General features: G+C 64.8%; 64 protein-coding genes and 1 tRNA gene. 21 read left to right on the top strand and 44 right to left on the bottom strand.

What is annotated here, in order from left to right:
* On the bottom strand, positions 1-1,190 hold a 1,190-nt coding region (locus ACFSGX_RS13925), incomplete at its 3' end, for a phage tail length tape measure family protein (protein WP_380930810.1).
* Positions 1,191-1,344: 154 nt separating this feature from the next.
* On the opposite strand from ACFSGX_RS13925, the gene bamE reads away from it, so the two are divergent.
* On the top strand, positions 1,345-1,632 hold the full coding sequence (gene bamE / locus ACFSGX_RS13930; RefSeq protein WP_380930812.1) for an outer membrane protein assembly factor BamE domain-containing protein: 288 nt from the start codon (positions 1,345-1,347) through the stop codon (positions 1,630-1,632).
* Here the strand turns inward: bamE and ACFSGX_RS13935 are convergent.
* The 17 genes from ACFSGX_RS13935 to ACFSGX_RS14015 all read right to left on the bottom strand — a co-directional run bounded on the left by ACFSGX_RS13935 (position 1,629) and on the right by ACFSGX_RS14015 (position 13,850).
* Positions 1,629-1,958 (bottom strand): hypothetical protein, encoded by a 330-nt coding sequence (locus ACFSGX_RS13935; RefSeq protein ID WP_380930814.1) that lies wholly within the window; start codon positions 1,956-1,958, stop codon positions 1,629-1,631. The genes bamE and ACFSGX_RS13935 overlap by 4 nt on opposite strands.
* 86 nt (positions 1,959-2,044) lie before the next feature.
* Positions 2,045-2,464, bottom strand: coding sequence for a hypothetical protein (locus ACFSGX_RS13940; RefSeq protein ID WP_380930816.1), 420 nt, complete (start codon positions 2,462-2,464; stop codon positions 2,045-2,047).
* 116 nt (positions 2,465-2,580) lie between these two features.
* Complete coding sequence (locus ACFSGX_RS13945; RefSeq protein ID WP_380930817.1) at positions 2,581-3,030, bottom strand: hypothetical protein; 450 nt, start codon at positions 3,028-3,030, stop codon at positions 2,581-2,583.
* A 179-nt stretch (positions 3,031-3,209) separates the two neighbouring features.
* Complete coding sequence (locus tag ACFSGX_RS13950; RefSeq protein WP_380930819.1) at positions 3,210-4,694, bottom strand: SGNH/GDSL hydrolase family protein; 1,485 nt, start codon at positions 4,692-4,694, stop codon at positions 3,210-3,212.
* Positions 4,694-5,242, bottom strand: coding sequence for a hypothetical protein (locus tag ACFSGX_RS13955; protein ID WP_380930821.1), 549 nt, complete (start codon positions 5,240-5,242; stop codon positions 4,694-4,696). The genes ACFSGX_RS13950 and ACFSGX_RS13955 overlap by 1 nt, the downstream gene beginning before the upstream one ends.
* 27 nt (positions 5,243-5,269) lie before the next feature.
* Positions 5,270-5,503: a hypothetical protein gene (locus ACFSGX_RS13960; RefSeq protein WP_380930822.1), complete on the bottom strand. Its 234-nt coding sequence runs from the start codon at positions 5,501-5,503 to the stop codon at positions 5,270-5,272.
* Positions 5,504-5,528: 25 nt separating this feature from the next.
* Positions 5,529-5,933 (bottom strand): hypothetical protein, encoded by a 405-nt coding sequence (locus ACFSGX_RS13965; RefSeq protein ID WP_380930823.1) that lies wholly within the window; start codon positions 5,931-5,933, stop codon positions 5,529-5,531.
* On the bottom strand, positions 5,930-6,460 hold the full coding sequence (locus tag ACFSGX_RS13970; RefSeq protein ID WP_380930825.1) for an HK97 gp10 family phage protein: 531 nt from the start codon (positions 6,458-6,460) through the stop codon (positions 5,930-5,932). Before ACFSGX_RS13970 ends, ACFSGX_RS13965 begins: the two co-directional genes overlap by 4 nt.
* Positions 6,457-6,639, bottom strand: a complete 183-nt coding sequence (locus tag ACFSGX_RS13975) for a hypothetical protein (RefSeq protein WP_380930827.1) — start codon at positions 6,637-6,639, stop codon at positions 6,457-6,459. Before ACFSGX_RS13975 ends, ACFSGX_RS13970 begins: the two co-directional genes overlap by 4 nt.
* Positions 6,636-6,986, bottom strand: a complete 351-nt coding sequence (locus ACFSGX_RS13980) for a head-tail adaptor protein (RefSeq protein ID WP_380930828.1) — start codon at positions 6,984-6,986, stop codon at positions 6,636-6,638. The genes ACFSGX_RS13975 and ACFSGX_RS13980 overlap by 4 nt, the downstream gene beginning before the upstream one ends.
* On the bottom strand, positions 6,986-7,528 hold the full coding sequence (locus ACFSGX_RS13985; RefSeq protein ID WP_380930830.1) for a head-tail connector protein: 543 nt from the start codon (positions 7,526-7,528) through the stop codon (positions 6,986-6,988). The genes ACFSGX_RS13980 and ACFSGX_RS13985 overlap by 1 nt, the downstream gene beginning before the upstream one ends.
* Positions 7,529-7,541: 13 nt before the next feature.
* Positions 7,542-8,213, bottom strand: a complete 672-nt coding sequence (locus ACFSGX_RS13990; protein WP_380930831.1) for a hypothetical protein — start codon at positions 8,211-8,213, stop codon at positions 7,542-7,544.
* Positions 8,214-8,223: 10 nt separating this feature from the next.
* Positions 8,224-8,673, bottom strand: a complete 450-nt coding sequence (locus ACFSGX_RS13995) for a hypothetical protein (RefSeq protein ID WP_380930832.1) — start codon at positions 8,671-8,673, stop codon at positions 8,224-8,226.
* Positions 8,674-8,695: 22 nt separating this feature from the next.
* Entirely contained in the window at positions 8,696-9,994 is a 1,299-nt protein-coding gene (locus ACFSGX_RS14000; protein ID WP_380930833.1) for a phage major capsid protein, read from the bottom strand.
* Positions 9,995-10,084: 90 nt separating this feature from the next.
* On the bottom strand, positions 10,085-10,960 hold the full coding sequence (locus tag ACFSGX_RS14005) for a S49 family peptidase (protein ID WP_380930834.1): 876 nt from the start codon (positions 10,958-10,960) through the stop codon (positions 10,085-10,087).
* Positions 10,961-10,962: 2 nt separating this feature from the next.
* Positions 10,963-12,228, bottom strand: a complete 1,266-nt coding sequence (locus ACFSGX_RS14010; RefSeq protein ID WP_380930835.1) for a phage portal protein — start codon at positions 12,226-12,228, stop codon at positions 10,963-10,965.
* Entirely contained in the window at positions 12,228-13,850 is a 1,623-nt protein-coding gene (locus ACFSGX_RS14015) for a terminase TerL endonuclease subunit (protein ID WP_380930836.1), read from the bottom strand. The genes ACFSGX_RS14010 and ACFSGX_RS14015 overlap by 1 nt, the downstream gene beginning before the upstream one ends.
* Between ACFSGX_RS14015 and ACFSGX_RS14020 the strand changes: the two genes are divergently transcribed.
* Positions 13,843-13,968, top strand: coding sequence for a hypothetical protein (locus ACFSGX_RS14020; protein WP_380930838.1), 126 nt, complete (start codon positions 13,843-13,845; stop codon positions 13,966-13,968). The genes ACFSGX_RS14015 and ACFSGX_RS14020 overlap by 8 nt on opposite strands.
* On the opposite strand, the gene ACFSGX_RS14025 is transcribed toward ACFSGX_RS14020, so the two are convergent.
* The 11 genes from ACFSGX_RS14025 to ACFSGX_RS14075 all read right to left on the bottom strand — a co-directional run bounded on the left by ACFSGX_RS14025 (position 13,961) and on the right by ACFSGX_RS14075 (position 21,734).
* A complete protein-coding gene (locus ACFSGX_RS14025; RefSeq protein ID WP_380930840.1) occupies positions 13,961-14,437 on the bottom strand; it encodes a hypothetical protein in 477 nt (158 codons plus the stop codon). The genes ACFSGX_RS14020 and ACFSGX_RS14025 overlap by 8 nt on opposite strands.
* A gap of 77 nt (positions 14,438-14,514) precedes the next feature.
* Positions 14,515-14,868 (bottom strand): HNH endonuclease, encoded by a 354-nt coding sequence (locus ACFSGX_RS14030; RefSeq protein WP_380930841.1) that lies wholly within the window; start codon positions 14,866-14,868, stop codon positions 14,515-14,517.
* 180 nt (positions 14,869-15,048) lie between these two features.
* Positions 15,049-15,537 carry a hypothetical protein gene (locus ACFSGX_RS14035; protein ID WP_380930843.1) on the bottom strand — a complete coding sequence of 163 codons (489 nt, stop codon included), beginning with the start codon at positions 15,535-15,537 and terminating at the stop codon, positions 15,049-15,051.
* Positions 15,538-15,834: 297 nt separating this feature from the next.
* Positions 15,835-17,424, bottom strand: coding sequence for a DNA primase family protein (locus ACFSGX_RS14040; RefSeq protein WP_380930845.1), 1,590 nt, complete (start codon positions 17,422-17,424; stop codon positions 15,835-15,837).
* A 9-nt stretch (positions 17,425-17,433) separates the two neighbouring features.
* A complete protein-coding gene (locus tag ACFSGX_RS14045) occupies positions 17,434-18,027 on the bottom strand; it encodes a DUF2312 domain-containing protein (RefSeq protein ID WP_380930847.1) in 594 nt (197 codons plus the stop codon).
* A complete protein-coding gene (locus ACFSGX_RS14050; RefSeq protein ID WP_380930849.1) occupies positions 18,024-19,259 on the bottom strand; it encodes a DUF7146 domain-containing protein in 1,236 nt (411 codons plus the stop codon). The genes ACFSGX_RS14045 and ACFSGX_RS14050 overlap by 4 nt, the downstream gene beginning before the upstream one ends.
* Positions 19,256-20,056: a hypothetical protein gene (locus ACFSGX_RS14055; RefSeq protein ID WP_380930850.1), complete on the bottom strand. Its 801-nt coding sequence runs from the start codon at positions 20,054-20,056 to the stop codon at positions 19,256-19,258. Before ACFSGX_RS14055 ends, ACFSGX_RS14050 begins: the two co-directional genes overlap by 4 nt.
* Positions 20,053-20,607: a hypothetical protein gene (locus tag ACFSGX_RS14060; RefSeq protein WP_380930851.1), complete on the bottom strand. Its 555-nt coding sequence runs from the start codon at positions 20,605-20,607 to the stop codon at positions 20,053-20,055. Before ACFSGX_RS14060 ends, ACFSGX_RS14055 begins: the two co-directional genes overlap by 4 nt.
* Positions 20,604-20,810, bottom strand: coding sequence for a hypothetical protein (locus tag ACFSGX_RS14065; RefSeq protein WP_380930853.1), 207 nt, complete (start codon positions 20,808-20,810; stop codon positions 20,604-20,606). The genes ACFSGX_RS14060 and ACFSGX_RS14065 overlap by 4 nt, the downstream gene beginning before the upstream one ends.
* Positions 20,811-20,926: 116 nt before the next feature.
* On the bottom strand, positions 20,927-21,235 hold the full coding sequence (locus tag ACFSGX_RS14070; RefSeq protein ID WP_380930854.1) for a hypothetical protein: 309 nt from the start codon (positions 21,233-21,235) through the stop codon (positions 20,927-20,929).
* Positions 21,236-21,551: 316 nt separating this feature from the next.
* Positions 21,552-21,734 carry a helix-turn-helix domain-containing protein gene (locus ACFSGX_RS14075; protein WP_380930856.1) on the bottom strand — a complete coding sequence of 61 codons (183 nt, stop codon included), beginning with the start codon at positions 21,732-21,734 and terminating at the stop codon, positions 21,552-21,554.
* Between the two features lie 23 nt (positions 21,735-21,757).
* Between ACFSGX_RS14075 and ACFSGX_RS14080 the strand changes: the two genes are divergently transcribed.
* The 13 genes from ACFSGX_RS14080 to ACFSGX_RS14140 all read left to right on the top strand — a co-directional run bounded on the left by ACFSGX_RS14080 (position 21,758) and on the right by ACFSGX_RS14140 (position 28,302).
* The gene (locus ACFSGX_RS14080; protein WP_380930858.1) at positions 21,758-22,522 is read left to right on the top strand and encodes an XRE family transcriptional regulator; all 765 of its coding nucleotides are present in this window, start codon (positions 21,758-21,760) and stop codon (positions 22,520-22,522) included.
* A 415-nt stretch (positions 22,523-22,937) separates the two neighbouring features.
* A complete protein-coding gene (locus ACFSGX_RS14085; RefSeq protein ID WP_380930860.1) occupies positions 22,938-23,228 on the top strand; it encodes a hypothetical protein in 291 nt (96 codons plus the stop codon).
* Entirely contained in the window at positions 23,225-23,638 is a 414-nt protein-coding gene (locus ACFSGX_RS14090) for an HIRAN domain-containing protein (RefSeq protein WP_380930862.1), read from the top strand. Before ACFSGX_RS14085 ends, ACFSGX_RS14090 begins: the two co-directional genes overlap by 4 nt.
* Before the next feature lie 190 nt (positions 23,639-23,828).
* Positions 23,829-24,224 carry a hypothetical protein gene (locus ACFSGX_RS14095; protein WP_380930863.1) on the top strand — a complete coding sequence of 132 codons (396 nt, stop codon included), beginning with the start codon at positions 23,829-23,831 and terminating at the stop codon, positions 24,222-24,224.
* Positions 24,221-24,541 (top strand): hypothetical protein, encoded by a 321-nt coding sequence (locus ACFSGX_RS14100; RefSeq protein WP_380930865.1) that lies wholly within the window; start codon positions 24,221-24,223, stop codon positions 24,539-24,541. The genes ACFSGX_RS14095 and ACFSGX_RS14100 overlap by 4 nt, the downstream gene beginning before the upstream one ends.
* Positions 24,538-24,678 carry a hypothetical protein gene (locus tag ACFSGX_RS14105; protein WP_380930866.1) on the top strand — a complete coding sequence of 47 codons (141 nt, stop codon included), beginning with the start codon at positions 24,538-24,540 and terminating at the stop codon, positions 24,676-24,678. The genes ACFSGX_RS14100 and ACFSGX_RS14105 overlap by 4 nt, the downstream gene beginning before the upstream one ends.
* Positions 24,675-24,983, top strand: a complete 309-nt coding sequence (locus ACFSGX_RS14110; RefSeq protein WP_380930868.1) for a hypothetical protein — start codon at positions 24,675-24,677, stop codon at positions 24,981-24,983. The genes ACFSGX_RS14105 and ACFSGX_RS14110 overlap by 4 nt, the downstream gene beginning before the upstream one ends.
* Before the next feature lie 144 nt (positions 24,984-25,127).
* Positions 25,128-25,463: a hypothetical protein gene (locus ACFSGX_RS14115; protein ID WP_380930870.1), complete on the top strand. Its 336-nt coding sequence runs from the start codon at positions 25,128-25,130 to the stop codon at positions 25,461-25,463.
* Positions 25,460-26,050, top strand: coding sequence for a hypothetical protein (locus ACFSGX_RS14120; RefSeq protein WP_380930872.1), 591 nt, complete (start codon positions 25,460-25,462; stop codon positions 26,048-26,050). Before ACFSGX_RS14115 ends, ACFSGX_RS14120 begins: the two co-directional genes overlap by 4 nt.
* The gene (locus ACFSGX_RS14125; protein ID WP_380930874.1) at positions 26,047-26,586 is read left to right on the top strand and encodes a hypothetical protein; all 540 of its coding nucleotides are present in this window, start codon (positions 26,047-26,049) and stop codon (positions 26,584-26,586) included. The genes ACFSGX_RS14120 and ACFSGX_RS14125 overlap by 4 nt, the downstream gene beginning before the upstream one ends.
* Positions 26,586-26,951 (top strand): hypothetical protein, encoded by a 366-nt coding sequence (locus ACFSGX_RS14130; protein ID WP_380930875.1) that lies wholly within the window; start codon positions 26,586-26,588, stop codon positions 26,949-26,951. Before ACFSGX_RS14125 ends, ACFSGX_RS14130 begins: the two co-directional genes overlap by 1 nt.
* Positions 26,948-27,208, top strand: a complete 261-nt coding sequence (locus ACFSGX_RS14135; RefSeq protein WP_380930877.1) for a hypothetical protein — start codon at positions 26,948-26,950, stop codon at positions 27,206-27,208. The genes ACFSGX_RS14130 and ACFSGX_RS14135 overlap by 4 nt, the downstream gene beginning before the upstream one ends.
* Positions 27,208-28,302 carry a tyrosine-type recombinase/integrase gene (locus ACFSGX_RS14140; RefSeq protein WP_380930878.1) on the top strand — a complete coding sequence of 365 codons (1,095 nt, stop codon included), beginning with the start codon at positions 27,208-27,210 and terminating at the stop codon, positions 28,300-28,302. Before ACFSGX_RS14135 ends, ACFSGX_RS14140 begins: the two co-directional genes overlap by 1 nt.
* An 18-nt stretch (positions 28,303-28,320) precedes the next feature.
* Here the strand turns inward: ACFSGX_RS14140 and ACFSGX_RS14145 are convergent.
* The 3 genes from ACFSGX_RS14145 to glpX form a co-directional block, all read right to left on the bottom strand.
* Positions 28,321-28,396: transfer RNA gene (locus tag ACFSGX_RS14145), tRNA-Glu, on the bottom strand.
* Between the two features lie 57 nt (positions 28,397-28,453).
* Positions 28,454-30,229 carry a single-stranded-DNA-specific exonuclease RecJ gene (gene recJ, locus ACFSGX_RS14150; protein WP_380930879.1) on the bottom strand — a complete coding sequence of 592 codons (1,776 nt, stop codon included), beginning with the start codon at positions 30,227-30,229 and terminating at the stop codon, positions 28,454-28,456.
* Between the two features lie 51 nt (positions 30,230-30,280).
* Complete coding sequence (gene glpX / locus ACFSGX_RS14155; protein WP_157177043.1) at positions 30,281-31,249, bottom strand: class II fructose-bisphosphatase; 969 nt, start codon at positions 31,247-31,249, stop codon at positions 30,281-30,283.
* An 86-nt stretch (positions 31,250-31,335) separates the two neighbouring features.
* Here glpX and ACFSGX_RS14160 point away from each other — a divergent pair, with 86 nt between their 5' ends.
* A complete protein-coding gene (locus ACFSGX_RS14160) occupies positions 31,336-31,716 on the top strand; it encodes a hypothetical protein (RefSeq protein WP_380930881.1) in 381 nt (126 codons plus the stop codon).
* Between the two features lie 3 nt (positions 31,717-31,719).
* Here the strand turns inward: ACFSGX_RS14160 and ACFSGX_RS14165 are convergent, their stop codons facing one another.
* Complete coding sequence (locus ACFSGX_RS14165) at positions 31,720-33,012, bottom strand: homoserine dehydrogenase (RefSeq protein WP_380930883.1); 1,293 nt, start codon at positions 33,010-33,012, stop codon at positions 31,720-31,722.
* 111 nt (positions 33,013-33,123) lie between these two features.
* Between ACFSGX_RS14165 and ACFSGX_RS14170 the strand changes: the two genes are divergently transcribed.
* Entirely contained in the window at positions 33,124-33,279 is a 156-nt protein-coding gene (locus ACFSGX_RS14170) for a hypothetical protein (protein WP_380930885.1), read from the top strand.
* A gap of 126 nt (positions 33,280-33,405) precedes the next feature.
* On the opposite strand, the gene ACFSGX_RS14175 is transcribed toward ACFSGX_RS14170, so the two are convergent.
* The 5 genes from ACFSGX_RS14175 to ACFSGX_RS14195 form a co-directional block, all read right to left on the bottom strand.
* Positions 33,406-33,864, bottom strand: coding sequence for a ferritin-like domain-containing protein (locus ACFSGX_RS14175; protein ID WP_380930886.1), 459 nt, complete (start codon positions 33,862-33,864; stop codon positions 33,406-33,408).
* Positions 33,865-33,897: 33 nt separating this feature from the next.
* Positions 33,898-34,362: a DUF3597 domain-containing protein gene (locus ACFSGX_RS14180; RefSeq protein ID WP_380930888.1), complete on the bottom strand. Its 465-nt coding sequence runs from the start codon at positions 34,360-34,362 to the stop codon at positions 33,898-33,900.
* A 74-nt stretch (positions 34,363-34,436) separates the two neighbouring features.
* Entirely contained in the window at positions 34,437-36,161 is a 1,725-nt protein-coding gene (locus ACFSGX_RS14185; protein ID WP_380930890.1) for a hypothetical protein, read from the bottom strand.
* Complete coding sequence (locus ACFSGX_RS14190; RefSeq protein WP_380930891.1) at positions 36,158-36,412, bottom strand: hypothetical protein; 255 nt, start codon at positions 36,410-36,412, stop codon at positions 36,158-36,160. Before ACFSGX_RS14190 ends, ACFSGX_RS14185 begins: the two co-directional genes overlap by 4 nt.
* Before the next feature lie 109 nt (positions 36,413-36,521).
* Positions 36,522-38,126: an anti-phage dCTP deaminase gene (locus ACFSGX_RS14195; RefSeq protein WP_380930893.1), complete on the bottom strand. Its 1,605-nt coding sequence runs from the start codon at positions 38,124-38,126 to the stop codon at positions 36,522-36,524.
* Positions 38,127-38,196: 70 nt separating this feature from the next.
* Here ACFSGX_RS14195 and ACFSGX_RS14200 point away from each other — a divergent pair, with 70 nt between their 5' ends.
* Complete coding sequence (locus tag ACFSGX_RS14200) at positions 38,197-38,361, top strand: hypothetical protein (RefSeq protein ID WP_380930894.1); 165 nt, start codon at positions 38,197-38,199, stop codon at positions 38,359-38,361.
* Between the two features lie 30 nt (positions 38,362-38,391).
* Here the strand turns inward: ACFSGX_RS14200 and uvrA are convergent, their stop codons facing one another.
* The 4 genes from uvrA to ACFSGX_RS14220 all read right to left on the bottom strand — a co-directional run bounded on the left by uvrA (position 38,392) and on the right by ACFSGX_RS14220 (position 44,480).
* Entirely contained in the window at positions 38,392-41,298 is a 2,907-nt protein-coding gene (gene uvrA / locus ACFSGX_RS14205) for an excinuclease ABC subunit UvrA (RefSeq protein WP_380930896.1), read from the bottom strand.
* 328 nt (positions 41,299-41,626) lie between these two features.
* Complete coding sequence (locus ACFSGX_RS14210; protein ID WP_380931153.1) at positions 41,627-42,217, bottom strand: type ISP restriction/modification enzyme; 591 nt, start codon at positions 42,215-42,217, stop codon at positions 41,627-41,629.
* Positions 42,218-42,338: 121 nt separating this feature from the next.
* Positions 42,339-43,904 carry an ATP-binding protein gene (locus ACFSGX_RS14215; RefSeq protein WP_380930898.1) on the bottom strand — a complete coding sequence of 522 codons (1,566 nt, stop codon included), beginning with the start codon at positions 43,902-43,904 and terminating at the stop codon, positions 42,339-42,341.
* Positions 43,905-44,111: 207 nt separating this feature from the next.
* Positions 44,112-44,480: a hypothetical protein gene (locus ACFSGX_RS14220; RefSeq protein ID WP_380930900.1), complete on the bottom strand. Its 369-nt coding sequence runs from the start codon at positions 44,478-44,480 to the stop codon at positions 44,112-44,114.
* A 577-nt stretch (positions 44,481-45,057) separates the two neighbouring features.
* Here ACFSGX_RS14220 and ACFSGX_RS14225 point away from each other — a divergent pair.
* Together ACFSGX_RS14225 and ACFSGX_RS14230 are read left to right on the top strand one after the other, a co-directional pair.
* Positions 45,058-48,108 carry a TonB-dependent receptor gene (locus ACFSGX_RS14225; RefSeq protein ID WP_380930902.1) on the top strand — a complete coding sequence of 1,017 codons (3,051 nt, stop codon included), beginning with the start codon at positions 45,058-45,060 and terminating at the stop codon, positions 48,106-48,108.
* 112 nt (positions 48,109-48,220) lie between these two features.
* Positions 48,221-49,891 (top strand): long-chain-fatty-acid--CoA ligase, encoded by a 1,671-nt coding sequence (locus ACFSGX_RS14230; RefSeq protein ID WP_380930904.1) that lies wholly within the window; start codon positions 48,221-48,223, stop codon positions 49,889-49,891.
* A 12-nt stretch (positions 49,892-49,903) separates the two neighbouring features.
* Here ACFSGX_RS14230 and ACFSGX_RS14235 read toward each other — a convergent pair whose 3' ends face one another.
* Positions 49,904-50,872, bottom strand: coding sequence for a magnesium and cobalt transport protein CorA (locus ACFSGX_RS14235; protein WP_380930906.1), 969 nt, complete (start codon positions 50,870-50,872; stop codon positions 49,904-49,906).
* A 1,370-nt stretch (positions 50,873-52,242) separates the two neighbouring features.
* On the bottom strand, positions 52,243-52,494 hold the full coding sequence (locus tag ACFSGX_RS14240; protein ID WP_380930907.1) for a hypothetical protein: 252 nt from the start codon (positions 52,492-52,494) through the stop codon (positions 52,243-52,245).
* 116 nt (positions 52,495-52,610) lie between these two features.
* On the opposite strand from ACFSGX_RS14240, the gene ACFSGX_RS14245 reads away from it, so the two are divergent.
* The gene (locus ACFSGX_RS14245; protein ID WP_380931154.1) at positions 52,611-53,492 is read left to right on the top strand and encodes an aspartyl protease family protein; all 882 of its coding nucleotides are present in this window, start codon (positions 52,611-52,613) and stop codon (positions 53,490-53,492) included.
* Positions 53,493-53,747: the final 255 nt, after the last annotated feature.

Genomic DNA, 53,747 nt, shown 5'->3' on the forward strand with positions numbered 1-53,747 from the left:
ACATACGGCGCGGCCACGAGTGCCAGGCCACCGACCTGCTTGGCAAAACCCTTCATCCCGCCCTCGGCCTGCTGCGCGACCTGAAAAATCTGACCGATCTGGCTTGCGAAGATCTGGAAGGGCGGGGCGCCCATGGCCGCCATCGTGGCCACGTCGTTGATCTGGTAGGACAGCTGCGCCATGCTGCCGGCACCGCGCCGGGCAGACGTCGCGCTGGCATCATGCGAGCGGCGCACTTCCTCGATCCGACCGGCCAAGACCTGCTGCTGGCGCGCATATTCCGCCGGCGCCGTGGCCCCGGTCCGATACAGTCGGGTCGACTCCGCGATCTCGTCGTTCAGCCGCTTGGTCGCGGCGTAGAGGGGGTCGGTCGACGCGCGGAGCCGCTCGGCCGCCGCGGCGTCCGCCATCTGCGCATCATGCGACCCGCGCACCTCGTCGGCGAGCCGCTTGTGCGCTTCAGCCTCGCGCGTGACCGCGGCGGCAGACGAGGAACGGGCCCGGGCCTCCTCGGCCGATTGCATCTCGCGCATAGCCTGCGCGCCCGACCGGACCCGCTCTTCGAATAGTTTGTACGCGATCGCGGCGTCGCGCGTGGCAAGGGCATCGGCCTCGCGCTTGCTGGACGCGGTGGCGGCATCGGCCTCTTTCATCGCAGCTACGCCTTCGCGCACCTTGGCGTTGAACAGGTCGTAGGCGTGCGCCGCCTCGCGCGTGGCGGTCGCCTCGCGCTCGGCTGCCGCCACGGCTTGCGCCGCTGCGGCTGCCCGGTCTTCCGCCAGCGCGTCCGCCGCCTGGCCGGCCTTCCGCATCGCGGCGAACTCCGCGTCGTACAGCTGCTGTTCGGCCGCGCGGATCCGTCCCGCCAGTTCGATCTGGCCGGCCTGCTCCGCGGCGAGCGCGGCGGCCGCCGCTTTCATCTGTCGGATTTCAGACGTAGTCTTGCCGAACACCGACGCCTGCCGTTCGAGCGAGGCCGCCATGCGCTCGCCGGCCTGCTCGATACGGTTCAGCTCACGCGCGGCCGCGATCGCCGACTTGGCCGTCTGCTCGGCGAACCGCACCATCTTCTCGGTCGCCGGGGTCATGTCACCGACGCCTTTGGTCGCGGCATCGATCCGGTCCAGGTCGCGGATCGCCTGCGCGCTGACCTTGTCCACGACACCGCCGAAGCGGTTGAGATCGGACATAGCTCCGCCTGTTGCCATGGCGAGCTCGATCTCGAGCGAGGCAATTTTTTGGCCCATGCGGATCTCCAGTGCCTGATCGACTCTCGCTGGCCGGTCGCATAGCGTGCCGGCCGGCCGGCAAGGTGCCGTTCGGAGCGTAGAGGTTGGGGTTGGTATGAAAGGTCTATTTGTCAGCGGCTTCGCGCTACTTCTCGCCGGGTGTGTTTCAGTGGGAACCAACTACAAAGATGCAAATGTCGCCCGCCTGGCTGTTGGCATGTCGAAGGCTGACGTCGTTGCTTTACTCGGGAAACCAAATCAGTCGGTGACCACGGCGACGGGAGAGCAGAGGCTGACCTGGGTTCACTCCACCGGCTCAATGTTGGGAGCGAGTTCGCGCGCGATCGCGTTGCCTTTCGACAGTGACGGTAAGCTGACGAGTGTGCCGAAACTTGTTCCCTAGCCAAGCACGGCGCGCAGCTGCTGCTCTTGGGTTTTGGGATCGATGTCGGCACGACCCGGCGACCAGGGCGCGGGTCTGTTGCGATCCTCGGCGGCGCTCAGTTCGGCGAGATATTCGGCGGACAGCTTCCGCAGGGTCCGGAACTCCCACGCGGACAGCTGCTGGAACGTACCGTCCGCCCAGTCCCGGATGGTCGACCAGCCGAGCGGGACCTGCCCCATGGCGCCGACATCCGCCGGGCCGACCTCCATCAGCCAGTCGAACACGTGACGGGCGGTGAGGGGCGGCAGCGGCGGATCGACCTTGCGGGCCTTGTAGCCTTCCATCCGCGCCGGCAGCCTCGTCTCCTTGCCGCTGCCATCCTTCCACCGGGGGATGGCAAGCAGCCAGGCGACCTGACGGACGTAGAGGCTCAGCTCTTCGCCGAGCCCTTCGTAAAATTCGACCAGTCGCCCAGGTGGGCGTTCGCCTGCTCGACGACCCAGCCATATTCACGGTCGGCGTAGAGGGCGCGGAACAGATCCTCGCCGATCGCGCCATCGGCCGGCGGATAATCGAGATGGTGGAACGACACGGTGACGTCGGTCAGGAAGTTGACGGTGTCGGCGCGCAGCAAGTCGGCGGTCAGCTCCGCCTTCTTCTTGCTGCGGACGAGCGAGCGGTTCGTCCGCTTCGCGACCGCTGCCTCATAGGCCGGGCTGCCGGCGCTGTGGAACGTGATGCCGACCGCTTCCTTCGCGCCGTCGATCGTCTCGAACATCGGCTCCTCTTCGTCCGGGCTCTTAAGGTGCATGAACGAGGTGGGGGCGGGCTTGTAACGGGTGATGTCCATGGATGCGTCCTTCGCGGGAGGATGGTGCGTCGACCCGGCCCAGACCCGCGACAGCGGACCGGATCGACACATGAGGGGGATGCCGGCGTCGCGGGCGCCGGATCTCGGGAAGGGGGTTAGGCCGCGTTGACCTTCACGACCTTCGTGTTGATCTCGACGGTCGCGTTGGTCATCAGCACGTTGGTTGCGCTGCCGACGGTCTCCGGGGAGCCGAACACGCGGCCGCGGAAGTACCGCTTGTCGCCGTTCGGGAACGTCACGATGAACGAGCCCATCGCGTTGTTGTCGGGCTCGCCCAGCGTGCCCATGATCGTCTGACCGGCGTCCGCCTTGTCGGTTGCCATCGGGATCTGGAGCGAGCCGTAGTTGACCGGACCCTTGTGCTTCTCCTGTGGCCCGTTCAGCGGCTGGAAGCTGTTGACGGCGCTGGTCGCGCCGAAAGCGGGAATGCTCTCGACGCCGCCGATCGTGGTGTACGTCAGCGCGGCATAGCCGGCCGCGTCCATGGTCGCAGGTGCGGCGACGGACACGCCCATCGTCGTGCCCGCCGAAGTCGAACTTGGCATGATATTTCTCCATGGTGATGACCCGCAACAGCGGGGGTTTTCGCCCGGCGGGCAAAAGGGGTGAGGCACCCGAGCGCGAAGCGTCAGGGCCAAGAAACTGGGAACAGGTCGCTACTGAGCGAGGCTGCTACCCCCCCACATCTGCCGCCGTCGCGGGGGGGGTGAGTAGGGGGTGGGGGTTAGACGGCGATTGCCAGAATGGCGGCGCGCAAAGCGGTGGCCTGCGAGCCGCCGCCATAGTTGTTACCTTCCGACCCGTAGTGCGTGCCGTCCGAGATGTAGCGGCTGTTTCCCGCCACGCTGGTGTAGGCGGTCGCGAGGGCTCCCGCGCTGTGGCTGACCGCTCCTGTCCAAGTTACAGCCGCCGATCCAGCAGTCATAACGACATCACGAACCGACCCGTCGTCGAACAGGATCTTCCGGCTACCGCTCCCGCCGTTCCAGCCGCTTGTAAGGGTCCCAGCCGTCGCGGCGTCAAGTGCGGTTGTGAAGGACACGCCACGACCGTCTCCGGTCTGCCACGGGGCGTTGCCTGCGCGTCCCGTTCTGCCGGACGAGTTCTCCCAAGTGCCGGCCAGGCTATTGATCAGCACCCATGGCCCAGGCAGCGCCCGTGCAGCGGCGAAGATAAGGTCCCGCTTCTGAATGGCACTATCGATGTTCTCGCCATTGGGCGACCAAGGGGCCTGTACCGCAATAACTGCCTTAGGCAGGGCCTCGCGAAGCTGGGTGAACAAGGCGGCGGCGGCTTCTCCGATCCCAGGTATGCCGTCATTGACGCCGCCCGAGACGTAAACCAAGTCTGGGCTACCGGCGACCATCGCGGCAACGCGGCTGGCTTCTCCGAACACCTTTCCGCCGGTTCCAAGCGTAATGTAGCCCGAGCCTCCGCCGGGAGATTGGGAGAAATCGTAAATGCCGAGACGGACGGCCGCGTTGCCAAAGTTGCCACCACCGGGGATGTCGCGGGACGTGGACCCTCCGTAGCTGTCGGACAGCATCGACATGCGCGGCGTCTGGCTGAGATCCAGCGGCTCAAGCGTGTCACCCGCCCCAATGCGGAAGCCCGCGAACCCGGAGGTGCGGGTGAGGTAAATTATGGAACGCCGAGCGCTTGAACCGAAATCGACGACCAAAGGCTTACCCTGCGCACCGGTCCCGGCTCCAAGACTAATAAACGGCGTCGTGACAAACTGTCCGTCCACGATCATCTGAACTTGATCGTTCCAGCGGGAATAAACGCCGAGAAAACGCCCGTCGTGGATCATGCCGATGGCCGCCAAGCTGGTCGTCTCGGTCGCACCGGGTGGCCCGTTGTAGTAGTCGATTCCGTTGTAAGTGAAAGTGTAGGGCCAAGCGTCGCGGCCTCGGGACATGGAGAACCATTTTTCCCCGACATTGTCTTTGAGATAGCGGTTCACCGACGTTGCGCCGACAAACGGTGCTTGACCGATGGTGCCCACCGTGACCGTGGGGAATCCGTTGACCACCGGCATAACGGTCGGCAGTTGTGGACTAAGACCGAACCGCAGAAGGTGACTTTTCAGTCGGTTCAAAGGCAGCGAAGTGTCGCGCATCGCCGCATCCCCACCAGCCGCCGCGATCCCCGCCTGAAGCAACGCCTTCTCGGCAGCGGACATGTTCTGCAAGTTAACGTATGCCATCACGCGGCCTCCAATACGAGAATGCCAGCATCGGTGCCGTCCAGGGAGAGGATCATGGCGTCCGTGCCGTCTAGGGATAGGGCGTTGGGGGGGAAGACGTTGCCTGCCCCCGTTGCGATCGGTCGCGTGACGATCTCAACCGTAGCCGTCATCATCAGCACATTTGTCGCCGAACCAACGGTCTCCGGCGAGCCGAACACGCGACCGCGGAAGTACCGCTGGTCGCCGTTCGGCAGGGTTACGCGGAACGATGCCTGGCCGTTGTTATCCGGCTCAGCAAACACGCGCAGCAGCGCCTGGCCGGCGTCCGCCTTATCAACCGCGATGGGCAGCTGCAGCGACCCGAAATTCACCGGACCCTTGTGCTTCTGCTGTCCGCCGGCGAGCGGTTGGAAGGTATTGACGGCCGACTGTGGACCGAAAGCGGAGATGCTCTCGACCCCGCCGATTGTCGTGAACGACAGGGCGCTGTAGCCGGCCGCGTCCAGCAATGTCGGCATCGCTGCCGAGAGCGCCAGTGTGGTGCCGGCGGAGGTCGTACTGGTCATGCCATCTCGCCTTGCTGCTGAACCTGCTTAGGCGGCCATTTTCGGCTTCGACCGGGACTTCGGGCGGGGCTTGGCCGGTGCCGGCTTCTCGCCCTTGGTCTCCGCAACCTCTTCCGGGGTCGCCTCGCGCACCAGCCCTGCCAGCTTCCAGTCGCCGAACTGCCCGGCATCCATGCCGAGGATCACGGCCTTCTGCGCGAACGCGTCGTCACCGTGCGTGATCGGCTGCAGCGCGAACGCGTTCTTTTTCGGGATCGTCATGCTCGTCTCCGGTAAGCTGGAAGGGTCAGGCGGGTTCGTTAAAGCTGATGCGCAGGTCGATGCTGCCCATGAAGATGTCGGCCGCGTCATTCATGAAGTCGGGTCCGGCACCGGCGAACAACACCGCGACCTGGTCAAATCCGGCGATCGTGCCGGTACGGTCCGCACAGGCGCGCTCCGCGGCGCGGAGGATGGCTGCGCGCGCCAAGCCGCTCGCGGCTCGCGCAGTCAGCTGGACCCGCTCCGTCATCAGCCAGACGCTCTCCGCGGCGAGAAACTGGACCTTCGTCCGACTGATGCACGTCGCGACCAGCGACGGGACGGGCGTGCCCTGCGGCAGCACCCACGCCTTGAGCTGGTCGACGGGCACCAGCGTCGTGAGCGGCTCGAAGCCCGTCAGCAACTCGCCAGCGATCAGGACACCGCTCATTCCGCCGGATCCTCAGGGACGGGCGTCTCGATCCCGGCCCGCGTCATCTTGCCCGCGATATGCGCGCTGATCGCCGCGATCGCCGCGGTCTCGCGCGTGTCCACCGCTGGTCGCATGAACGGGTAGGGCCGGGCGCCGGGGTGATAGACCGTCGAGCCGACGAACATGCCGCCGATGACCAACGACCCGCGCTTCGCCTCCAGGTTGATGCGCCGCACAGTCTTGCCGCCGGTCTGATCGTCGTCGACGCTGATGAAGTGGGGGTCGGTCCCGAACTCCAGCCACGGCGCCATGAACGCGCCTTCGCCCTTGGTCTGGACCTTCGCCGTCACGATGCCTTTTTCGGAGCGGCTCGTCGTACCGATCGAGGCGCGGACTTCGGACGAGCGGCACTCTTCGCGCGCGCCCTCCGCGATCACGTCCGCGCCGGCCTTCAGGGCGCTGCGCAGGACGTTGCGCTCGATGTTCGAAGGTAGGGAGGAAAGGAAGGCGCTGAGATCCGCGCCGCCACGCATGGTGGCCGTCATTCGGGACCACGCAACTCGACAGCGATGACCGCCTTCGGTCCCATGACAATGCTCGCCAGGTGCAGGAGCCGCACCCCGATCCAGATACAGACGCGCATTCGCGCCTGCCCGGTCACCTTCATTTGCAGGGTCATGCCGCGCATCAGGGAGCGCCGCCCGAACTTTGTCACTGGCGTCATGAACTGCCTCCCGTGGTGGAATAGTCTTCGACCATCAATTCGATGCCGTCTCGCCGCCCCAGTTCGACCGGGCCAGCGATGATCTGCATCACGCGCGTCCCGTGCAGAATCCGCATGTCCGCCGTAATGTCGTCTCTCCACCGCAGACGGATCCGTGCGGGGCGGTTGGCGATGGACAGCCCGTCCGCCACCTTTTCCGCCCGGCTGGGCAGCAGCTCGCGCACCTGGGCCCAGACACCCGTCGCGACGTCTTCCCACCGCTCGGTCCCGGCGCTTGCGAAGCCTGTGGCGGCGACCTTGCGCTGGAACGTGATCTGACGATCCAGATGCCGCGCATCGATCAGCATCAGGCCATCACCGGCGTACGATGCGGTTCGTCGACCAGCATCAGGACCGTGTCCGGCACATCCTTGAGCGAGCCACCGTCATACAGATGCTTCACCAGCATCAGCGTCGCGACCTGCAGGCCGGGCGCCTCGCTCCCGACGTCGTCGAAACCGGCCTCGAAGGTCACCAGCACCGATCCTCGCGCGGTCGACGCGGCGGGCCAGCGGCCGTTGGCACTAGGGCCGATCTGCGATCCGTCCTGCTGCCAGAAACTACCGCCGACGACGGTTGCACCCGCGAGGTCGACATAGTCGACGGCCACGACACTCCGCACGGGCTCGCGCGGCAGCAGCAACGCTTCACCGAACCCGTCGAACGCCGCCGTCCACTGGCGCCGCGCGAGCGACTTGGCGGTATGCCCCTCGATCCAGTCGATCGCCGTCTTGCGAAAGGCGTCGAGCAGCGCCGTCTGAGCACCAGCCGGTTTCACATACTGATCGATCAGCACGTTCGGCAGGACAGCCGCCGCGTCGATCGGGGCGGCGGACATGATCTTGGCCACCGCCCCGTCTCCCTTACTTGCCGCGCGCGCTGGGCTTGCCGGAAGCGTCGGCCGGCGCGGCCTTCGCCTCCAGCTGACGTTCCAGCTCGGCGATCCGTTCATCGCGACGATCCCGCTCGACGACTGCCTCGTCGTGCTTCGCGATCAGCGCGTCATGCTGTTCGCGAAGGGCCTGCAGGTCGTTCGTCGCCGTCTCGCCCTTCGACTTGGCATCCGCCAGGTCGCCGGTTAGCCGCTCGACATCGGCGCGCAGCGTGCCGTTCGTCTCGACGTGCGAGTTGTTCATCTCGCGGAACAGATCATCGCCGGTCGAAAGCGCACCCTTCAGCCGTTCGACCTCGGCTTCCAGCACGACCGCCGGACTGCCCGCGACACCCGCTTCCGGCTCGACGAACGGCACGCCCGGACCGGAGGTCGCACGCGGCGGCTGACCCGTCATGACTTCCCCGGCACGCACGGCCAGGTCGCCACGGCGATTGCCCGGCTCGACGATCTCGATCGTCACGGTCTGCGTGACGATCGGCCGGTGATCGGCGTCGACCAGCTTTTCGTCGACGACGTAGCCGGCAAGGCCGCGACCGACGAAATAGCGCTCGCTTGCTTCCGACCGCTCGACCTGCTGGCCTTGGGTGAAGCGCTCAGGGGGAAGCGCTTCGGTGGTGTAGTCCTGAAGGAACTCGATCATGGGGGCCTCCTCAGCCGACGGTCTGCGCGACCGTGGTCGCAGCGTTGCGGGTGCCGCTGCCGGCGCGGAAGTCCGCCCCGATCAGCGAGGCAGCCAGCTGGGTCGCCGCCCCGCCGACCGTCACGGTCAGGCGGAAGAAGCGGAAGCCGGCGTTGCGATCGAAGTCCTCTTGCCGCAGGTCGATCTGCGCCTGACGGTCATTCCCGCCTGCCGCCAAAAGCTGGGTGATCTGGCTGCCGGGGATCGGCTTGGCGTTCGCCCCGTTTGCATCCGTCGCCTGCTCGATCTGGGCATCGACCGTGGCACCGGCGCCGAAGGCACCGATGCTGAGGATCGCCATGGCGGTGAACAGCATCTGCATATCCATCCAAGGCGTGCTGACCGTGCCGACCGCCGCGGCGCGGGGGCTGATGCCTCCGAGCACGGCAACCCGCGAGGACAGGTTGAGATTATGGTACATCGTCGTTTCTCCTCGGAAGGGGTCAGGCGCGCTCGGCGAGCGTGACGAAGTGGGACTTGGTCCGGTTGCTCTTCGGCATCTGAACCGGCTTCGACAGCACCGGCTGTCCGCCGATGCGGAACATCCAGCGATACGCGGTCAGGGCGTAGTCGAAGTAGAGGTGGATGGACTCGGCGAACGTCGCCGCATTCTGGCGCCGGAAGGCTTCGTATCCGTTCGGGTTGACGAACTGGACGTCACCCCGCTGACCGACGGACGGCGAATGTTCGTTGAAGATCACCGGCCGACCGAGGATCGCGCCGCCGGGGCTGTCGTGGAAGCTCTCCAGCCACACCGGCCGCTTCGCTTCGTCATTCAGGTCGGCCAGCGCCTCGACCGCCTCGCTGTTCATCAGCCAGGTGGCCTGGCTGGGCATGATCATGCGCGAGTACATCTGGAAGAAGTTCCGGCGCGTAAGGGACATAGCCGCCTGCCCGACTTCCTTCGCGATCGTAATCGTTGCGGGAGCCGCCATCCAGCCGAGCGGCTTCTCGATACCGTCGCCGAACATGAACGCCTCGGCGACGGTCCAGCGGATCGCAGCGGAAGCGTGACGAGTCAGCAGGCCGGCCACGCGCGGTGCATCCTGCAGGAGCTCTTCGGTCGCTAGCACGAAGGCGTAGATCTCGTTGAGCTTAGTTTCGCGTGGCGTCAGCTGCGCGCGGGTGGGGCGCATCTGCTCGGCCTCGGCTCGCCAGAACGCCTTCACCCCCGTGCTGCCCCACGGCGTCGTCTCGTCGCCGAGGCCGACGACGCGGTTGGATCCGGTCGCTTCCGGCTGGATCAGATCCATGATGGGATCATTGCCGTCGCCGAAGACGAGGTCCGTGATCTGCTGCCGGAACTCGGGTGGCACGAGATAGCTGCCCATCTCGTCGCCGCCTTCCATATGGACGTTCGCCGGAGCGGCGAGGCGATCATCCATCCGGAAGCCCTGGCCGGCCTGCGGGTTGGCGCAACGAACTGCCTGTGCGAAGTCGGCCATGTCGCGGAAGCCGCCGCTGTCGAGCGCGGCGCGCGGCTGCGCGGGCACCGTACCGACGGGCGGCGCGGTTGCGGGCGGCGTCTGCGCCGGTGCCGAACCGATCGCAGCCGCGGCGGACATCGCCTCTTCGGCACGAGCGATCTGCGCGGTCAGGCGCGCCAGTTTTGCCTTGTCGTCCGCGTCTGCCGTTTCCTCCTCGGCAGTCAGATCGCGATTTTCGTCGATCGCTGCCTGGAGACGCGTCTGCTGCCGCTGAGCGGTCGCACGCGCCTCCGCCTTCAGAACCGCAAGGTTCATGATGCTTTCCTTCACTTTGTGATTGGGCGTGCGCCCACATCGATCGAACCACAGCGGCTCGACCGTCTTCCCCGTTCGGGGAGGATCTCGTCAGATGGTCAGAGCCATCTCCATTGCGGCCACCTGCCGTCGCATCAGCGACAACCGGGCACGGCTGGTATTGTACTGCGCGACGACGTCGCGAAGCGTCGCGATCCCATCGATCGCGCCGTTCGCGAGCGCGGCCGGTGCTGAGAACGTCTTGCCCGTGCCGTGGACCTTGGCGACATCGCCCGCCTTCATGCCGCGACCCCGCGCGATCGCCGATGCAAAGGCGACGTTCGACTCGTCGACCGACGCCTGGATCTCCGCGCGATCTTCGTCGCTCAGCGCCGCATACGGATGCCCGGCGATCTTGTCGGGCGACGATGCGATCAACGTGGTGACCATGCCGATCTTGCTCTCGAACCCGGACATGTCGGTATGTCCGGACCGCACGCCGACCGAGCCGACCTCACCGCTGGTCGTGCAGTAGAACGCACTCGCCTGCGTCCCCAGCCAGTAAGCCGCCGAGAAGCAATAGGGATCGGCGACGGCGACGATCGGCTTGACCGATCGTGCTTCGTAGATCGCGTCACCAGCTTCCGCGCAGCCCCACACGTATCCGCCTGGGGACCGGATCGAGAGCACGATCGCACCGATCTTGTCGTCGGCCGCCGCATCGCGAACCTGGTCCGCCAGGACATTGTAATAGGTCCTGCCGTACAGCCCCTGCGGCGCGAGCGTTCCGACGACGGGAAGGATCAGCGTGGAACCCTCCCGGATCGGATCGGCCGGCTTGGCAGCCTGCTGCCCGCCGCCCATAACCGTCGCCAGCTGGCGGACCGAGTCCGGCAGCATGGCATCGATCGAGCCGCTCTTCAGTTCCGCGTCCAGGAAAGCGGGATGCATCGCCCATAGGGCGGATGTGGCGAGAAACCGGTCCATCGTCACTCTACCTTGTCCTGAGGGGCAGTACCGCCGCCGGTCAGCGTGTCGGCTGCTCGGTTGCTGTTCAGCGCAGTCCGCGGATCGTCCGCCCATGGTTCTTCGATACGAGCCAGGCCAAACCAGCCGGTCCGCAGCTCGTTCGTGCTGAGAATCGACGCGGTCCGCGCCAGCACCGCGTTCTTCCACTGCGTCGCGGAGTCGCCACGCAACATGCTGTCCAGATTGAACTTCGCGCGGACGCCGGCAGCGCGCAGATCCGGCGGCAGCATGCGAACGGTGATGGCCTGCTCGATCCGCCGGGTCAGCGGCCGCAACGCCCAGTTCACGAAGGATCGGGTGTCCTGCTCATTGTTACCGGCGTTGCCGTCATCATCCCCGATCATCGATCGGGGAATGCGCCAGTATCGCGCCATCTCCAGCGTGCGCTGCTTGATAAGCTCGACGACCTGGGCGTCGGTGTTCTTGCTGGCAATTGCGTCATACTTGACGCCCTGCTCAAACACCGGCGTTCCACCGCGCTTCCAGCGCTCGACGCCTTCCTTGAGGCGGGCAGCGGACTCGTCGGTCAGCTTCTGCTCGGTCGTCACGATGCCAGACGGACGTCGATCGTTTCGGAAAAACGACCGCACGCCGACCTCCAGCGCCAGCTGGAAGTCGATCGAGCCTTTGGCCTGTTTCCACGGCACCAGCGGACGCAACCCGCCATCGGCGATCCCGGTGAACCAGAACAGCTGTTGCGGCAGGAGACGCCGCCGCCCTTGCTCGGAAGCATAGTTGACCGTCATGCTGCGCTCGCCCCACTCCGACACGACGCGCAGTGGGTTCAACGCCCAGATCTCCAGTCCGTCGAAGCCGGCGACAGGTTCGGCGAACGCCTCACCGCGCAGGACCGCGGCGAACGCCATGGCTGCCCAAAATTCCGCGCCGGTCTGCAGATGGTTCGGTTCGTAGGCGAGTACGTCGGCCAGCGGGAAGTCGTTTCGCGGTCCGTTGTCATCCTTGAATTCGAGGGACAAGCTGCCGACTGCTTCCGCGATGATTGAGACGCAAAAGTACACCGCTGCGACCCGAGCGGCAGTCTCGGCCGTGTTGGCCTCCACCGGCAGGGCAGCGCCGAGAGTCGTCCAGGTGTCGTCGCCGAAGAACCGACCGTCCGTCACGTTCGACGGGGCAGGCCGCCCCGGCACCGGCGCGATTGCGGTCGATCCGTTGTGGGAGCTGTAACGGCCCTCGGAGGCACGGCGATAGTCGTCTGGACTAAGCATCAGAGTATCAACATGCCCCTTTCTTCGTAGATGAAGCCGCCTGTGGCTTCCGGGTTTCTGGTCATCAGAATCACCGCGTTGAACATCGCGGCGAGCGGATCGATTTTTGCCGCCGGGGACGACTTCACGATGGCGACCGCGCTGGTCCCGCGCGGCTCCATCTTGGCGTTGCCGACACACCACTGCATCAGCGCCGACCCATCGTGACGCATTGTGCGCGCGGCGAGCTTGCGGGCGGACCCCTTCACCGCGCTGCTGAGCTTGTAGCCCTGCTGGATCGCGGCCAGCTGCTCGTCGGCGAACTCGCGTGTCGCCAGCTCGTCGACGATCGCCGAGACGCCCACCGGATCGAGGCCAATCGCTTCCTTGTCAGGAAACAGACCGGCGTCGCGGACCTGAGCAAGGATATCGACGACGCCGCGGATGTCCTCGGTCAACTCCTCGTCGAGCTCCTCGCGATCAAGATCGATCACGGCCTCGTCGGCCATGTCGCACCTGGTCAGCGACCCTTCCGTGACCAGCTCGTTCAGCTTGGTCACGATGTCCTGCCGACGCTTCCAGACGATCGACCAGGCCCAGGCGTGACACCAGACCAGCCAGCGCCGCGAGCCCTTCTCGCGTCCGATCAGGCACAGGCCCAACAGATCGTCCAGGCCGCCGCCATCGATCCCGGCGACGATGACTTCGCAGCGGCGGATCAGATCCGCGACCGTGATGCTTCGGTCGATCGCCCCGTCCCAGAACTCCGCACCGGTCCAGCGGTCCCGGCTGAGCCGGGTGCCGATCTCCACGTTCAGATGCTTCGCGAGGAAGATCTGCAACCCTTCGCCGGCACCGCGTAACTCCTGCGCAAGCTCGCTTTCCAGCCAGTCCACGTGCACCGACCGTCCCATGTTCGGGTTCGTCACGTAGAAGTTGGCCGGCTCCAGGTAGGCGTCCCGCTCCAGCATCGCCGGAGGGTATTCGTACAGCACACCGAGGCTGGTCGGATCGTCGATCAAGCCGTCGCGTACGCCGCGAAAATGGTCGAGCTGATCCTTAAAGACACCTCGCGGCTCCTCGTCGCTATGCGTCGTCAGGTAGACGACGAACCCTTCGCGAGCGGACGACAAGCCACCGGTAGCTTCGCGCAGCATGGCCTTGGCCTGCGCCCGCTTGCCGAAGAGCCAGAGCTCGTCGACCAGGACGAAGCCGGCCTTCGTGCCGCCCACGACGTCCTTGTCCGCCGCGACGATCTTCAGCTCGGCCTCGGTCGTCCGATGCCGGATTAACCGCTGGTGATCGACCACCTGCAGCAGCGCATTCAGTTCCGGGTCGTGCCGGACCATGCCGGCTGCCGGGTCGAAGCTGTTGCCGGCCACCTCGATCGTCGGTGCCAGGATCAGCAGCTCGGCCTGGAACCGCCAGTTGCGGATCAGCGCCGTGATCATGATCCCGGCCGCGATCGTCGACTTGGAATTCTTCTTGCTGATCAGCAGCAGGAACTTCCGGATAAGCCGGCGCGCGATCGTGGCGTCATACGCCCCGAAGATCGCCGCGACGAAGTCGAACACCCACTGGTCGCAAGCCTCGCCGAACGTCGGCTTTCCCGGCAGGTCGACGATGTGCAGCGACTTGAACACGGCCAGCGCCGCCGCCGCCTCGTCGGGGAACAGCGGGTCGAACGGTATAAGTGATCGCCGCTGGACGATCCGGTCCTGCCAGTCGGTGCAGGCGGTCGACCAGGCGACCATCAGTTAACGAGCCGAGGTGGCGGTGGCGGTGCGAACTTGCCGACGACTTCCCCGGCCGCCACCTGGGCGGCCGCCTTCTTGCCCAGCTTGGCCTGCGCAACCGGCTTCACATGCCCACGGTCTGCGACCCGCTCGGCGAGCTCCGCGAGAGCTGCCTTGTCGAGCCGCTTGAACAGTTCCTTCTCGGCGGCGACGTTGCCGTCCGCCGCGGCGTCGTTCAGCCGGGACAGCTGGGTCATTTCCATCCGGACCCGTGCTGCCTGCCGCTTGGCGACCTCGGCAAAATAATGTTTGCGCAGTGTCGGGACCGAAACCCCGATCGCTACGGCCGCATCCTTGACGCTTAGCCCCTTGGCGAACGCGATCAGCACCTTGTTCGAATTCGCGAGAGACCACGAATGCTCGGGCCGCCCACGGGCCTCGGAGCGCGGCAGGACCGGGTCGCCAAACAGATCGCGCCCCAAATCCTCACCCATGACGAAAAAAATCCCTGCGTGGCATCGTATGCGGTCTAGGTCCCGCGGCCCCCTCCCAGTTTAGACCCCCCCCCGGGTCACCCGAAGTCGTCGGCTTCCGCGCGCGCCTTCGGTCCGTCGTGGCATGGCTTGCACAGGCACTGAAGGTTGCGCTCGTCCCAGAACAGACGCTCGTCACCCCGATGGGGACGGCGATGGTCCGCAACGAGCAGCGAAGTGTCCGCCTCGATCCGACCGCATCCGGGCCACTGGCATGTGAACAGGTCGCGCTTCAGGATGTGCATGCGCAACTTCTGCCATCGCGCCAGCTTGTACCACTTGCGCCATGGCTGCTGATCGCGGTTGCGATCATACGCCGGCCGATCCGGCAGATACGCCAGGCGCGACGCCGGCGATGCGAGCCGAGACGGCAGGCTCTTCAGTCTGCCCACGTCGGTCCGATCGTTCGCCCCTAAACGCACCGCGCCCCGCCGCAGCACGGGGCTGGACGGGGCGCGGTCAGGGGGCAGGGGAGGGGTGCTGTGCCGTACCCGAAGGCCCGACCCAGTGTGGTCTCCAATAGGCCCAAATCAGCTATATGGCGAACACACAAAAGTTCACGACGTGCAACTTTATGGCCTTGACGCGGAGAGGCACGGATTTCCGCCATCATCGAGCGCCACTGCGATCCGGTTCAGCGCCCGCCCGTACCGCATGCGCAGCCCATCGGCCCCCAGCGTCAGCCCCATCGGCTTCAGCAGCCGCCGCCACGACACCTGACTATGCCCCTCCGCCAGCTGAGTGATTGCCAACCCGACCAGCTTGCGGTCCGCGACGTCGACGAACCTCATCCAGCCCAGAGCCTCCTCCATTGCCCCGACTTGCGCACGCGTCAGACCCGGCAAACGGGGCGCCTCGTCCCGGTCGTGCGACAGCAGGTACTCTGCTCGCTCCGCCGGGTTCATTCCCACGGTCGGATGGTACTGCGACCACAGCGACGAGATCGACACGCGCAGCCAGCCGCGCTCCCGATCCGGCAGCCGCCACAGCATCAGCATCGCCTCTACCAGTCGTTCCTGCACCGCTGCGAACGTCCAGCTCTGGTCCTCCCGGTTTTCCATATTCTTTTTCCTTATTACTAAATACAGACAGACAGACACATGGGAGGGGTTTGCGCATGCAGGTACGCCCAGACATGGAAGAATGCGCCAGCAAGTATCCGAACTGTCTGTGTGTCTGTAACCCACGCTTTTATGCGGCTCTCGGGACAGACAGTTGACAGACAGACAGACGGTCAGTGAAGCGAATATTCCGTGTCAGCTACCTTGACTTGCCGCGCGGATTATCGGGTCCGCGCCGCGCCCTCCGCACTACAGACACATCGCCGCAACTGTCTGTCCTGTGTCTGTAACGCACCATCACACCGGCCAATCATCGTCTTCGCCCCACTCGGACGGCGCTTGCTGATCACCCGCCGGCGTGCCGCTCGCGGCCGTGCCCGACGCCCCCTCGCCAGGTCGGATGCGGCCACCGCGGCGCATGACGCGCCCGTCGCCGCCCTTCCACTTCAGCAGCTGGCGATCGCCCAGCGCGATGCCGAACTTGGTCGTGCTGAGGATTTCGCGATCCCCGACCGAGTTGCGATCGCACCACGCCTTGTAGTCGGCGTAGAAGTCGCTCGATGCCTGCTTGGCGAGCGGGTCAGAGACGTCGACCCGCTCCGCGAACCACTCGCCAAAAGGGTTGGCCGCCCGGCGGTAGTCCTCCACCGCCTCGATGACCTCGGGCGGGACGTCCAGCTGCCCGCGCTCGATCCAGCGCGCCATACCCGCCAGCACCCAGTTGAGGATGCCCGGCCACTCGCGGACCAGCTGCTCCTCATAGCCCTTAATCAGGCCCTTTCCCTTGAACTGGTGCGGGAACATGATGACGATGATCCGTCGCCAGATGCCGTCGTCGTCGCCGGAGATCCGCGGCTTGGAGTTGCATTCCAGCAGCAGCTTCCCGCGCGGCACAAACTCGACCAGCTTTCGGCCATAGGGTTCGCGCGACGCAAGCCGGCCGCCACCGGTCAACGCCTTCATCCGGCTTTCCGCCAACGCCTGGCCGCGCTTGGGCTCGGCCGTCGAGATGAACCGGGTGTCGCCCTGCATCCGAAAGATATCGGGCGTCGCCTCCGATCCCGACTTAGCGTTGCCCTCTTCCAGGAATGATTTCACGTCGGCCGTCAGGCCGTAGCTGTCCGCCATGTTGCGCAGCGTGTTGAGCGCGGTCGACTTGCCGTCGCCGCCTCGGCCTTGGCAGAAGAACGCCATCTGCTCCCGTGTCGAACCGGTGAAGCTGTACCCGATCACATCCTGGAAGAAGAGCCGGACCCGCTCGATCGGCAGCGCCGTCTCGATATGCGAGTTCCATTTAGGACATTCGGCTGCCGGATCCCAGACGACCGCGCAGACCCGCGTGATCCGGTCGGCCGGGTCGTGCGGATCGAGCCGGAACCGCACCCGCTTGTCCGGCCCCTCGCGCCAGATCCGCAGGGTCCCGTTGCGCACGTTGAGCGCGAACGGCTCGCGATCGAACGCCTCGCGCGGCACCGACAGCAGATGGGACGCCTGTTGCAGCATGGCCGTCGTCCGGCCGGCATCACCCGATTTGACCGACCATTTGCGCAGGTTCAGCACCCGATCGTCGCGCATGTCGGCGCTGCACCATTCGGGCAGTTCCTTGTCGGGGATGGAGATCAGCGCGTCGATCTGCGCGCGCATGCCTTTCGCCACCTGGTGCGCGTACAGCGCGGCGAGACGCTCGCCATGCTCCGCCGACCAGCGAGTATCGTCATAGGCGATCCAGCCCCAGCCATCGACGAAGGCGAGCCGCCCGGCCGTGATGGCTTTCAACCGTTCCGCGTTGCCGAGGTCGGACAGCTCGCACCATGCCAGCTGCACCGGGTCCACCGGCGTCAGGTCGATCCCGAAAGCATCTGCCTGCGGGTCCAGTTCGTCGTCCATATGCTTCCCTCAGTGCGTGGTGGTGGACGCGGCGCTTGCGAATGCGCGCGCTTCGCGGAGCGCCTTGCTGCGGGCGCTCTCCTTTCTCTTCGGCGCCGGCGTATCGGGCTCGACGGCCGCCAGCGGCACCCGGACCGGCAGTCCGCCGACCGATTCCTCGTAGATCGCGAGCAGGGCGTCGCCTTCGCGCACCTCGTCCGGATCCTTCGCGCGGCGCTCGATCATCCACCGCATCGTTGGAACGTTGAAGCCGCGACCGTTCGCCTCTTTAAGAACGTCCTTGATGTCGCTGTTGATGGCCTTGCGCTCTTCGATCAGCCGCTCCACCCGTTCGAGGTAAGACACCAGCTCGGTCGCCGTGGCGTCGCGCTGCTCATCCCGCGCCGCGGCGGCGATCGATTCGACGACGTCGAGGGCGCCGCTAAGCCCGTATTCCCCGACCAGATCACCGGCGATTGAAACGATGCCGCGATACCGCTCCGCCGCGTCGCCGGCCTCGGCAGCATCCGGTCGCGCGTCTCCGCTCACATCAGCAGTTGCGCCGGGCACCGAGCTCGACGGCCGGTCGAACGCACCGCTGTGGCGGTCCCACGGGTTCGTCATGCGACGCGCCCCTCGGACCGGATATGATCGTTGAAATCCATGCCCAGCGGCGGACGACGCGCCGATACCGTCCCGACACCCGGCGTCCGCCGCCATGCCTGGACGGCGAGGCTCGCGCAGATCTCGGCGCGCTGCAGCGTCCCGATCTCGCCGCGCTCGCGCCTCGCACCGCGTGTTCGCTGGATCAGCCGATCGCGCAATGGTTTCATGTCGGCATCGACCAGCACGACGACGTCGCCGGCATCGGGGATCGTGAGCGGCGGCTTGAGCGGGTCGGACTGGATCGCCCACAGCGGGATTGCGCCGCGCGCATCCTTCATCAACCCGCCTTCCAGATTGCCGAGGCTCAACACCGCAAGCGCCCGCACCGGCCGCCCGGCGGCGATCATTTGCTGCGCCATCGACCAGACCGTCTCGATCCCCTCACCGACGAGCAACGGCCCGGACGACGGTTCGCCATCGATCGGCGTCAGCCAGCAGCCCGCGCCGCGCGCCGGTCCCCACATCTTGCGCGCGGCGACTTCGCTGCCGTCCCGCATGCGCAGCACCGCCTTGGCTCGACCGTGCGGTGCCAGATACGTCGCGTGGACGCCGACGCGATCGACCAGCCGGGAGAAGCGCGTGCCGAGCACGACATCCATCCGAACGATCATCGCCGGTGCGGTCCAGCCCGCTTCCGGATCCGCACCCTCGCGCCACGGCAGGACCGGGCAACGCGGGTGATAGCGCAGCAGATCGATGGCACCTGGCAACCCGTCCGGGTCCAGCCCGCGCGACCGCAACCATGCTTCGACGATCTCGTCGCGCGCCGGTTGAGCCGTGTTCCAGATATGGGTTCCGACCACCGCGCTGTCGACGCGATCGCCGTGTGCGGCCGACCGCTCGGCACGCTCCGTCTCCCGAGCCGCTCTCGCGACCAGGATGCGCTCCGCATCGCCCGCCAGCACCTTCGCCGCTGCGTAACGGGCGGCCCCATCCTCGCCGTGACCGCCCAGGATGGCCTCTAACAGGATCGCATCGCCGCCGCGCTGGCATGCGTGGCAAAGCCAGAACGGCCCCTTGTCCTCCGCCTGGAACGCATCGCTCTTTGATCGTTCGCCCGCACCGCAGAACGGGCATGGCCCTCGCAGGTAGCGCCCGCGCAGGGCAAGCTTTACGTCATGACGCGCCGCGACCTCGCCGGCGCTGACCTTGCGGGCGCGCTGAAAAAGATCGGGGTCGGCATGGTTCACCGACCGGACCCATCCTGCTGATCGGCCTGCACGCCGCGCTCGATTGCGGCCGTCAGGAACGTTCCGAACTCCGCCCCGCTCGCCCGCCAGGCGCGCAGCACCGCGGCCGACAGGAACGGCTTACTATCCGGCACCGGCTCCGGCGCGATCGCGGCGGGCTGCACCGGCGCGTCCAGCTGCTTGACGAGCTCCAGCGTCGCTGGCCCGAGCCCCATGTCGCGCGCGTTCGCGTGCTTGATCAGCCGGTCCAGCAACGGCCCGGTGACGCTGAACGTGACCTGCCGCTTTTCGCCGGGAGTGGCGGGACGTACGAGGATGGGAGCTTCAGGCATCGGCGTGTCCACTTTGCGAGGGGAAGGGGGCGGCGCGGGCTTCGCGACCGGCCGGGGAGGGGGCGCCGCGGGCAGCGTTGGCGGAGCGGGTCGGGGCACCGGCTGGGACGCCGCCGTCAATGCGGCCGCCTGACGGTTCGCCAGTCGCACCGCCGCCTCGCGCATCATGTCGACCCGCGACGGCGGCGCGGGCTCGACGGCCCGCCGCACCGGCGGTGCCGCGACCACCTTGGACAACGGCGTCGGTTTCGCGCGACCGAACGTGATCGTCCGGTCCGCACCAACACCGTGGATCCGGATGCTACCCGCGTCCGCCAGATCGGCGAGCAGCGTGCGCGCCAGCTCGACGTTCGCGAACCCGAACCGCTCGACGATCGCCTCGTCCGACGGCATCGTCGTGCCTTCGTCCGCGCAGACGCGGATCCAGTCGAGCATGCTGCGCTTGTGAAAGACGCTGTGCTTCATCGTGCCGCCCCTGTTGCTTGTCCCGTTGCCAGGATCGTCACCACCCGCCGCGTCGGTGCCGGCACGGTGCCGATGTGGATCACGTTCTTTTCCGCCAAGGCGCGCATGGCGGCGTCGCACGCTTCGTTCGGCAGTTCGGTTAACTGCGCCAACTCGCGCAGCGATGGGCAGGGTCGAGCCAGCGCCGCACGCCGTGTCAGCACCTCTAAGACCGCATCCTCGGCAACAGCGTCTGATCTTGAAACCGTAGCGTCACCATCATCGTCGAGCAGCATCGGCCGCGACGTCCGCCGTGCGACATAGTTGCGCCACTGGCCCTCACTGTCGCCCGCCAGGCGCTGGAACAGCTGCACCAGACCAGCCTCGGCCAGCGACCGCATGGCCGCAGCGCCGGGTGATTTCGCCGGCAGCAGGCGCAGCCGCAGCCGCGTGGCATAGACGAACTCGTCGCCCGGCTGCGCGACCGCCATCCAGGCCGACACGCGGTCCGGCGCGGCGACGACGCCAACCGCCTCGCCCGCCACGGGACGATCGTCGACCGACGCGCTCACGGTTGCGCCTGCCGCAGGCGAAGCCGCATGTTTTCGACCAGCGCGACGCCCAACTGCACGTGCAGTTCGGCCGCGTGGCCGACGTCCAGCGCGAATGCGACGCCGTCGCCCTCGATCAGAAACGGCAGCCCGGCGGCATCGGGCGCGCGAACTGTCCAGCGCCGACCGAACGACACTTCGCCTAGCGCGCAATGCGGATGCATGATTGGCGAGAGAGGTACCCCGTCAACATCCGCGGTAGAGGTAAAGGGGGGAACTTTCTCCGCTAGCTGGGGAGGGAACACGGTCGCGTCCGCTGGAACTGTGTCGCCTGTACGCATCATGCCGCGCTGCCCTGACTGGAGAATGGGGCCAACAGCTCCATCATCGCGTCGGCCGCCGCCCGGCTTTCACCCTCCTCATGAGGAGCGATGAGGTTGTCCGCAGCGGCCGTGGCAAATCTGCCAAGATGACACATCGCCTGCGCCGCCGCATGGGCTGGACCTTGGCGCTGGCTTTCATCCGTTGGCTGAGCAACGTAACCTATGATCGCGAGGATGGCGTTCACGGCACGTGTGCCGATCACGGCTGCGATCGAAAGGGCATAGGAAAGCGACGGTTCTTTGCATTCGGCGACGTCGGGCTTCATGTAGCACCGTAGTGTGTTCACCGGCACGCCGCTCTCCGCGGCCAACGCCTCGGCCGTCCAAACGCGACGAACATGCACCTCTTGGCGAATGAGCCGGTGTAGCACCACTTTCACGCTATCGCGCGAAACTAGGGCGTCACTTGATACTGACGCTAATTGTTTCATGCTGCATCAGTCCCATCATGAAGATCACTCGACAGCACGCCCGCTTTCGCGAACTGCCGGAACCGCAGTGCATCGCGCGGTTCGCTACGCGGGCTGCGACCGTCGACTGGTGGCAGGTCGCGGCTCCGATGAGCCTGTGCACGGCAGACGGTCATGCTACGTCTGCTTGTTGGGGGGTGGGAGTAATCGCGCGCAGGGCAAGCCGGGTGCGTTCGTCGATCGCCATTACGCCACTTTCGAAACGCGAAATGGTCGCTTGGTGAAGGCCAAGCTTCGCAGCCATTTCGGCCTGGGTAATGCCAAGAGCTTTCCGGGTTTCGCGCATCTGGTTCATGCGGTCGATATATGCGTCGACGCATGAACAAGCAAACGGAATATACGCCGGCGTATTGGACGCCGCTCCCGCCGGTGGATTATGCGCTACGCATGAGTGTTTTCGCCAGCAACGTCGCAGCGATCCTGCGCGAGCATCGGCAGGAAGCAGTCGCTGCCGCCTGCGGCGTGTCGCAGCCCACAATCAGCCGGTGGGTAAATGGGGCCGTTCCGAAGCTGGCAGGGCTGCAGCTGCTTGCCCAGTATGTCGGCGCGACCGTTCATCAACTTACCGAAGTTCCGATGGCTGAGTGGCATACGGCGATCGTCAACGCCCCCGCGCCGCCGTCTTCGGTCGTGCCCGACCAAGCGCCGACCCGCTCGGTTTCGTCAGGTGAACTGGCGCAGGTCGCCCGTCTTGATCTCTCGCTGCCAATGGGGCCAGGCGCCACGGTCGACGATTTCGTCGAGGACGAGCCGCTGACGTTCGAACTATCCTATGTTCGGTCATTCACCCGCACACCGCCACATCGGCTAAAGATCGCGCAAGGGGTGGGCGACAGCATGTTCCCGACGCTCGTCTCCGCCGACCTAGTATGGATCGACACGACCCAGAACCAGCTTCTGCATTCGGACCGAATTTACGCGGCATCAATCAACGGCGGCGCCGCTATCAAGCGGTTGCGACCGGTCGCCGGCGGCAAGCGGGTGCTGGTAATCTCGGATAACAAGACGATCGAGCCTTACGAGGTCGACGCCGACGATGTCGTGATCTGGGGCAGGGTGATCCGCTTCGCGCGTGATCTGTGACGGATATTTAGTATGAACTCGGTTAGGATCCTGACGCCTGCGCAGATCAAAGAGGTTGCTGAGTGCATAAACGAACGCGTTGCTGATCCCGAAGACCCTTGCCCAAATTGCGGGAAGCTGCACTCAACAGTCGTTGAGTACGGATCGCAGATGAGCTTCGCGTACGTGAATGGTCATCCGAATGTGTCGTTGCCGATCGTAGTGACCGTGTGCCAGCATTGCGGTTTCCTTCGTCAGTTCTCCGCAATGCACCTAGGTTTGTCCTTCTTACCAGGCATCACCCCAGACGAGGAACCTACCGTTGGCTGAACCAGGGGGGAATGTTTTCCCGTTTCGAGCACCTCCAGAACAGCGCCCGCAGCCGGACGAACCGGGCACCTTGAACGGCGGGGGCGGCGGTGGCACATACAACGGCATGGTTCCGATCAAAGATTACGTCGACAAGGCGGATGAAGCGGTAGAGTCCCGCCTCATGGCGAAGCTTGACGGCCTGCCGACCAAGGCCACGATCTGGGGGTCGGCTGGTGCTCTGTTCCTCGGCACCTTGGCAGTGCTCTCGTTCGCAGGCGATCGGTTCGACGCAGGCATCGGCAACGCCGACACGCGGCAGGCGCAGCTACAGCGCGACCAGATCCAGGACGCGGCGGCAGCAGCGAACGCCCGCAAGCTAGACGAACTCTTGCGACGGACGCCTGCACCCAAGTGACGATAACGACGCTGTCGCTCATGGTGGTTGGCGTCGATTACCAGAACCAGCGCGGCCCGGCGCGGCGCTTCGAAGTAGAGCTATGCGCTCCCGGCGACCCGGTCGAGCTAGTCCCAGAACCAAAGAACCCCGTCGATCCGCACGCCATCAAAGTGATGAGCGAGCGGGGCGTCCAGCTGGGCTATCTCACCGCCGAACGCGCGCCGTGGATCGGCAGCCAGATGTCATCCGGCGCCGACGTGCGCGCCATATTCCAAGCGATCAGCGGCAAGAGCGCGATCATCCGCGTGACGCTGGACGGCAGTGACCCAGTCCTTCCCCCGCCACCCCTGCCGCGCGAACCCGAACCGGTGGAATCGTTCGACGACGGTAGCGGCTTCTATCCGGACTATATTCCGCCGGACGACTAATGCGTCGACGTATAATTATACGTTGACGTTATGCATTGACGCATATAGCTCTTTGTTCATCAGCCCGCGCTCCTCCTTGGGGCAACCACGGGTCTTGAATGGAGACCGAGCCGTGCAGTCTGCAACCATTCCGTTTGCTACATCCCAAGGGCACTCGGCACCCCCATTCCCGTTCGCCGGGTCGTTCGCAATGTACGACGGCCAGGAAGTCACCATCCACCAGCGCATCGGCACTGACCGCGCGCTGATCCACGGGCCGGGCATTTCGTCCCGCGTCGACATCGCTGATCTGTCCCCGGCAGCAACCACTGGCGCTTTCCACCAGTGGCGTGACGCGCGCTTGGTCGCCGAGCCGCTGGACGGCGCGGCCACCCCCGCCGAACACCTGTACGCCGACTTCGTTGTCTGGCTCGAAACCACCGACTTTGAAGCGAACCGCTACGCCTGCCGCAACGCTTTCGACGCCGCGCTGAAGGCTGCGGGCTACGCCAGCGGCAAGGTCCCCGTGCGCGGCTTCGTCCCCGGTCGCCGGCCCCACCCGACCACGACTTGGAACGCGGTCCTGATCGAGGACATGTTCGGATGAACACCTTCACCATCCTCGACACGCCCCTCGTCGTCGACGAGATGGGCGACGCCCTGGTCCCCGACGCGCTGCACGGGCAGTGCCGGCAGCGCGTCTACGGCAACGTCCAGACGCAGGCATGGATCACCCCCGAACTGGGCGGCGTGACGCTGGCCATCACCGGCGACATCGGCGGCGGATCGGACGATCTCGAAGACAGCGTCATGCTGACTCTCGACGACGACGCTTTGACCGACTTCATCGACGATCTGGTGAGGCTGCAGAATCGCATGCGGGCGCTCGCCATGCCGCCGTCCAGCCAAGCCGAACCGTCATGACTCCCGCCGATGGCCCGTTCGGCCGCTTCCACCGCGAGGTCGACCGTGATCGCCCGGCATGCGGGGCGGTCCTGTCCTGGCGCGTGACGATTGGCGTCACGATCCTGATGGTCCTGCTGACGGGCGTCGTGTCATGAGCGTCGTCGTCACCGAGGACGACGTGACGCTCGGCACGATCGGCGAGCAGGTCCGCCGCCTCGTCGGCGACGCTGTCGCGGACGCGATGGACGTCCACGTAGCCAACGGCATCTGCCCGGCCTTGGTCGCGGACGGCTGCGCCACCGGCCTCATCGCCGTCGCGTGCGCCTTCTCAACTATGCAGCACGAGCCGGGCTGCGAAAGCCAGCGCGCCTATTTGCACGCCGCCGTCGACTGCCTGTTCGACCAGCTGACCGCTTTCGACCGCGGCCGCATCAATCAATCCGGGGAGACGGTGCAGTGAGCGCGGGGCAATGGATTTTGGTCGTTTTGGCCAGCGGAGGGGGTGGTGCGATCGCAGCCCTTTGTTTCGTGGTGGGAACGCTCGACAAGATGCAGCGGCAATACGATGCCGACTTTCCCAGTAGCCCCGCCGATCGCCACAGCGGTGGGAGTGCGGATCGTGGGTGAGGGTCAGCTACGCGAGATCAGCGGCGGCGATGTAGAACACGTTCAGGTGCTCGCATTGATGGAGCGGATGCGCGACGCGATGGCGGGGTCCGACATGGACATGACCGATCCCGACGTCCTGTCGGCGGTCATGACCGCGACGGCCCTGCTGGGCGGCGAAGTATTCGGCAGCCTGATCATCGCCGGACACGCAACCGACCAGGACAAGCGCCGCGCGGTCGCGTCGGTCGAGCGTAACTATCGCACCGGCATCGAGGTCGGCAAACGGCGCGCCTTGCGGCTGCTAACCGAGCGTCATGGCGGCAACGCATGACTGATCGCCCCATCATATTCTCGGGATCGATGGTTCGCGCGCTTCTAGCAGGACGCAAGACGCAGACGCGCAGGCTGGCAACGTCCCCGCTGCGGCACTGCCTGCCCGGCGACCGGCTCTACGTACGGGAGGCGTTCGGCGTCGCCAGCATCTTCACTGACGTCGTCGAGGTCCGATACAAGGCAAGCGAGCGGGCAGGCCATACCGAGTTCGTCGAACAGGTTCCGGTGGCGATCGCGACCGGCGCTGCGGTCACGTGGCCTCGCTACAAACCCTCGATCCATATGCCGCGGTGGGCGTCGCGCTTGACGCTAAGCGTGGAGGCCGTGCGGCTTGAGCGGTTGCAGTCGATCAGCGAAGCCGACACCGTCGCGGAGGGGCTTGTTTGGGACAGCACCCTCCAAGCGTGGAACGCTACCGGTGAGCCAAACTGGCCGCGGCGGACAGATCCGCGCGCGAGCTTCGGCGGCCTATGGCAGTCGCTTCACGACAAGGAAGGCGAACGCTGGTCCGATAACCCAGCCGTCGTCGCTCTGACCTTCCGTGTTGCGCGGGCGAACATTGACGCGAACGGGGCCGCATCATGACGGACGGCCCCCGCCTTCGGCACGAGTGGACGTTCCTCGCCCAGGTCGCGACCGACATCCATGGCAAACGGGCGGCGACCTATCCAGCGCACGTCGCCGGCGGCCGCATGTCTCAGGCGGATGCGGACACGGCCCTGGCCTCGATCGCCGCGATCGCAGCCGACTGGCGGATCGCAGCGGACGGCATCGCGCCGCTGTCCAGCGATCGCGGCGTCAGCCGATCTGCACGCATCGCAACCCTGACGATCGCCCGCGATCGATCCGCCGCGCTGGCCGACAAGGCAGCGACCGCATACCGCAAGGCGCTTCCTGCCAAGGCGGACCTGCCCGATCGCGACCCGTTGCTCAGCGACCACCGCGAAGACAGGCCGATGTCGTCGGTCGCCGAAGCATGGGTTCGCGCGGTCGACTATGCCGCCGCCGTCGCCGCGATGCTGTGGTGGGAGGAGCGCCGCTCCGGCCGGCTCGACGTCGTCTGCGCGATCAATGCCGAGCTGCGCGCTGCCCAGCGTGCGGACCAGGCGAAGGCCGCCTGATGTCCATGTTACATGCACCCGCAGAAACGCCCGCTGCGCGCGAAACCCCCGCGCGCACGCTGTCCTGCCCGGAATGCATGGTGTCGTTCGCCGCGGTGCATCCCCGCCAGCTGTTCTGTTCGCCCGCCCACCGCGATCGGTATCACAACCGCTGGACGGTCCGTGGCCGCGTGCTTGCCCCGCTGGAAGTTGCCGACCGCATCACCCGCGGCGGAACGCGCGGGGACGTCGTCACCGGCCGCCGCGCCCGCCGCGATGCGCAGCACCTGAAGGATCGGTGGGTCGTGGAGGATCGCGACGCGAAGCGCATGCCAGCGATCGAGTATGTCCGCCTGCGCCTGGCACTCGGGTTCGAAGCCGCATGACCGCGCTTGCCCGCCTCCAGGCAATGCCGGACTGGCCGGCACGCATGACGGCCGAGGTCGCCGCCATGTACATGGGCGTGTCGATCTCCACGTTCCGTACGCGCTACGGCAACCGCGGCGTGAAGGACGGCAGCAACGTCCTTTGGGCGCGGCGCCAGCTCGACGCCATCATTGACGCGCAGTTCGGTCTCGGCCCACCCTCGCACGTACACGCGAGCGACGCCGGGCCGAGAGACGATACATGGGACGATGTGTAGTGAACCGCCGCAATGTCAAACAGATCGGCGCGTACCTGTATTTCCGGCGGAAGATCGACGGCAAGGACCGCTACATCCGGCTGCCCGCGATCGACGCCCCGAACTTCGAACAGGAATATCAACGCCTGTCCACACCCACCGCCAGCGCACCGATTCGCGCGACGCCGGCACCGGGCAGCATCGGCTCGCTGGTCGTCGCGTACCGGAGTGGGTCCGAGTTCGGTGAGGTGCCCAGCGCCACGACCCGCGCAAACTACCGCCGCTACCTGGACCTGATCGCAACCGACCACGGCGCGCGATCGGTGACTGGCGTTCGCCCCGCCCACGTCTACCGCATGCGCGACAAGTTCGCGGACACGCCGGGCAAGGCGAACAACTGGCTGACCGTGTTCCGCGTGCTGATGGCCTACGCGGCGAAGCACGATTGGCGCGGCGACAACCCGGCCAGTGGCATCAAGGCGTTGAAGATCGGCGAGTATGAGCCGTGGCCAGCCGACCTGCTGCGCGTCTGCCTGGAGGTCGCCACGCCGATAACGCGGATGTTGTTAGTCGCCGGGCTGTGTTCCGGGCAACGCAACTCCGACGTGATCCGGATGCAGCATGGGTGGATCGAGGACGGCGTGATGTCGTTCACCCAGGCGAAGACGAACGTTCACGTCTCGGTGCCGATGCACCCGTTCTGGACTGCAGAACTGGCGGCGCAGCCGCGAAAGGCAGTGACGCTGCTCTACGACCGGTTCGGCAAACCGTTCGGCACGACCGGTGCCGTGCAGAGCAGGATCCGCGACCTGATGGAGATGAAGCCGGTCAAGGAAGTGCTGGCCGATCTGACCGCGCGCGAGACGATCGGGGAGGGGGACACGTTCGTCTTCCACGGTCTGCGCAAGAACGCGTGCTGCTACCTGCTGGAGACCGGCAAGAACGACAGCGAAGTCGGCGCGATGCTCGGCATGTCCGCGGCGATGGTGCGGCACTACGGCAAGCGCGCGCGGGCCCTGATGATCGCCAAGACAACGGCCGCCGAACTGGTCGGGGGTAAATTGATTATGCTGCCGGGGGTAAATCAGGTCCGATCCGGACCGGCCGCTCTATAAAAACCAACGTTTTCAACGTGGTGACCCCAACGGGAATCGAACCCGTGTTTTCGCCGTGAAAGGGCGACGTCCTAGACCGCTAGACGATGGGGCCGTGCAGCGCGGACTGCCGATTAGGGGCAAGTGGGAGAGCGGTCAAGCCGGTATCGGTTCAGTCGGCCCATGCGGCGTCTTCCAGATGCAGTTCAGCGGACATGCGACCGTTCCAGTCGTCGATCTTTGCGCGGCCGGCGATCCAGAGGCGGCGGTCCGGGCCGGCGGCGAGCAGTGCCTGGCCGAGTGGCGTGGCGGCGTGACGGAATGCGACGGTCTTGACCGACCGTCCGTCGGCACCGGCGACCACGGCGCGGACGTGGCCGTTGCCCACGGTGTCCGCTCGGATGACGCGGACGGGGCCAGCGGCGATCCGGGGCGCGGGCCATCCCATGCCGTAGGGACCGGCTTCGTCCAGCGAAGAGACGAGATCGGGTGTGAGGCCACCGGGGGCGATGACGGCGTCGAAGAGGATGGCGCGATCCTGTCTGGACCGTTCGACGACCGCAGCCAGCCGCTCGTGCAGGAACTCGCCCAATGCCGGGATGCGATCGGCGTCGATCGAGAGGCCCGCGGCCATGGCGTGGCCACCGCCCGCGATCAGGAGGCCGGCATCCTTTGCGGCCAGGACGGCGGCACCGAGATCGACGCCGGAGATCGAACGGCCCGAGCCCTTGCCGAGGCCGTCCTCGTCGATGGCGATCACGATCACCGGTCGTCCGAGCTGTTCTTTAAGGCGGCCGGCGACAATGCCGATGACGCCGGGATGCCAGGTCTTGCCGGAGACGATCGCTACGGACTGATCCGATGCTGTCCGCAGCGCGATTTCTGCAGCCTCGTTGACCGCGGTTTCGATCAGGCGTCTGTCACCGTTGAGGCGGTCGAGTTCGATCGCCAGCGCCTCTGCCTCGTCGGCGTCGTCGGTGGTGAGCAGTCGAACGCCGAGATCGGACTTTCCCACACGACCGCCGGCATTAATGCGCGGGCCCAGCGCGAAGCCGAGATCGGTGCAGGTCGGTGCGCGGGAGAGGCGAGAGACGTCGACAAGCGCGGAGAGGCCGACGTTGCGACGTGCGCCCATGATCTTCAGCCCTTGCGTCACGAAGGCGCGGTTGAGACCCTTGAGTGCGGCGACGTCGGCCACCGTTCCGAGGGCGACCAAGTCGAGCAGGTCGATCAGTTTGGGCTCGGGGTGGGTCTCGAAGAAATTCCGGGAACGCAGGGTGCGGAGGAGGGCGGCAGCCAGCAGGAAGGCAACCCCAACGGCTGCCAAGTGGCCGAACGCCGCGCCGGCATCCTCGTCGAGCCGGTTTGGGTTCACGACGGCGTAGGCGATGGGGAGTTCCGACGCGCATTTGTGATGATCGACCACGACGACGTCGATACCGGCGGCGTGCGCGGCGGCGAGCGGTTCGTAGGATTGGGCGCCGCAATCGACCGTCAGGATCAACGACGCGCCCCCCTGACCCAGGCGAAGCAGGGCGGCGGTCGTCGGGCCGTATCCTTCGGTGATGCGGTCGGGAATGTAGGCCGCAGGGGTAAGCCCGAGCGCGCGCAGCAGGCGGACCATGAGTGCCGCCGAGGTGGCACCATCGACATCATAATCGCCGAAGATTGCGACGGCTTCGCGATTGCACACGGCGTCGGCGAGCCGTTCCGCGGCGCGGTCCATGTCGCGGAAGATCGACGGGTCCGGCATGAAGCCGCGGATGGTCGGCAGCCGATGCGTTTCGACGGCGTCGCGTGGGCATCCACGGGCGAGCAGCAATTGCGTGACGAGATCATCGGGGCGGAAACCTGCGTCCGGTTCCGTGCCGAACTGGCTGTCGGTCCCGCGCCACCGCCACGCCTGACCCAGGATTGAACGATCGACACCGAGTACAGAAGCAGACATCCGCCCGCCTTAGCGAACGGATGCCGGTTAGGAAACGTCGTTCGCCGCGGTTCAGGCGGTCTTGTGGTGTTCGCCCTTCACCCAGCGCACGGTGCCGGAGCTGGCGCGCATCACGACGCTCTCGGTCGTCATGACGCCACCCTTCTTGCGCTTCACGCCGGACAGCAGCGAGCCGTCGGTGACGCCGGTCGCCGCGAAGATCGCGTCGCCGCGCACGAGATCGGACAGCTGGTAGATCCGGTCGAGATCGGTGACGCCCCACTTGGCCGCACGCGCACGCTCGTCGTCGTTGCGGAACAGCAGACGTCCCTGGAAATGACCGCCGACGCAGGCCAGTGCGGCCGCCGCGAGCACGCCTTCGGGCGCGCCGCCGGAGCCGAGGTAGATGTCGATCGTGGTGTCGGGATCGGTGACGGCAATGACGCCCGCGACGTCGCCGTCCGGGATCAGCATGATGCCGCAGCCCAGCGCGCGCAGTTCGGCGATCAGCTTTTCATGACGTGGGCGGTCGAGCACGCAGGCGATGATCTCGCTGGGTTCGACGCCCTTTGCCGCGGCCAGTGCCGTGACGTTCTGCGTCGGGGTCTTGTCGAGCGAGACGAGGTCCTGCGCATAGCCGGGTCCGATCGCCAGCTTGTCCATATAGACGTCGGGGGCGTTCAGCAATCCGCCTTCCTCCGCGATGGCCAGCACGGCGAGGGCGTTCGGCCCGTTCTTCGCGGTGATGGTGGTGCCTTCGAGCGGATCGAGCGCGATGTCGATCTTGGGGCCGCGGCCGGTGCCGACCTTTTCGCCGATGAAGAGCATGGGGGCTTCGTCGCGCTCGCCCTCGCCGATCACGACGGTGCCGTCGAATTCGAGTTCGTTGAACGCGGCGCGCATCGCTTCGACAGCGGCGGCGTCGGCGGCTTTCTCGTCACCGCGACCGACCAGGGTCGATGCGGCGATGGCCGCTGCTTCGGTGACGCGGACCATTTCGAGGACGAGGACCCGGTCCAAGGCCTTGCTTGCTTTAACCATGCGATGTGCCATCCTCATGTCTGTTCCGTCCGGGCAGGCGATAAAGAGGGGGGTAAGGGTTGTCGAGGCCAATAGCCCTTGTGGTCATGCTCGCGACAGCGGTGTCAGCCGGGGCGCAGACCTACGGCCCGCCCGCTCCGGCGAAGTCGGCTAGGACTCCGGTGCAGGCGTTGAACAGTCAGTATGACGAGCGTTACGGGCCGCGCCGGAACGGACGGCCGTGCACGGTCAAGCGGGGCGAGGATATTGTGGTGTGCGCCGACGCGTCCGGCACGTCTTCACCCTACCGCGTGCCGTTGCCGGACGATCGGTTCGTGCAGGGCGAGCGGGTCAGCCATCCGTCCGAGCCAGCGAGCAGCGTGTTTGCCACGCGGTTCTGCCACCGCCCCGGGTGTGCGGAACCGTCTAAGCTGATGGAGACGTTGGGCAAGCTGGTTTCGGCGGTGAAGGGCGAGGAGCCGAAGTAGCGGTCAGATATCGAGAATGTGCATGAGCATCGGGCGGCCGGTGATGCTCTGCGATCCGTCGAGGCGGTCGAGTGCGTCGGTGACGGCGCGTTCGGGGCAGACATGTGTGACCATGACGAGCAGAACGCGGCCCGCGGTGTCGGCGCCGCGCTGGACCATGCTTTCGATCGAGACGCCCGCGTCGCGCATTGCGGCGGTGATTTCGGCGAGCACGCCCGGGCGGTCCGCGACGGTGAAGCGGAGATAGGCGCGGCCGCGGCGATCACCGGCGGGGGCGGGCGTGGATTTGGCGAGCGCAGAGACGGGCATGGCGAACGCCGGGCCGGTTTCGCCGCGGGCGACGTCGATCAGGTCGGCGACGACGGCGGAGGCGGTGGGGCCTTCGCCGGCGCCGCGGCCTTCGAACAGGAGGCGGCCGACGAAATTTCCTTCGGCGACGACGGCGTTGAGCGAGCCTGCGACGTGGGCGAGCGGGTGGCCGAGCGGGACGAGGCAGGGGTGGACGCGCTGGAACAGGCCGTGGCCGTCCGCTTCGCCGAGGCCGATGAGGCGGACGCGGTAGCCGAGTGCGGCGGCTTCCGTAATGTCGGCGGCGATGACGTTGCGGATGCCGGAGACGGTGACGGCGGGGAAGTCGATCGCGGTGCCGAAGCAGAGGCTGGCGAGGATCGAGAGTTTGTGCGCGGCGTCGATGCCGTCGATGTCGAAGCTGGGGTCGGTTTCGGCGAAACCGAGTGCCTGGGCGTCGGCGAGGACGTCGGCGAAATCGCGGCCTTCGGATTCCATGGTGGTCAGGATGTAGTTGCAGGTGCCGTTGAGGATTCCGTAGACGCGGGCGATTTCGTTGGCGGCCGCCCCTTCGCGGAGGCCCTTGATCACCGGGATGCCGCCGGCGACGGCGGCTTCGTATTTCAGCGCGGCGCCGCTGGTTTCGGCGGTTTGGGCGAGTTCGAGGCCGTGGTGGGCGATCATCGCCTTGTTGGCGGTGACGAAGGCGCAGCCGCGGGCGAGGGTGGCGCGGGCCAGGGTGAGCGCGGGGCCGTCGGCGCCGCCGATCAGTTCGACGACCGCGTCGATGTCGGTGCGGGACGAGAGGGTGGCGGCGTCGTCGACCCAGTCGAAGCGGGAGAGGTCAACGCCGCGGTCGCGGGTGCGGTCGCGGGCGGAGACGGCGACGATCCGGATTTCGCGGCCGGCGCGGCGTTCGATGAGCGCGCGGTTCGCGTCGAGCAGTTTCACCACCCCACCACCGACGGTGCCGAGCCCGGCGAGCGCGATCCTGAACGGCGTGGTCATGCGGTCATTCCCCAAATTGGTCCGTCGCCTCCTAAAGCGATGGCCGCGGGGTGCAAGCCGGAACGGCGGGGCGGGGGGGCCGTTTGGTGAGAGAGCCATCAAAGGAGCGACATGATGACCGATCCGAAAAAGACCCCGGAGCAGAAGCCGGAAGAGAAGGACGCCATGCTTGAGGGCGGGCAGGCCGATTATGGTTCGGCGGGGCAGCAGGCCCTTGAGGGTGTGAATGGGGTGAAGGGTGAGGAAGAGGAGCCTGAGGAGAAGTAGGGTTCCGGCTTAGGGCGCCTCGGCTTCGCTCGGCGGGGTCCCTTGACTTTGCTCGGGATAGGCGGGTTTTCTAAAAGTCCGAAAAAGAGGGGCGGTCCGGCGTGATGCCGGGCCGCCCCTTTTTCGTCAGGCGTGGCGTTCCATGGCGTGCTTGATGTCACGCATCTGGTCGTGGCCTTCGCGGACGGAGTCGTAGGCTTCGCGGATCACGGTGGCGACCTGCGGAGAGACGGCGATGTCCTTCATCGCGGCTTCGAACTTCGCCTTGATTTGGTCCTCGCCGCGCTCGACCTCGTCGACGACGGCCTTGTCGTCGGAGCCGGTGACCTTGGCCTTCAGGTCGACGAACATGCGGTGCGCCTGCGCCAGGATGGTGCCATCGTCTTCCGGGTTGCCGCCCAGCCGGACGACCTCGCCCTGAAGATTGGCGGCGACCTGGCGGCGTTCGGCGGCGCGCGACGTAAAGATCGCGCCGAACCGACTGCCGTCGATGTCCTTGGCGGCCTCGCTATAGCCGTCCGCGCTGTCGAGCGTGGTGGCGATGAGGCCGTTCAGCGTGGTGATATCGGTGCTGGTATCAGCCATTTGGTATCCTTTCGGAAACGGGAAGGCTGAAGGTCAGTCGCGCAGCGCGGGGGGCACGACGCCGCCGTTCTGGGCCAGCTTGGTCATGACCTGGCGGTGCAGCCAGATGTTCATCGCGGCGCTGTCTTCCGTGCTGCCGGTGTAGCCGAGTTCGTGGGCGAGCTCGGTGCGGTTCTGGCGGCTGCTGTCGAGGCCGAGCAGCGTCATCAGATCGACGATTGAGGTGCGCCAGTTGCTGGGCTTGCCGGCCGCGGCGGCCTTTGCGGTCAGCACGGCTTCGACGTCGACCGGGGCCGCGGGCGCGGCGGCGGGGATGACCGGGGTGGCAGGCGCGGGCGAGATGCCGGCGGGGGCGGGGGCGGGCGCACGCGCGACGCCGGGGACCGGGGCGGGTGCGGCGGCGGGGGCGGCCGGGGCGGCCTTGGTCGCGCCGATGCCGGTGCCGAGGAGGCCCTTGTCGCCGAAGATGGCGTGCTGGATCTTGTCGAAGATGCTCATGGCAAAGGTCCCGTCTGTGGTGGAATGCGTGCCGAACGAGCGATCCGCGGGAAGGATGCGCGGGTGAGCGCGGATTAATGGCAAGTCGGCGCGGGGGGTGTTTCGGGGGGTGGGTGTTTGCGGTCGGGGTTTGCCGTGTCGGGGACGTGGGAGGGGGTTTCGGCGGTGTCGGACCCACGCGCGTCATCCCGGCGGAGGCCGGGATCTCCCTTCGGTGAGGGGTGAGTTGTAGGCAGGGTGTTTGCGGCCTGGTCTTCCTCGACCGAAGGGAGATCCCGGCTTTCGCCGGGATGACGGTTTGGGGGTTGAGGGAGTTCGGCCTCGGGCTCGTCCTCCACCACCGCACCCGGATCGCCGGCGCCGGCGAACCAGGCGTCGCGTTCGGCGGCGTGGGCGACGCGGGCGGGGTGGCGGAGTTCGAAGGCTTCGGCGATGTCCTGCTCGTCGGGGGTGAGCGTGCGGGCATAGTCCTCGTCGCCATAGTCGCATTGCTCCTCGCCCATGAAGCCGGGCGGGGGCGGGAAGGCGGTGCGCCAGGTGCCGCCTTCCTCGCGCCAGACGAGCGGGTCGGGGGCATATTCGGGCGGCGGGGCGCGGGGTTCGTCCGGGTCGCGGTCCCCCAGCCGGGCGAGCGCGCGGGACAACAGCTGGGTCCGGCCGGAGAGGCTGCCCATCAGTTCCGACACGGTTTCGGTGCCGAGCCCGAAGGCGCGGCCGGCCACCCCGTCGGCCGCGGCGATCGGGCAGGCGGGCGGCACGGGCACGGCGAGGATCAGCAGTCCGGCCGCCTCGGCCCGCGCCCAGTCCTCCGCGGTCCAGTGGGCGCGGTAGTCGGGGTGGAGCGGCACGCCGCGGGTGGGCGAAGTTGAGGAAGTTGCGGTGTTTGCGGGGGTTTGGTTTTGCCCGGTCGTGGGCTCGGCGGTGTCCTGCCAACCTTCGGCGTCGTCCGGTTCCGCTCCAGCGTCGTCGCGGTCCGCTTGGGCGCAATCCGGGCGGAGGCCGGGAACTCCCTTCGGTAAGGGGTCAGCGCCGGCCACGGGGAGATCGCGGCTTTCGCCGGGATGACGGTTGGGGGTGGGGGCTGCTGCTGGTTCGGTGTCGGTGGAGGGGGTTGCGATCGAGGGGACCGGCTCTTCCAGCTCCGCCCGCGCCTGATCCGCGGCCATGACGAGGTCGGGCGCGGTGTCGGCGTGGAGCCAGCGGTCGGCGTGGGCGAGGGGGGCGGCCGGTATGTCGTGGGACGGGGCGGCGGCGAGGAAGAGTGCGGCGCGGGCGGGGCCGGCGTCGGCGGCGATGAGATCGAGATAGGCGTCGAACCCGGCGGCGACGGTGCGCGCGGCGCTGGGCATGCTTGTCGGTCCGCCGGCGGCGGTCGCGGACGCGGGGATGTCGGCGGCGGCCTGGCGATCGAGCCGGGCGAGCATCATGAGGCCGAGCCGGTTGTCGTAGCGGTGCCGCTCGATCACGCTGCCGTCGGGGCGGGTGATGGTCTCGACCTGCCCCTCCAGCGCGCGGGTGACGAGCGTGTCGGCCAGCCGTTCGCGCGCGTGCAGGTTCGCCGCGGCCCAGCCGAGCGCGAAGGCGGCACCGGGCGCCCGCCGGCGGAAGCTGTACGCGGCGGTGGCGGTGAGCCCGACGGCGCGCGCCGCATCCTCCACGGTGGCGCCGTCCGCGATCGCTTCAAGGAAGCGTCGCTGGCGTTCCGGGGTCCAGCCGTCGTGGCGGGCGGGGAGCGGGGCCTGGACGTCGGGGGCGGGGTGGTCCGGCTTGGGGACTGGGACTGGGACGGGGGCGGTCATGGCTGCTTGCCCGCCGCGCGTGCCGCCTGTGCGCGGCGGGCGATCAGTGCGGCGTTGTGGTCGCGCACCGCGACAACGACCGGGTTGACGGGCAGCGGTGCGCCGATCCGCCCGGCGGCGATATGCGCCAGCCAGTCGCGAACGGCGGGATGGTCGTCATCGACGCGGGTCGGGTCGATCCAGTGGGCCGGGGGCGCGGGCTGGTCCGGTCGGACGACCGGGGCGGCGGGCGGGTGCGGCAGGCTGGGCATGGACGGTCCTCCGGATGTTCCAAGGGGACCGGGGAGATATGCCTGTTCGGGGTGTGTAGGACAGGATTTTTAGTGTAGGACTTTTTTGAGAGGTGGCTTGTTTGGCAGGCTAGCTTTCAAATTCATCAACTTTTGCAACTTTACCTATGATGCTGGCAACTGCGTATTTCTCAAGACGTGTATAATTGGGAACATAAATATCAATCATCGGTGCTGGTTCTGTATAGTACCATTTGTAAGCAATTCCTCCGCTCTTGCGTTTTCCCTTTCTAAAAAGGTGCGGATATCTCAAAGGAGATATTCCAAGAAACGGAAGGAAGGATACTCTGGACGAACTAGACTTTTCTAATTCAAGTTCATTATGGTGTAGTTCTTTTGCTTTACTTTTCGGGTATGGCTCCATGTAAAACACCCGAGATATACCAGAAGCAAGAATATGTTTAGTGCAGTTGTGGCACGGAAAAGTTGTACAAAATAGTATTGATCCTTTGATAGCTGTACCAAGACGAGCTGAATCACAAATTGCGTTCATCTCCGCATGAACGACTCTTCCAAACTCTGTAAGGTCTGAGATTAGAGATCCATGGAGACAACCGCTGCCATCGGATGTTGGCTTTTCGGGCTTTTTGAGGAGTTTGTCTACGAGCTGGCCGCCTGACGTGCCTAGTGCTTTTGACGAAGCGGACAATAATCCACTTGACTGCAGGCGCTCCAGAATATCACGAAGAACTTCCCGTTTCAGGTGATCATTTGGATCGCTACCGAGCTTAATATCTCTGTAGTCAGGCTCCTCAGTGTCCCAATAGTTTCCTCCAAACGCCCGTGGAACTTCATTGCATCCCTGAGCAATGATTTCTCCATCACTCGAGAAGATCGCAGCGCCAACTTGGCGGGACAGGTCAGTTGATCGCAAAGAGGCGGACGCAGCAGCATACATGCCGAATTCTAGTTTCGTAGGTGCGATATCATTCGCGCCAAAAAGCGCATTTATGAAACGATCGATTTTCAATCGCATTGACGATGCAGACAGGCCGTCGATAAAAACGTCGGCAAGATGAAAAGTCTGCCGCAGCTGCTGCCCGTGGTCATCTCCGTCTTCACTCATATCTCGCAGTATCAGCGATTCAGCAAATGAGAGTATCTTCGCTGATTTAGTAGTTAAAGGTAGTGTACGTTTAATTTTATCTGCTATAAGTTTAATTCGGTCTTCTTCATTGCCGTATGCTGATATAAGAATGAACTGTTGACCGTATATAGCTCTAAATAATGAAACTTCCTCCGGCCTTTTTAGCTGCCTAACTATGTAGGCAACCTTATGCCGAACTTTATCCTGACGAGCTATATCTACAAACGGAGCGTCATCAACGGAAGCGTCATCATCAACGAGATCATGTCCACTGAGCTTGCTCCGCTCCCGTCCGATAGCGTCGACAACATATCTCATAGCGAATGCCGGATCGGAGTTATCCCGACAAATCTGGCTTGTATGATCCATCTTGTATTTTATCTGGTGGTAGTAATCTTGCCTAATAGGCTTTTTAACCTGAGATTTTACTTCCTTAACCTCATTTGTAAGCCGTATTGGTATAGATTTATAGCCAACCGCATGGAGCGCGTTCTCTAGCGTACTAGATATTGCGTCAATATCGATGCCCAGAGGTCCTGCGATGCCAAAAACTAGCTCAGGGAATCTTATGACGCTAAATTCACCCACGGATACCCTTTCAAGGCCTAGCGTTGTAGGTTTTCACAGCTAAACTAGCTGGACGTCAAGGAGCTAGCGCATGAGCACGGAAAATTATAACGCGAAGCGGGCGCGTGAAGTATCTCAAGTTGCACTCGAATTTGCCCGGCAAATGGGAGGAACATTCGTTTCAAATCCTGTTAGGCGGAATGAGTATATAGATCGACTTACAAAATCAGAAATTGTGGACAATGATCGTAAATAAAATTGTGAAGCCTATTTTGTTTTTCGTTAGTTATCGGCTTAACAACGGCTTCAAATACCCGCCCGTGTAGCTCCGCGGTTCCTTCGCGACCTGCTCGGGCGTCCCGACGGCGACGATTTCGCCGCCCTTGTCGCCGCCTTCGGGGCCGAGGTCGATGACCCAGTCGGCGGTCTTGATGACCTCCAGATTATGTTCGATCACGACGACGCTGTTGCCCTGTTCGACGAGCGCGTGGAGGACCTCCAGCAGCTTGCGGACATCCTCGAAATGCAGGCCGGTGGTCGGTTCGTCGAGGATGTAGAGCGTGTTGCCGGTGGCGCGGCGGGCGAGTTCCTTGGCGAGTTTGACGCGTTGCGCCTCGCCGCCGGAGAGCGTGGTCGCCTGTTGCCCGACCTTGACGTAGCCGAGCCCGACCTCCGCCAGCATCGCCATCTTGTCGCGGATGGGGGGCACGGCCTTGAAGAATTCGACCGCGTCCTCGACCGTCATGTCGAGCACGTCGGCGATGCTGCGGCCGCGGAACTTCACTTCCAGCGTTTCGCGGTTGTAGCGGTGGCCGTGGCAGACGTCGCACGTGACGTAGACGTCGGGGAGGAAGTGCATCTCGATCTTGAGCACGCCGTCGCCCTGGCACGCCTCGCACCGGCCGCCCTTGACGTTGAAGCTGAACCGCCCGGGCTTGTAGCCGCGCGCCTGGCTTTCGGGGAGGTTGGCGAACCAGTCGCGGATGTTGGTGAACGCGCCGGTATAGGTGGCGGGGTTGGAGCGCGGGGTGCGGCCGATCGGCGACTGGTCGATGTCGATCACCTTGTCGAGATATTCGAGGCCGGTGATGGTTTCGTGGTGGCCGGCCAGCATGCGCGCGCCGTTCAGCGTGCGCGCGGCGGTGGCGTAGAGCGTGTCGAGCGTGAAGGTGGACTTGCCTGAGCCCGACACGCCGGTGATGCAGGTGAAGGTGCCGAGCGGGATCGAGGCGGTGACGTTCTTTAGGTTGTTGGCGCGGGCGCCCTTCACCGTGACCTTCTTGCCGTTGCCCTTGCGTCGCTTGGCCGGCAGCGGGACCATGCGGCGGCCGGTGAGGTAGTCGCCGGTCAGGCTGTCGGGGTTGTCGAGGATCTGCTGGAGCGTGCCCTCCGCCACGATGGCACCGCCGTGGACGCCCGCGCCGGGGCCCATGTCGATGACATAGTCGGCGGTGCGGATCGCATCCTCGTCATGTTCCACGACGATGACGGTGTTGCCGAGATCGCGGAGCCGCTTCAGCGTGACGATGAGGCGGTCGTTGTCGCGCTGGTGCAGGCCGATCGAGGGTTCGTCGAGCACGTAGAGGACGCCGGACAGGCCGGAGCCGATCTGCGAGGCGAGGCGGATGCGCTGGCTTTCGCCGCCGCTGAGCGTGCCGGACGTGCGGTCGAGGCTGATATAGTCGAGGCCGACATTGTCGAGGAAGCCGAGCCGTTCGACGATCTCCTTGAGGATCGGGGCGGAGATCTGACGCTGCTGGTCGTTCAGCTTGTCCGGCATGGCGCGGAAGAAGGCGAGCGCGGGGCCGACCGCGCGGCGGGTGGAGAGCGAGATGTCCTCGCCCGCGATCTTGACGGCGAGTGCCTCCGGCTTCAGCCGCGCGCCGCCGCAGACTTCGCAGGCGGCGGCGGACTGGTACTTGGCGAGTTCCTCGCGCATCCACGCGCTGTCGGTGGAGAGCATGCGGCGTTCGAGGTTGCCGATGACGCCTTCGAACGCCTTTTCGACCTCGTACGACTTGCGGCCGTCGATGAAGCGGAGCGTGACGGCTTTCCCGCCGGTGCCGCGCAGCACGACGGCGCGCTGCTCCTCGCTGAGCGCGTTGAAGGGGGTGTCGAGCGAGAAGTCGTAGGCCTTCGCCAGGCTGGCCAGGACCTGCATATAGTAGGGCGAGGGCGGGTTGGATTTCGCCCAGGGGACGACCGCGCCCTTCTTGAGCGAGAGATGTTCGTTGGGGACGACGAGCTGCGGGTCGAAATAGAGCTTCTCGCCGAGGCCGTCGCAGGCGGGGCAGGCGCCCTGCGGTGCGTTGAACGAGAAGAGCCGCGGTTCGATTTCGGCGATGGTGAAGCCCGAGACGGGGCAGGCGAATTTCTCCGAGAACACGATTCGGTTGTCGGGGATGTTCTTGCCGGCGACGGACTTCTTCTTCGCGAGCGCCTCGTCCGCGGGGATCGCGTCGGCGGGGGCGGGGGCGTCGACCAGGTCGACATAGACGAGGCCGTCGGTGAGCTTAAGCGCGGTCTCGAAGCTCTGCGCCAGGCGCGTCGCGATGTCGGGGCCGACGACCATGCGGTCGACGACGACCTCGATGTCGTGCTTGTATTTCTTGTCGAGCGCGGGGGCGTCCTCGATCTCGTGCATGGTGCCGTCGATGCGGACGCGGGTGAAGCCGGCCTGCTGCCACTCCGCCATTTCCTTGCGATATTCGCCCTTCCGCCCGCGCACGACGGGGGCAAGCAGCAGGAAGCGCGTGCCGGCGGGAAGTGCTGCGACGCGGTCGACCATCTGGCTGACGGTCTGCGCGCTGATCGGCAGGCCGGTGGTGGGCGAATAGGGGATGCCGACGCGCGCCCAGAGCAGGCGCATATAGTCGTAGATCTCGGTCACGGTGGCGACCGTGGAGCGCGGATTGCGGCTGGTCGTCTTCTGTTCGATCGAGATGGCGGGGGAGAGCCCCTCGATATGATCGACGTCGGGCTTCTGCATCAGTTCGAGGAACTGGCGGGCGTAGGCGGAGAGCGATTCGACGTAGCGACGCTGCCCCTCGGCATAGATGGTGTCGAACGCGAGCGAGGATTTGCCCGAGCCGGACAGGCCGGTGATGACCACCAGCTTGTCGCGCGGAATTTCCACGTTCACGGATTTGAGGTTGTGTTCGCGCGCGCCGCGCACGGAAATATGGGTCAGCATGTAGCGGTCTGTTCCAGATTTGTTCGTGCGCGGCAAGCCGGGCGGTGACGTCGCGTCGGGAGATGGGTGGCGGGGTGCGGTGGGGCAAGGCTGGGATGCGGTGGGTGGGGCTTGCTCCGGCGTGGCGTGGGAGGGGTGGTGGGCTTCTCGACTGCGCTCGAAGGGTCCCTCGACTTCGCTCGGGATGGGCGGAGGTGGGGGTGTCTCTGCGCACGCCGGGTGTGCCTGGCGCGTCCGCCTCGACGCATCGGCGGCGTCCGGGGGCGGTGCCGGGTTCTCGACAAGCTCGAACCGAACGGGGGCGGGTGGGGGCTGCGATTGCCAGAGGTCAGGCCGGGGCGGGCCAGTCGGTGCGGTCGAGGGCGGCCATCGCGTCGGTGATCGCGACGGTTTCGACGCTGACCCGCACGACCCGGGCGAGCAGGGCGATCATGCTCTCCTTGTAGTCGGCGAAGCGGTAGGTGTTGAACTTCGCGGCGATGGTGGCGTCGCGCGGCTTCTTTTCCTTGTGCTGGTCGAGCACCCAGTCGATCGCGGAGCGGTTGCCGAGCCGGTAGGTCCAGGCGGCGGCCGGAATGCCGGCGATCTGCGTATCGCCATCGACCACGACGTTGCCGGTCCCGCCACCCGCGCCGGGCTGCGATTTCAGGACGGGCTTCGGCGTCGTGCCCGCGGCGCGCTTGCCCGGCGTCTCGATCCGCTCGACCGCCCAGGGCGCGACATCCTCATAGCCGATGTGCAGCGCCATCAGCGTCTCGCCCCACGCCGCCCAGCGGGCGAAATCGGGGTAGAAGGGGATGCGCGGAAACTCGCGCTTGAGGTTCAGCGCATAGGTCTCGAGGTAGACCGGATCGTGGAGGACGGCATAAACGTAATTAAAGATCAAATCGTTGGTGGCGTGATTTCGAGTTTCTCCTATGACTGGTTCTCATTCTTCGCACGTACTATCGTCTTTTAAATTATGTTATATTGAAAACTGCTCATTAAACCGTTTCGTCATCGCAAGCGAGACCGCACACTTCTGCTTTGAATTCGTTAAACTAGCGAGTTTCATCAGGAATCTCTTTTCGATACTCGACTATTTCGTAGCGCGCTTTTGGATCCCGAAGTTTTGTAGGAGCTATGAAACGAAGAAGGCCTTTATCCACTAATCGTGTCAAATCCTTTTTTGATGTGCCCCAAGTTCTTTTGGTAAGCCGCTCAGCCTCGGCTACTTGTATCTGACCATTGTTGTATGCATAGCCGATAATTTGAACCTCATGTTCGGCCAGTTGCTTCCACAATTCGACGCCGCAGTAGGTTGCAACATCACGGTCAGTAGATCGCTTTCGCGTATGATGATCGTTACGGAGTACAACGCGGACCGCAACGCCATGCATTGTCTGCTGAGAGAAGGTCGGCGCTGGCAAGCCGTAACTTTCCATGCTCTCTTTCATTCTCCGCGTTCCCTCGCGCGTCATTCTTACAAAGCCGAGATAACGAAGTGCCTCCATTAAATGGGGATTGCGCGATGCACGATGATAGTAAACATTCTCGGGTGTTACGGGAGGAACAAACCCACCTGGGCTTTCTACCTCCAGACGATCAGAAAAGAATTTTACCGTGATCTCGGATCCGCTGAAGCTATACGATCGATGGACGAGGGCGTTAACGATAGCTTCAAACCAAGCCCATCGTGGATATTCGGGGGTTGTTACAAATTTTCCGTCCCTACCTAACCACGTGACATCATGATTCAAGTCTGCGATGGACTGTCCAGCCTTTTTCAAAATTGCGGGGATATTACCCTCAATGTAGAAGTCCTTCAGCGGACGAAAGTCCGATCCGCTGCCTTCTTCCACACCATCAAACCGTTGAACACGAATACGACATCCGGCGTGCTGCATGCGGGGATCGTAGGCGCAAAACAGTACCATGCTATTTAGGGGATGATACTCTCCATTCTCATAAGTCATAAGATGCCGGTCGATCAGAACTGCTTCATCTGTCCAATCATCCTTTGATTCCCGCTCACGAAATGTGTTTGCGAACTCACGTATGATGGCTTGATCGAAATCCCCCGGGTACCGAAAAAACCCAGATTTGCGTAACTCCCAGGAACGTTCATGTCGGGTTGACCTGAAGTCGTCTCGTTCCTCTGAGGACATCTTATGTTTCTGATCGCCCCTGCGTATGAACGCCTCAGACTTATGAGTTTCAACCAAAAAGCCACGATAGGGGATAAATATCGATATTAGGAAGTCTGGCTTTCCATTCACCTCAATCGGAATGCGCCGGGGTTCCGGACTGGCATCAGGGCAGTTGTTAGTATGAAACTTATCGATTCCGTTAAGCTGATCTTGCGATAACGATGAACAACCCCTTAGTCCGCCGTTATCATCAACGCCGATGAGCATTATACCGCCATCGACCGTGTTGGACCACATGCTGTAATACTCGGCTAAATCATCATAGCGAATAGTACGACCGCTTTTGCGTTCAATCCTTCGATCCTCGCCAAAATCTGCAACCGTCATCCTGTCCAGTCGAAGCCAAAGGTCGCGAGGAGTCCAGGTTGCTGCATGGTCGGCATTAAAGCCAAAAAGCGAAAGTTGAGTATCGTTCATACTATATATGGTGTGGTGAGCAGATACTCATCACACTACCCCTTGAGTTTGCTTGCAGGCGAACGATGCACGATTCGCCTCCTGATGGAGCCTTTTAGCCCGTTGACCGAGCGTTGGCGATCACTCACGCGTGAGCGTCCGCGCTGTATCGGAACTCATACCTCGCCAAATGGCAGCGGGAACGTTGCTCTGCGCGGTGCTTGTAAACTATGGCGGCCTGCGCGCCGTGGTACGATGGACGGCGATGTGATCGTCGGAATAGAGGATGTTGTCGCGGGGGTAGCCCTTGCGCGTCTTGGCGGCGATCTCCGCATCGAGATCGTCGTCGGCGTCCTTCGCCTCCCAATAGCCGAACGGCACGCGGAGCGCGTGGAGGAGGGCGCCGTCGACGAAGATGCGGTTCTTCTGCGGCGTGACGATGGCGTGTTCGGAGACGAAATACAGATCGTGCGTACGGCCCCAGCGCTTGAGCAGGTCCTTGAACGCTTCGCGCAGGACGCTTTCGCGGCGGCTGCCGGAGATGGAGCGCAGCCGATCGAGGTCGGCGCGATATTCGTTGATCAACTGACGGCTCAAGCGATGTCCCCCCGCGTGGCCGTGCGGCCCTTTGGGCGGTGCTAGCAGGCGGGCGGGGTGGTGTCAGGGGGCGTCGGCGGGTCGTGTGGATGTCAGGTCGGCGGCGCGATGCGGTGTCGGACGGCGATCGTCCGGCGTTCAGGTCGTTCGTTCGCCGGTGTGCCGGACCGGCAAGGCCGGGTGGCTGCAACGCCATGTTTCCCGGTCGACACATGGGCAGGCGTTTTGGAGTTCCATGTTCGGAAGTCGTTCATGACTGACACAAAGGTGGCATTCATACCCGTTTTGGAAGCCAAGTGTCGGCTCCGCAAAGAACATGGGTATAATATTGCGAACTAGTAGTTTGATGAATTGAAAGCCCTAGAATGTAAGCACGGTGAAACGATTGCGCTTGGTTTTGCAGAACATCCTACTGAATAGGGGTTCAGTCCGAGTTATACGCTGTTGCTGCGTTGCAACGACGTTCGTTTAATATGACGATCTCATGAAAACCGCTTTGACAGCTTGCGCCCTGCTGGTCAGCTTGAACGCATATCACGACCCGATGTTCGGGCCGTCAGGTGCAGGGGCAGCATAGATGACATCCAATCTTCGCCTTTTGGGCGCGACCTTTCTTGTCCGCTCGACTTCGATCCGTGCGCTGACTGCCTTTGCGGTTTTGGCGACGATGATCCCGTCGGTCGCGGCCGCGCAGGATTTCCAGAACGTGACCGCATCCGGGCGGATCGTGACGACGGCGGGCGCCGGCGTGGCCGGGGCGACGGTGGCGTTCCAGTCCGCCGCGCAGGGTTTCACCCGCACCACGACGACCGACGGCGGCGGCAATTACCGCCTGCCGCAGCTGCCGCTGGGGACGTACACGGTGACGATCACCGCGACCGGTTTCGCGACGAGCACGCAAAGCGGCGTCGTGCTGGAGCCGGACCAGGCGTCCAACCAGTTTTCGCTGGCGGCCGTCGGCGAAACGGGCGCGGCGGGCAATGCAGCGGGGACGGCGGCCGGCGGCGACGCGATCGTCGTGACCGGGACGCGCACGCGGACGATCGATTTCGAACGGACGACGACCGGGACGGTGGTGAACGTCACCGAGATCGCGCGACAGGTGCCGGTGGACCGCAGCCTGACCGCGATCATCCGGCTGTCGCCCGGCACGTCGCAGGGCGACAGCGCGTTCGGCGATCTGGCGTCGTTTTCCGGGGCGTCCGTGTCGGAAAACCAGTTCTTCGTGAACGGCCTGAACGTGACCAATTTCCGCAAGGGGCTGGGTTCGACGACGGTGCCGTTCGAATTCTACGACACGGTCGATATCAAGAACGGCGGATATCCGGCCGAGTTCGGCCGCGCGACGGGCGGTTTCGTGAGCGCCACGACCAAGTCCGGTTCGAACGAGTTCCACGCGGGGGCGGTGCTGTCCTACACCCCCGATTTCCTGCGGAGCGATTCCCCCAATACGTTCCGCGACGATAATGACGGCGACATCCGTGAATCGCGCAACGCGTATTTCTATGCATCCGGGCCGCTGATCAAGGATCGGCTGTTCTTCTACGGCTTCTACCAGGCGCGCCACACGCAGCAGGGCGACGGCAGCGTCACCGACCAGCGTTATTCCGAGCGGGTCGGCGACAGCCCGTACTGGGGCGGCAAGCTGGACGCGATCATCGCCGATGGGCACCGGCTGGAATTCACCTATTTCGATACGTCCCGCACCGAGACGATCACGAACCTGGACTATGACGTCACGACCAACCAGCGGACGTTGTTCCAGAGTTCGGACGTCGAGAAGTTCGGGGGCAAGAATTTCGTCGGGCGCTATACCGGCACGTTCACCGAATGGCTGACCCTGTCGGCGGCATACGGCAAGAACAAGGACCGCGAGGTCACGCAGTCGTCGAGCGACAATCCCTACATCCTCGACCAGCGCACCGGTACGGCCCTGTCGATCGGCAATCCCACGGCGACACGCACATCGTCGTTCGACACCCGCGAATTCTACCGGGCGGATGCGGACATCTATTTCAACCTGCTCGGATCGCACCACATCCGGGGCGGTTACGACCGCGAGAACCTGACGTCGGATACCACGTCATCCTATAACGGCGGTGTCGCCTACACCTACCTGACCGCTGCGGCCGGGAACCGCTATGCGCCGGCCGGGACGGAGTATGTCAGTGCGCGGACCTACTTCAACGGCGGGGTGTTCAAGACCAGGAACGAAGCGTTCTACATCCAGGACACTTGGTCGCTGTTCAACAACCGGCTGAACCTGTCGCTGGGGGTTCGGAACGACCGGTTCACCAACCAGAATGTGGACGGCGAAACCTATTATGAATCGGGCGATCAGTGGGGGCCGCGACTGGGCTTCACCTTCGACCCGACGGGCGATGCGCGGACCAAGATCTACGGGTCGTTCGGGCGGATCTTCCAGCCGGTCGCGACCAACACCAACATCCGGCTGGCGGGCGCCGAAACCGACTATACGCGCTATTACCAGCTGTTCGGCGTGAATGCCGACAACAGCCCGATCCTGGGGCAGGCGCTGTCGTTCACGGGCGGGAGCAGCGCGTGCCCGGGCAGCACGGACGCCAACTGCCAACTGGTGTCGGACGGCACCGCGACGCCGACCGAAGCGACCGTTTCGAAATCGCTGAAGCCGCAGTCGATCGACGAATATATCATCGGCGGCGAGCGCCGGCTGGGCAGCCGGATCCGCGTCGGGCTGTACGGGACGTATCGCAAGCTGAACGCGTCGCTGGAGGACGCCGCGATCGACCAGGGCGTGCTTGCCTATTGCAACCGCGAGGGCATTTCGGGGTGCGAGGACATCTGGACCGGGTTCCACCAATATGTGCTGATCAACCCGGGCGAGGCGGCGACGATCACGCTGTCCGACCCCATCAACGGGGAAGCCACGGCCCGCACCGTCAGCTTCACCGCGGAGGAGCTGGGATATCCGAAGGCGCGGCGGACGTACAAGGCGATCACCGCGACGTTCAATCGCGAGTTCGACGGCCTCTGGACGCTGAACGGATCCTACACCTATGCCAAGAACCGCGGGAACATCGAAGGCGGCGTGAAATCCGACAACGGCCAGTCCGACAGCGGCCTGACGACGGATTTCGATCAGCCGGGCTTCACCCAGGGCGCCTACGGGTATCTGCCGGGCGATCGCCGTCACAACATCAAGCTGTACGGCGCGTATCAGGTGCGACCATGGCTGCTGATCGGCGCCAATTTCGCCGCCGTGTCGCCGCGCCGGTTCGGGTGCATCGGGCTGGTCCCGGATTCGGTCGATCCGTTCGCGAACGCCTATGGCTCGGCCGGCAATTTCTGCCCGATCGTCGACGGCCAGGTGTCGGACGACAACGAGACGGTGCTGGTGCAGCGCGGCAGCGTGTTCAAGAGCGACTGGAACACGTCGACCGACCTGACGCTGTCGTTCCGGCCGCAACCGGAGAACCGGAACCTGACGTTCGAAGTGTCGGTGTTCAACGTGTTCAACCAGAAGGCCAAGATCGACTATGACGAGCAGGGCACGGATGACGGCGGCGCAGCATCCGCCACGTATCGCCTGCCGACGTCGTACCAGTCGCCGCGGTCCGCGCGGTTCGTGGCGCGGATCGGCTTCTGATCGTCGCCCGAGGAAGGGCCGCGCGGGCGGGGAGCCGGGCGGCCCCAGGGTGACCGGGGGAGCAGCATCGTAGGGCGTTGCACTGTCGCCCGGTTCCGTTTACGTCAACGTCATGCAACATCCGAACCCTTGGGCGACCGGCTATTCCCATCCCACCGCGTGGGACCGGGACTATCCGCCGATGACGGTGCCGGCGATGCTGGCGGGGGCGGTGGCCCGCGGCCCGCAGGCCGCCATGATCGATTTCATGGGGCGGACGTACAGCTATGCCGAGGTGCTGGACGGCGCGCGGCGGGTGGCGGCCGGGTTGCACAAGATGGGGATACAGCGGGGGGACCGGATCGGGTTGTTCCTGCCGAACGTGCCGCATTATGTGGCGGCTTATTATGGCGCGCTGATGCTGGGTGCGGTGGTGGTCAATTTCTCGCCGTTGTACTCGGTGGAGGAGCTGGCGCATCAGGTGGAGGATTCGGGGACGCGCGTGCTGTTCACGCTGTCCGCCACCGCGCTGTTGCCGACGGCGGTGAAGGTGCTGGCGGCGAGCGGGCTCGAGCGGCTGGTCGTCGGGTCGATCGCGGGGGCGCTGCCGAAGGGCAAGTCGGTGCTGTACCGGTTGCTGAAGCGCAAGGAGGTGGCGGCGCGGCCGGACGATGCGCGGATCACCGCGTTTTCCGCGCTGATCGCCAATGACGGGCGGTTCCCCGAAGCCGTGATCGATGCGGTCCGCGACGTGGCGCTGATCCAGTATACCGGCGGGACGACCGGGAGCCCCAAGGGCGCGATGCTGACGCACCAGAACCTGACCGCCAATGCGCGGCAGATCATCGACGTGGATCCGGAGGCGGGGGCGCCGGACCGGATCGTGGGGGCGCTGCCGCTGTTCCACATCTTTGCCAATGCGTGCGTGCTGAACCGGACGGTCGCGAACGGCGGGACGATGGTGCTGTTGCCGCGGTTCGATGCGGCCGCCGTGCTGGCGGCGGTGGAACGGACGAAGGCGACGAGCCTGCCCGGCGTGCCGACGATGTATCAGGCGCTGCTGGCGCATCCGAAGCTGGCGGCGACGGACCTGTCGTCGCTCCGCGTGTGTATCTCGGGTGGCGCGCCGCTCGCCGGGCCGGTGAAGGCGCGGTTCGAGGCGGCGACGGGCGCGGTGCTGGTCGAGGGATATGGCCTGACCGAGAGCGGGATCGCGGCGACCAATCCCTATGAGGGGCTGGCCAAGACCGGGACGATCGGGCAGCCGCTGCCCGCCACGACAATCCGGCTGGTCGACCGCGAGGATGCGACGCGCGATGCGCCGGCGGGCGAGCCGGGCGAGATCGTGATCCACGGGCCGCAGGTGATGGCGGGGTACTGGCGGCGGCCGGAGCTGGATGCGACGACCTTTGCCGACGGCGGCTTGCGGACCGGCGACGTCGGGGTGATCGACGAGGACGGCTATGTGCGGATCGTCGACCGGTTGAAGGACATGATCTCGGTCGGCGGGTTCAAGGTGTTTCCGAGCCGGGTGGAAACGGTGCTGTACCGCCACGACGCGGTGCGCGACGCGATCGTGATCGGCGTGCCCGACGCATACCAGGGCGAACGGCCGAAGGCGTTCGTGACGCTGGTGGAGGGCGCCGCGGTGACGGGCGACGAGCTGATGGCGTGGCTGAACCCGCTGGTCGGCAAGCATGAGCGCTGCGTCGCGGTGGAGGTGCGCGATGCGTTGCCGCGGACGCTGGTGGGCAAGCTCAGCCGCAAGGAACTGGTGGCGGAGGAGCTGGCCAAGGCAGGGTAAGCGGCGCTCGCGTCAGATCCAGCGGGCGTTCTTGAAGCGGATGTAGAGCACGGTGCAGACCGCCACGATGACGGCGAGCACGACGAAATAGCCATATTCGGTCTTCAGTTCGGGCATGTTTTCGAAATTCATGCCGTAGATGCCGGCGATCGCGGTGGGGACGGCCAGGATCGCGGCCCAGGCGGCGAGTTGCCGGGTGATGGCGCCGGTGCGCTGCTGTTCCATCAGGTTGCTGAATTCGAACACCGAGGTCAGCACCTGGAGCAGGCCGTCGGTCATGACCTGCATACGGCGGACATGATCGAGCACGTCGCTGAAATACGGACGGGTGTCGGGATCGATGCAGGGCAGGTCGAGCCGGACGAGCTTGCCCGCGACCTCCGCCATGGGGCCGAGCACGCGCTGGAACCGGGTGAGCTGGCGGCGCAGCGTGAAGATGCGGGTGATTTCGTCGCGGTCGAGGAACGCGTCAAGCGTGCGTTGTTCCATGACGGACACGATGTCCTCGATCGTGTCGACCATCGGCAGATAGCCGTCGACGATATAGTCCAGCACCGCGTGGAGGACATAGTCGACGCCGTGGACGAGGAGCGACGGCGCGGCCTCGAGCTGCTGGCGGAGCATCTTGTGCGAGCGGGCGCTGCCGTGGCGCACGCTGATGATGTGGCTGTGCCCGACGAAGATCGCGGTTTCGCCGTAATCGATCGTGTCGCCGTCGAGCGCGGCGGTGCGCGCGACGACGAACAGCTGGTCGCCGTAGACGTCGACCTTGGGCAGCTGGTTGGCGTTGACCGCATCCTCGATCGCCAACGGGTGCAGGTCGTAATGCTGCTTGAGCGTCTGCATTTCCGCATCGGTGGGATCGCACAGGCCGATCCAGACGAATTCGGACTTGTCGGCCGGGCAGTCGACCCGCTCGTCGATCGACACCTCGCGCACCCGCTTGCCGTTGCGGTAGAGATAGGCGGCGACGACCGTCATATGAACCTCGGATCCTGATCTTGGCACGCGCCGACGGGGGAGCGGCCGAGGCGTTTCGCATTCCGGGGCGGTTTGCGCAACGTCGGGGATCGGGGGCGGGATGGGTGGCGGATTGCCTCGGGGGACGGGGCCTAACGTGGCGGGATCAGCGATGGGCGGGCGGGGCCGGGGCGTCGGATACTATCCATGGTTTACCACGACGGGACAGTCGGTTGCTAAGACGTCCCTCATGTCCGCTAACGCCCACTTGCGGACATTCGAAGCGCGCGGCAAGATCGGGGAATGGCACAGCTAATTCACCGTCTAGGCCGGATTGTGGACAAGGAGTGGATTAAAGTCGGTTGGGCGGGAAAGCCTACGTTACGGCATCACCTACTCGCGTTCACGCCCCTCGCTATGTTGCTCGTTCCATCGGTAATAGTGGAGCGACGGAACTATGACGCAGGTATCGCGATCCTCTTCGTCGGCTTCCTTTTCTATGGGTCCGTCATCATGTGGATTCAGCTACGTCGATTGGCGGGACTGGGATACTTCTCGTCGACCCGTTCAGATCGGGCGGTCAAGCGGCAACAGCGCAAACGTGCTCGGCTTTCTACTTCAGCGCCGACCGACTGCCACAGGAACGGCAGCTAACCCCCAAAAGCGGATGTTCGACGGACCCATCGCCTGAATATCCGCTAACGCCCAATTGCGGACATCGGCGAGTGCATTAACCCACTAATATCGAACGCCGTTGCATTGGGTCCTCATCCGCACTGCCTCGCTTCCGAAGGTTAGGTCCACAACGCCAATAATCGATTCTCCGGTGTTGACCGTCAAATATTCCGAAGGCCGAAACAATATTGCGTTCGTCTATTATAAAGGTATTATTAGCGTAATCCGCATAAATGCCCGAGCCGCGGCTGCCGTCCTGCGGTTGACTGAACCTGATTACTACATAACGATGATCAACGCCCCCATTCCAGTGTCGAAGCTGATATGATCGGACCCACCGGTCAATATTGGCGATACAAGGGTCATTTGCTTTGACGATGGCCTTTTCGATAGCTCGAATATCGGCCGTTGCCGGTCGGCCGTCAGATATAAACTGTTCCGGTTGGGTCGGCGAGGTTGATGGATTGCAGCCCGCAAAGCTCGCGCTCATCGTTATCAAAAGCAAATGGCGGATTTCACGCATCCAATACCCTCCCACGCTCCGCAACGAAGGGCAATGTCCGCTTTCCACCATAATGCGACGTTAGCGAGGCGCGAGGTGAATGCCGGAAGCGGACATGCCGCAAACGCCCACTTGCGGACGTTCGATGGGGCCGTAGTGTTCGTCTGTGGAAGCACCCCGATACCGCCGCTGGTTCGGCTTCAGCTATTTGCCATTAAACCGCTCCGGCTTTCTGATGATCGTGGCGTTTCTCGCGGTCGAAGTCGCCATCATGCTGATGGGTGAACTTGCCGATCCGATACGATTCACATTCGAGCTCGTAACGTTGATCAGCTTCGCGGTGTTTTTCTGGTTTTGGTCGTTCGTCCATACGCGGACCGAGTAGCTTTCGGTCCAGTCGCGCGAGCTTAACGTCGACGGCCTCAGAGGCGCTGTCGTCGTCACAGCCACCCAGACGCCGTCCCACTCCAGGTTCCTTCGCGAGACATAGCCGAGCGATCAATCACGATGCTGTTGTCCGTAGTGTCATAGCATAGTAACACAGTGGCGGAATTGACGAATGATGGGGGTTCCGTGACGATCATGCTGGCCATCGCAACGGCCGTGGCAACATCGACAGCCGTACCGGCAACGTCCCCAGCGTGCATGCCGTTGGAGCATGGAGATGGGGGAAGTCCTGTCATCACCGCTCTGGTCAACGATGCCGGCCCGTTCGCCTTCGTGCTCGACACAGGTTCAAGCGGCACGACGCTGGATGATCGGCGAACCAAACAGTTGCAATTGGTTCCGGACGGTTCGGCCGAACAGGCGCACGGCATGGGCGGTGCGATCGATGTGCGCCTGTTTCGACTCTCTCGTTTCGAGGCAGGACCGGTCACCGTTCGGGATCTGATCGTACCGGGCATAGCCGCGCCATCTTTGGCCAGCCACGACATCGCGGGTCTGGCGGGAGTCGATCTCTTCGGTCGGCGGCTTGTCACCTGGCGTTGGGATCGGTCATGCGTGCAACTCGGCCAATCGGGTAGCAAACCGTTGGGTTCGGGATGGAAAACGATCGGTTCGCGGTGGCTGAAGCCGTGGAAGGTGTTGATCCCGGTCAGGATCGGGACTGCCCGGGGATGGGGGCTGCTGGACACCGGGGCGCAAAAATCCATTCTTTCGCCGGGCTTTGCGCGTGTGGCCGGTCTGGGCGAGGCGGCCGGGAGCGAGGTCGAGGGAATCACCGGCATAGACGGCAAGGAAACACCGCTTGCAGCGTACAGGATTTCGGCGGTCGTCGGCTTGTGGTCCTATAGCGAGGTCAAAGTGAGTGTCGCGGCGTTGCCGTTGTTCGACAGGCTTGGCGGGATGGATCAGCCTGTTGCGGTCATCGGAATGGACTGGATCGGGTCCAATCAGTTCGCGATCGATTATGGGGCGGAACGGGTCTGGCAGAAGGCCTCGGTGCGCAAGGCCAAACGCTGAGCAATCGAAGTTTCCTCAATCCTGCTGGCGCGGGGGTTTCCGGGAAGCCTCTGGCATCCCGAATACGATCTTTTTCGGGAAAAGGCCGCAGCATTGCAATGTCAGCAAACGCCCAATTGCGGACGTTCGGTGAGCGTGCAACTTTCCCGTGACCGGTCGTCTGGGGCACAAAATGCTGATTGAAGTAATCCTCGCCTATCTTGTCAGCATCGTCGGACCTGACCGAGAGACATGGCGACTTTGGCTAGCCATAAC

The sequence above is a fragment of the Sphingomonas arantia genome, from assembly GCF_042682045.1.
Taxonomy (GTDB): Bacteria; Pseudomonadota; Alphaproteobacteria; order Sphingomonadales; family Sphingomonadaceae; genus Sphingomonas_R; species Sphingomonas_R arantia.

Bases quoted from the DNA above. Each gene is read 5' to 3' on its own strand.
- bamE (WP_380930812.1), top strand. From the start codon at position 1,345: ATGAAAGGTCTATTTGTCAGCGGCTTCGCGCTACTTCTCGCCGGGTGT.
- ACFSGX_RS13935 (WP_380930814.1), bottom strand. From the start codon at position 1,958: ATGGAAGGCTACAAGGCCCGCAAGGTCGATCCGCCGCTGCCGCCCCTC.
- ACFSGX_RS13940 (WP_380930816.1), bottom strand. From the start codon at position 2,464: ATGGACATCACCCGTTACAAGCCCGCCCCCACCTCGTTCATGCACCTT.
- ACFSGX_RS13945 (WP_380930817.1), bottom strand. From the start codon at position 3,030: ATGCCAAGTTCGACTTCGGCGGGCACGACGATGGGCGTGTCCGTCGCC.
- ACFSGX_RS13950 (WP_380930819.1), bottom strand. From the start codon at position 4,694: ATGGCATACGTTAACTTGCAGAACATGTCCGCTGCCGAGAAGGCGTTG.
- ACFSGX_RS13955 (WP_380930821.1), bottom strand. From the start codon at position 5,242: ATGACCAGTACGACCTCCGCCGGCACCACACTGGCGCTCTCGGCAGCG.
- ACFSGX_RS13960 (WP_380930822.1), bottom strand. From the start codon at position 5,503: ATGACGATCCCGAAAAAGAACGCGTTCGCGCTGCAGCCGATCACGCAC.
- ACFSGX_RS13965 (WP_380930823.1), bottom strand. From the start codon at position 5,933: ATGAGCGGTGTCCTGATCGCTGGCGAGTTGCTGACGGGCTTCGAGCCG.
- ACFSGX_RS13970 (WP_380930825.1), bottom strand. From the start codon at position 6,460: ATGACGGCCACCATGCGTGGCGGCGCGGATCTCAGCGCCTTCCTTTCC.
- ACFSGX_RS13975 (WP_380930827.1), bottom strand. From the start codon at position 6,639: ATGACGCCAGTGACAAAGTTCGGGCGGCGCTCCCTGATGCGCGGCATG.
- ACFSGX_RS13980 (WP_380930828.1), bottom strand. From the start codon at position 6,986: ATGCTGATCGATGCGCGGCATCTGGATCGTCAGATCACGTTCCAGCGC.
- ACFSGX_RS13990 (WP_380930831.1), bottom strand. From the start codon at position 8,213: ATGATCGAGTTCCTTCAGGACTACACCACCGAAGCGCTTCCCCCTGAG.
- ACFSGX_RS13995 (WP_380930832.1), bottom strand. From the start codon at position 8,673: ATGTACCATAATCTCAACCTGTCCTCGCGGGTTGCCGTGCTCGGAGGC.
- ACFSGX_RS14000 (WP_380930833.1), bottom strand. From the start codon at position 9,994: ATGAACCTTGCGGTTCTGAAGGCGGAGGCGCGTGCGACCGCTCAGCGG.
- ACFSGX_RS14005 (WP_380930834.1), bottom strand. From the start codon at position 10,960: ATGGACCGGTTTCTCGCCACATCCGCCCTATGGGCGATGCATCCCGCT.
- ACFSGX_RS14010 (WP_380930835.1), bottom strand. From the start codon at position 12,228: ATGCTTAGTCCAGACGACTATCGCCGTGCCTCCGAGGGCCGTTACAGC.
- ACFSGX_RS14025 (WP_380930840.1), bottom strand. From the start codon at position 14,437: ATGGGTGAGGATTTGGGGCGCGATCTGTTTGGCGACCCGGTCCTGCCG.
- ACFSGX_RS14035 (WP_380930843.1), bottom strand. From the start codon at position 15,537: ATGGAAAACCGGGAGGACCAGAGCTGGACGTTCGCAGCGGTGCAGGAA.
- ACFSGX_RS14040 (WP_380930845.1), bottom strand. From the start codon at position 17,424: ATGGACGACGAACTGGACCCGCAGGCAGATGCTTTCGGGATCGACCTG.
- ACFSGX_RS14045 (WP_380930847.1), bottom strand. From the start codon at position 18,027: ATGACGAACCCGTGGGACCGCCACAGCGGTGCGTTCGACCGGCCGTCG.
- ACFSGX_RS14055 (WP_380930850.1), bottom strand. From the start codon at position 20,056: ATGAAGCACAGCGTCTTTCACAAGCGCAGCATGCTCGACTGGATCCGC.
- ACFSGX_RS14065 (WP_380930853.1), bottom strand. From the start codon at position 20,810: ATGCATCCGCATTGCGCGCTAGGCGAAGTGTCGTTCGGTCGGCGCTGG.
- ACFSGX_RS14070 (WP_380930854.1), bottom strand. From the start codon at position 21,235: ATGAAGCCCGACGTCGCCGAATGCAAAGAACCGTCGCTTTCCTATGCC.
- ACFSGX_RS14075 (WP_380930856.1), bottom strand. From the start codon at position 21,734: ATGAACCAGATGCGCGAAACCCGGAAAGCTCTTGGCATTACCCAGGCC.
- ACFSGX_RS14080 (WP_380930858.1), top strand. From the start codon at position 21,758: ATGAACAAGCAAACGGAATATACGCCGGCGTATTGGACGCCGCTCCCG.
- ACFSGX_RS14085 (WP_380930860.1), top strand. From the start codon at position 22,938: ATGGTTCCGATCAAAGATTACGTCGACAAGGCGGATGAAGCGGTAGAG.
- ACFSGX_RS14095 (WP_380930863.1), top strand. From the start codon at position 23,829: ATGTACGACGGCCAGGAAGTCACCATCCACCAGCGCATCGGCACTGAC.
- ACFSGX_RS14100 (WP_380930865.1), top strand. From the start codon at position 24,221: ATGAACACCTTCACCATCCTCGACACGCCCCTCGTCGTCGACGAGATG.
- ACFSGX_RS14105 (WP_380930866.1), top strand. From the start codon at position 24,538: ATGACTCCCGCCGATGGCCCGTTCGGCCGCTTCCACCGCGAGGTCGAC.
- ACFSGX_RS14110 (WP_380930868.1), top strand. From the start codon at position 24,675: ATGAGCGTCGTCGTCACCGAGGACGACGTGACGCTCGGCACGATCGGC.
- ACFSGX_RS14120 (WP_380930872.1), top strand. From the start codon at position 25,460: ATGACTGATCGCCCCATCATATTCTCGGGATCGATGGTTCGCGCGCTT.
- ACFSGX_RS14125 (WP_380930874.1), top strand. From the start codon at position 26,047: ATGACGGACGGCCCCCGCCTTCGGCACGAGTGGACGTTCCTCGCCCAG.
- ACFSGX_RS14130 (WP_380930875.1), top strand. From the start codon at position 26,586: ATGTCCATGTTACATGCACCCGCAGAAACGCCCGCTGCGCGCGAAACC.
- ACFSGX_RS14135 (WP_380930877.1), top strand. From the start codon at position 26,948: ATGACCGCGCTTGCCCGCCTCCAGGCAATGCCGGACTGGCCGGCACGC.
- recJ (WP_380930879.1), bottom strand. From the start codon at position 30,229: ATGTCTGCTTCTGTACTCGGTGTCGATCGTTCAATCCTGGGTCAGGCG.
- glpX (WP_157177043.1), bottom strand. From the start codon at position 31,249: ATGGTTAAAGCAAGCAAGGCCTTGGACCGGGTCCTCGTCCTCGAAATG.
- ACFSGX_RS14160 (WP_380930881.1), top strand. From the start codon at position 31,336: ATGCTCGCGACAGCGGTGTCAGCCGGGGCGCAGACCTACGGCCCGCCC.
- ACFSGX_RS14165 (WP_380930883.1), bottom strand. From the start codon at position 33,012: ATGACCACGCCGTTCAGGATCGCGCTCGCCGGGCTCGGCACCGTCGGT.
- ACFSGX_RS14170 (WP_380930885.1), top strand. From the start codon at position 33,124: ATGATGACCGATCCGAAAAAGACCCCGGAGCAGAAGCCGGAAGAGAAG.
- ACFSGX_RS14175 (WP_380930886.1), bottom strand. From the start codon at position 33,864: ATGGCTGATACCAGCACCGATATCACCACGCTGAACGGCCTCATCGCC.
- ACFSGX_RS14180 (WP_380930888.1), bottom strand. From the start codon at position 34,362: ATGAGCATCTTCGACAAGATCCAGCACGCCATCTTCGGCGACAAGGGC.
- ACFSGX_RS14185 (WP_380930890.1), bottom strand. From the start codon at position 36,161: ATGACCGCCCCCGTCCCAGTCCCAGTCCCCAAGCCGGACCACCCCGCC.
- ACFSGX_RS14190 (WP_380930891.1), bottom strand. From the start codon at position 36,412: ATGCCCAGCCTGCCGCACCCGCCCGCCGCCCCGGTCGTCCGACCGGAC.
- ACFSGX_RS14200 (WP_380930894.1), top strand. From the start codon at position 38,197: ATGAGCACGGAAAATTATAACGCGAAGCGGGCGCGTGAAGTATCTCAA.
- uvrA (WP_380930896.1), bottom strand. From the start codon at position 41,298: ATGCTGACCCATATTTCCGTGCGCGGCGCGCGCGAACACAACCTCAAA.
- ACFSGX_RS14215 (WP_380930898.1), bottom strand. From the start codon at position 43,904: ATGAACGATACTCAACTTTCGCTTTTTGGCTTTAATGCCGACCATGCA.
- ACFSGX_RS14225 (WP_380930902.1), top strand. From the start codon at position 45,058: ATGACATCCAATCTTCGCCTTTTGGGCGCGACCTTTCTTGTCCGCTCG.
- ACFSGX_RS14230 (WP_380930904.1), top strand. From the start codon at position 48,221: ATGCAACATCCGAACCCTTGGGCGACCGGCTATTCCCATCCCACCGCG.
- ACFSGX_RS14235 (WP_380930906.1), bottom strand. From the start codon at position 50,872: ATGACGGTCGTCGCCGCCTATCTCTACCGCAACGGCAAGCGGGTGCGC.
- ACFSGX_RS14245 (WP_380931154.1), top strand. From the start codon at position 52,611: ATGCTGGCCATCGCAACGGCCGTGGCAACATCGACAGCCGTACCGGCA.